A 56,651-nucleotide genomic window follows, 5' to 3' on the forward strand; every position below is an offset into this window, starting at 1 on the left:
ATCCTCTTGATGTCCAGCCTGGCTGCTCATCAACCGGAACTCGGACCAGGCTGACCCGCCGCCACACCTCGACACGCGCGCTCCTGCGCCAGCCGTGAAATCAAGCCCCAACCCGACAGGCTGCTAGGCCGCCGCCGGCGGATCGATTGTATCAAAAACAGTTTTCCCCCAAACAACGGCGAGGCATGGAAGCGGACGAAGTGCCGTCCCGGGGCGCGACCCGGCAGGAGCCCGATCCGTCAATGACGCAGCAGCGCGAGCAGGACGAGGACCGGGACGCCGCAGCGGCCTCGGCGGCGCTGCTGGCCGATCCCGAGGCGATCCGCTGGCTGGTCGAGACCATCCCGCAACTGCTGTGGCGCTCCCACGCGCTCGGCGAGTGGATCTGGGCGAGCCGGCAATGGACGGCCTTCACCGGCCAGAGCGACGCCGCCGCCCGCGGCCAGGGCTGGCTCGCCGTCGTCCATCCCGACGACCGCGCCCGCACCCGCGAGGCGTGGCGCGCCGCCGAGAGCCGCGGCGGCCTCGAGGTCGAGCACCGCCTGCGGCAGGGCGGCGACGGCGGCTACCGCTGGTTCGAGACCCGGGCGGCGCCGCGCCGCGACGCCGCCGGGCGGATCCTCGAATGGTTCGGCACCGCCACCGACGTCCACGACCTCAAGCTGTCTCAGCAGCGGCAGGCCGAACTCCTCGCCGAGCTGCAGCACCGGGTCCGCAACACCCTGTCGGCGGTGCGGGCCATCGCCCGGCGCTCGGCGGAGACGAGCACGGGCAAGGACGACTACGCCATGCACCTCGACGGGCGCCTCGCGGCGATCTCCCGGGTGCAGAGCGCGGTGATCCGCAACCCGGCCGGCGGCCTCGACCTCGCGATGCTGGTGGCCGACGAGCTGCTCGTCTGCGGCGTGCGCGAGGGCGAGGCGGCCCGCATCGCCGGTCCGCCGGTCCTGCTCCACGCCCGGGCGGCCGAGATCCTCGGCCTCGCCCTGCACGAGCTGGCGACCAACGCGGTCAAGTTCGGTGCCCTGTCGGCGCTGGCGGGCCGCGTCGCGGCGACGTGGGTGATCGAGCCGGCGGAGCCCGCGGTCCTGACCTTCGACTGGGTCGAGCGCGGGGGGCCGCCGGTGCCCGGTCCCCCGGCGCGGCGCGGCTTCGGCCTGGAGGTGCTGGAGGAGCGGCTGGCGCACGATCTCGACGCCCGCACGATCCTGGACTTCGCGCGCAAGGGGCTGTCCTGCCGGATCGTGCTGCCGCTCACCGCGCGGGTGGTGCGGCCGGGGTGATACGGATTCCGGACGATTCGTTCCGGAATCCGTATCCCGAGCCCGCGCGGCGTTCGAGCGAAGCCGATTTCCGCATCGCGACAGCGACTGCAACGCAGTCGCCGAGCGATCAAGCGGAAATCCTATGACGACCCGCCGCCGGGAGGGGCGCAACGCAGTCATGTCCCGCCCCGCCTTGCCGCGGCCGGGGCGCTCGGTCACTGCTCCCGGCATGCCCTCAGACCGGTCCGGGATTCCCATGGCGATGAGCGTCGCATCCAGGCCGGGCTCGGCCACCACCGCGTGGACGGGCCCCGGCTTCGCCGAGTTCGTCGCCCTCACGGCCCTGGTGATGGGCCTCACCGCCGTCACCATCGACAGCTTCCTGCCGGCCTTCCCGGCGATCCAGGCCGATTTTGCGATCGGCGGCCCGAACCGGCTGCAATACCTCGTCTACGTCTACATGCTCGGATTCGGGGTGGCGCAGCTCGCCTACGGGCCGGTCTCCGACGGCCTCGGCCGGCGCGCCACGATGATGGCGGGCTTCGCGATCTACCTCGCCGGCAGCGTGCTGGCGATGCTGGCGCAGAGCTTCGAGGTGCTGCTCCTCGCCCGGGCGATCCAGGGCGTCGGCGGGGCGGCCGGGCGGGTGCTCGCCGTCGCCATCGTGCGCGACCGCTACGAGGGCCGCGACATGGCCCGGGTGATGTCGTTCTGCATGATGGTCTTCCTCATCGTGCCGATCGTCGCGCCGACCATGGGCGGGCTGCTGCTCCTCGTCGGAAGCTGGCGGCTGATCTTCGGCGCCATGCTGGCCCTGTGCGTCGTGCTGCTGGCGTGGTTCGGCTGGCGCATGCCCGAGACCCTGCACCCGGCCTTCCGGCGCCCGCTCCGGGCCGGCACCGTCGCCTCGGGCATCGCCGCCACGGTGACGACCCGCGCCTCGTTCGGCTACGCCACCGCGCTGGGGCTGCTCACCGGCTGCATCATGGCGTATGTCGGCTCGGCCCAGGCGGTGTTCGACACCGGGCTCTACCATCTCGGCCCGTACTTCCCGGTTGCCTTCGGGCTCATCGCCGGGGCGATGGGCGTCGCCACGCTGGTCAATGCCCGCCTCGTGCGCCGCCTCGGCATGCGGCGGCTGTCGCATGGCGGCACGATCGGCCTGTGCGCGATGGCGGCGCTCCAGCTCGCGGTGATCCTCGCCTTCGGCGGCCGGCCGCCGCTGCCGGTGCTGATCCTGACCCTCGGCCTGTGCCAGTTCCTGCTCAGCTTCGCCCTGCCGAACTTCAACGCGCTCGCCATGGAGCCGCTCGCGGCGATCGCCGGCACCGCCTCGTCGTTCATCGGCTTCTACACCACGCTGCTCGCCGCCTTCTGCGGCCTGCTCGTCGGCCAGTCCTTCGACGGCACGGTGATCCCCCTCGGGATCGGCTATCTCGTGCTGGGCCTCGCCACCCTGGCGGTGGTGCTGGTGACCGAGCGCGGCCGGCTGTTCGGCGCCGGCGGCCCGGTGCCGGCGCGCCCCGACCGCCCCGCGGCTTAACCCGGCCTTCAGCCTTGCGGCGGATTCTCGGCCGGCGACGGGAACCGGTCGCGGGATACGGGGAGTTCGGGCCGTGGGTGGACGCTACGACGATGCGGTGCTGCTGACCGGACGGCTGCTGCTCGCGGCGGCCCTGCTGCCGGCGGGCCTCCAGCACGCGCTCAACCCGTCCGGCTTCGCCCTGGCGCTCGCCGGCACCGGGATGCCGTACCCGAACGGCGTCGCCACCGGCTCGGTCGTGGTCACGACCTTCGGGCCGCTGGCGCTGGCGCTCGGCCTCCTGCCGCGGCTCACCGGCCTCGCGCTCGCCGCCCACAGCGTCGCGATGGGGCTGCTGCTGCACCGGTTCTGGCAGTATGGCGGCGCCACGGCGCGGATCGAGCAGGAGCTCTTTCTCGCCCAGGCCGGACTCGCCGGGGGGCTCGTCCTCTACGCGATGACCGGTCCGGGCGCCTGGGGCTGGCAGGGCTGGTGGCACGGCCGGCGCGGCGAGCCGACCCCGGCGCCCGCCGCCCCGCGCAAGCGCCCCCCGGCCGCCCGCTCCGCCAAGGTGCCGCCGCGGCCGGCCCGGGTGGCGGCGTGATGCGCCTCAGCCGAGGTCCTTGCGGGCCCGCACCGTCTCTTCCAGCCGGGCGTGGCTGTAGCCGAACGGCGGCAGCTCGGCCATGAACCGCTCGGCGATCTCGGTGATCACGACGTCGGGCCGCACCGCCGCGACGTAGTCCCAGTCGATGCCGGTCGACCACAGGAAATGCACCTCGGCGAAGGTCTCGGCGAGGAGGCCGGTCAGCATCCCGGTGCGGACGTCCCACCGGAAATGCGCGCAGGAATCGCCGAACACCACGAGGCGGCGCGGATCGGCCCCGGGGGTCGGATTGCGGAACACCGCCCGGGCGCCGAGATGCAGGTCGAGACCGCGCCCCGCCGCCTCGAAGTCGCGCACCAGCGCGTTGGTCTCGGAGAGGACCGCGTCGCGCCGGATCGCGCGCACCCGCAGCGCCTCCCACCGCCACGGCCGCAGCTTGAGGCCGAGATCGCCGCAGACCTCGATCTCGCTCGCCGCGCAGCCGTCGCGAAGATCCTCCCGCGGGGCCGTGCCGAGGTGCCGGCACAGGGCCGCGTAGGCGACGAAGCAGCCGTCGTGGCTCCAGTGGGTGTCGGTGCGCAGATAGAGGTCGCCGGTCTCCCGCGCGGCGCGCAGCGGGCCGACGAGGTCGACGAGGCATCCGGCCGCCGGCGTCAGGCGCAGGGCCCGCCGCAGCCGCACGGCCGGTGCCGCAGCGGCGTCGAGCGCGAGCCCGTCGAGCCGGTCGTCGAGCACGGTGAGCTTCTCGGGCACCACGAGGTGGCGGTAGGCGATGCCGAGCTGCCGGAACCGGCGGGCGCGCCGCGCGAGCAGCCGGCGCCAGCCCCAGGTCTGGCGCCAAGCGGCCCAGGAATGCCGGTACTGGCCGAGCACGTCGTTGCTGCCGCCGACGAGAAAGAGCCAGCCGTCGCGGCCGGCATGGACCATCGCGGCCTCGCCGCCGGCTTCCTGCGGCCCGGCGACGTCGAAGGCCGGCCGGACCACCTCCGCCGCCGTCATCGGGCTGGACGTTTCGGGGTCCGGGAACGCGCCGCCGGCCGCCTCATCCGGCGAGCAGGCGGGCACCGGCCACCGCCGCCGCGGCGCGGTTCTGCACCCCGAGGCTGCGCAGGAGCGCCGCCATGTGGACCTTCACCGTGCCCTCGCCGAGGTTGAGGTCGCGGGCGATCTCCTTGTTGGACTTGCCCTCGACCAGGAGCGCGAGCACGTCGCGCTGGCGCGGCGTGAGGTCGGGCCCGCGACCGTCCAGTCCGCGGGAGGGTGCGGCGCGGCTCTCCGCCGGACGCCCGGGCCCGGCTTCCGGCGTGGCGAGGACCGCCGGGACGAAGACCTGACCGTCGAGGATCGTGCCGATCGCCCGGCTCAGCTCGTGGGCGCCGAGTCCCTTCGGCACGTAGCCGTGCACCCCGACCTCGAGCGCCTCAAGGATCCGCGCCCGGGTGCTGGAGGCCGACACCACCGCCACCTTCACCGCCGGAAAGCACTCCCGCACCGCGCTGAGGCTCGCCGGGCCGTCCATGCCCGGCATCGCGAGGTCGAACAGCGCCAGAGTGACGGCGGGGCCGCGCTGCGCCAGCTGGTCGAGGGCGGCGTCGAACGAGCCGGTCTCGATCACCTCGGAGAAGCCGATCCGGGTGAGGATCGCCGTGAGGGCGAGGCGGAAGAACTCGTCGTCATCCGCGACCAGGGCGACCGGCGCTGAGGGGTGGGACATCACACGGGAATCTCGTCGGGGCCGGCCCGAGAAGGGCGCGGACGGTCCTTATAGGATCTGGCTGCCGAAACCGTAAACGCTCGGTTGTATGATCGGGGGTCTCAACGCCCCGGCCGCCGATCCGGATCCGGCCCGGCGGGGTCGGGCTCCGGCTCGCGGAACGCCGCCGCGAAGGGCGGTGCGGCGATCTCGTCGAGGAGCGTGCGCAGCAGCAATGCCTTCTCGGCCCCGAAGGTCGTCTCGAACCGCGCCTGCGCCTCGCGCCAGAGCCGGAACGCCGCGCGGAAGCGCGCCTCGCCCGCCTCGGTCAGGGCGACCCGGCGGCTGCGGCGGTCGCGCGGGTCGACCACCAGCGCGACCAGCCCGTCGCGGGCCAGCGGCCGCAGGGTGTGGCCGAGCGCCGACAGGTCCATCACCATCGCGGCCGCGAGTTCGCCCATGCTCGGCCGGTCCAGCAGGCGGATCTGGCCCATCAGCCCGAACTGCGTCGCCTTCAGGCCCGTGGGCGCCAGCGCGTCGTCGTAGAGCTGGCCGAGCCGGCGCGTCGCCCGCCGCAGGGCCGCGTTGCTGCACGGGTGGGGTACGGTCTCCGCCATCGCTCCCGCCGATCGTCCTCTTGACGAATTACTGGCATATGCCACTAATCCCGTCGCGTCGAGCACGACGATGCCGGAGGACGACCGCCGGGTCGAGCGGCGCGGCTCGGAGGCCTGCCCGATGGACGACCGTACCCGCCGCCTGCTGCGCGCGCCCATCGTCCCGACGCTGCTGCGGCTCGCAGGCCCCAACGTGCTGGTGATGCTGGCCCAGGCTCTGGTCGGGCTGATCGAGACCGGCTTCGTCGCCGGGCTCGGCACCGATGCGCTCGCCGGCATGGCGCTGGTGTTTCCGCTGCTGATGCTGGTGCAGATGGTCTCGGCCGGCGGGATGGGCGGCGGCATCCTGTCGGCGGTGGCGCGCTCCCTCGGGGCCGGCCGCCAGGACACCGCCGACGCCCTGGTCTGGCACGCGGTCGTGATCGCGCTCGGCCTCGGCCTGCTCACGTCGCTCGCCGCCCTCACCCTCGGCCCGGCGCTCTACGCGGCGATGGGCGGGGTCGGCGGCTCGCTCGCCTCGGCCTCGGCCTATGGCGGCGTGATCTTCGCGGGCGCCGCGCTGATCTGGCTGTTCAACGCGCTGGCGGCGGTGCTGCGCGGCACCGGCAACATGGCGCTGCCCGCCACCGTGACGTGCCTCGGCACCCTGGTGCTGCTGCCGGTCTCGCCGGCGCTGATCTACGGGATCGGACCGGTGCCGGGGCTCGGCATCGTCGGCGGCGGCGTCGCGGTCGTGGCCTATTACGCCGCCGGCAGCGCGGTGTTCGTCCACCACCTGTGGTCCGGGCGCGGGCTGGTGCGCCCCGCCCCCCGGCCGCCGCGCCTCGCGCTGGCGCCGATGGCCGCGATCCTGAAGGTCGGCGCGGTCTCGTCGGTCATCAGCCTGACCACCAACGTCACCATCGCGGCGGCGACGAGCTTCGCGGGGGCGGCCGGCCCCGGGGCGGTCGCCGGCTACGGCACCGGCGCGCGGCTCGAATACCTGCTGGTGCCGCTGGTCTTCGGCCTCGGCGCCCCGGTCGGCGCGATGGTCGGCACCTGCATCGGCGCCGGCGACCGGGCGCGGGCCGTGCGCGTCGCCTGGATCGGGGCCCTGATCGCCGGCCTCCTCACCGAGGCGATCGGGCTCGCCGCCGCGCTCCGTCCCGAGGCGTTCCTGCGGCTGTTCGGCGACGACCCGGCGATGCTCGCCACCGGAGCGCGCTACCTGCACCTCGTCGGCCCGTTCTACGGCTGCGCCGGCATCGGCCTCGCCCTGTACTTCGCCGCGCAGGGCGCCGGGCGGGTCGGCTGGCCCCTCGTCGCCGGGCTGGCGCGCCTCGCCGTCTCGGTCGGCGGCGGCTGGCTCGCCCTGCGGGCCGGGGCGGGGCTCGACGGGGTGTTCCTGGCCCTCGGCCTCGGCCTGCTGGTCCTCGCCCTCGTCAACGCCGCCGCCACCGCCGCCGGCGCGTGGTCCCGCCGCGGTCCCGCCCCGGCCGCGATACCGGCCGCCCGCTGATCGGAGACGACCCGATGACCGACGCGCCCCGCCTCTACCTCGACGACCTCGTGCCCGGCATGGTCCTCCGCTCGGGCGAGCTGACGGTGACCGCCGAGGCGATCAAGGCCTTCGCCCGCGACTTCGATCCGCAGCCGTTCCACCTCGACGAGGCGGCGGCCGAGGGCACCTTCTTCGGCGGCCTCGCGGCGAGCGGCTGGCACACCGCCGCCCTCACCATGCGGCTGCTCGTGGAGGGCGGCCTGCCGCTCGCCGGCGGCATCGTCGGCGCCGGCATGGACGAGCTGCGCTGGCCGCGCCCGGTGCGCCCGGGCGACCGCCTGCGCCTGGAGAGCGAGGTGCTGGAGGTCCGCCCCTCGCGCTCGCGGCCGAACCAGGGCCTCGTCAAGGCGCGCACGACGACGCTCAACCAGGACGGCGAGCCGGTGCAGGTGTTGGTCGCCAACCTCGTGGTGCCGCGGCGGGAGCCGATGCCGGCGTGAGGCTGCGATCCCGGCGCCTTTACGGCCTGCCGGCCTCCTTGGCCTTCTGGACCTCCATGTAGCGGCGCAGGACCGCGTTCATGCGGGTCTGGTAGCCGCGCCCGCCGTGCTTGAAGAACTCGACCACATCGCGGTCGAAGCTGGCATGGATCGAGGTTTTGCCCGGCGGCAGGCCGATGGCCGCGTCGGCCCAGTGATCGTCGTCGGACGGCGGGTTGTCCTCGTCCTCGGCCGCGATCCGGTCGATCTCGTCATCGCTCATCGCCTTGAGGGCCGCCCAATCGGTCCGGCCGGTCCCCGTCCTGGCTGGCTTGCCTGGCATGAAAGATCCTTCTCTCCCGGCGGCTGGCCGGGCGTGCCGAGATGATCCGGGATTTAGGGGGCTGAGGCGTGAACGTGATGTTGAGCGTCATACGAAATCCGAGTGATCGCTTCGCGATGCGGATTTCGGCTTCGCTCAGGCGCCGCGCGGGCTCGTGATACGATTTTTGAACGAATCGTCCAAAAATCGTATCACGCCCCTGACCGCGACCAGCATGTTGAAACGCCGCTCACCATAATCCCGTCGCCGGTCCTCGGCGACGACGACGAAACGGCCATCGAAGGCCTCATCGAGATCCGCAAAGTCGATGTGCCGGCCGAGGATGTTCGCCTCGTTCTTCGGGTCGTCCCAGACGGTCCGCTCGCCTTCGCCCATGCCTGGATGTACATAACTCTGGCGGTCGGGCCACGCGCGGTCCGATCCCGGCGCCCCACCGTTGAATTCGGCGGCCCCGCCCCGCATATCGGCCCCCGTCACGAGCTAGAGACGGAGTCCTTCGACGTGAGCGAGACGGTGGAGCGGCATGCCTTCGGGGCGGAGGTGGGGCGCCTCCTGGATCTGGTCGTCCACGCGCTGTATTCCGAGCGCGAGATCTTTCTGCGCGAACTCGTCGCCAACGCCGCCGACGCGGTCGACCGGCGCCGCTTCGCCGCCCAGACCGAGGCCGGCCTCGCGCTGCCGCCGGACGTCAAGGTGCGGATCCGGGCCGACAAGGACGCCCGCACCCTGACCGTGTCCGATCCCGGCATCGGCATGACCAAGGACGAACTGGCGCAGAACCTCGGCACCATCGCGCGCTCGGGCACCCGGGCCTTCAGCCAGTCGCTCGCCGACGCCAAGCCCGACGAGCGCCCGAGCCTGATCGGCCAGTTCGGCGTCGGGTTCTACTCCGCCTTCATGGTCGCCGACCGGGTCGAGGTCACCTCGCGCCGCGCCGGCTCCGACGAGGCCTGGACCTGGGCCTCGGAGGGGCAGGGCGAGTACACCCTCGCGCCCGCGACGAGGGACGAGCCCGGCACCGACATCGTGCTCCACGTCAAGGCCGACGCCGACGAGTTCCTCGAGCCGATGCGGATCGAGCATATCGTGCGCAAGTGGGCCGACCACATCACGGTCCCGGTCACGCTCGCGCGCGAGGGCGAGGAGGAGACGATCACCCGCGGCACCGCCCTGTGGCGCAAGTCGAAGGCGGAGGTGACCGAGGAGGCCTATACCGAGTTCTACCGCCACGTCAGCCACGCCTTCGACGCGCCGTGGGCGACGCTGCACTGGCGGGCGGAAGGATCGCTCGAATTCTCCGCACTGCTGTTCGTCCCCGGCATGAAGCCGTTCCTCGCCGTCGAGGAGGAGCGCGAGAGCCGGGTGCGCCTGCACGTGCGCCGGATGTTCATCACCGACGAGGCCGGCCTGCTGCCGTCCTGGCTGCGCTTCGTGAAGGGCGTGGTCGACACCGAGGACCTGCCGCTCAACGTCTCGCGCGAGATGCTGCAGGCGACGCCGGTGCTCGCCCGCATCCGCCGCGCGGTCACCGCCAAGGTGATCGGCGAGCTGAAGTCCCGCGCCAAGGACGCCGAGACCTACGCGACGTTCTGGGAGGCGTTCGGGCCGGTGCTGAAGGAGGGCCTGTACGAGGACGTCGAGCACCGCGACGACATCGCCGCGCTGCTGCGCTTCCGCTCCTCGGCGGTCGAGGGCTGGACCTCGTTTGCCGATTACGTCTCGCGGATGAAGCCGGGGCAGGAGGCGATCTACGTCCTGGTCGGCGACGACACGAAGGCGCTCGCCGCCTCGGCGCAGATCGAGGGCTTCAAGGCCCGCGGGATCGAGGTGCTGCTGCTCGCCGACCACGTCGACGCGTTCTGGCCCGAGCGGTTCGACACATTCGACGGCAAGCCGATCCGCAGCGTCACCCAGAGCGCCGACGACCTCTCGGCCTTCGAGCCGGAGGTGGCGCCGGGCGACGAGCCCGCCGACCTGTCGGGCCTCGTGCCGAAGCTCAAGGAGGCGCTCGGCGACGCGGTGTCGGAGGTGCGCGAGAGCCGCCGCCTCGTCGACAGCGCGGTGCTGCTCGCCGCCCCGGCCCACGGGCCCGACCTGCAGATGCAGCGCCTCCTGCGCCGGGCCGGCCGCGGCCTCGGCGCTGGGCAGCCGGTGCTGGAACTCAACCCGCGCCACCCGCTGGTGCGCCGCCTCGCCGAGCGCGCCGGCGCCGGCGAGGAGGTGGGGGAGGCGGCCCAGACGCTCCTCGACCTCGCCCACGTCCAGGGCGGCGACCCGCCCCGCGACCCGGTCGCCTTCGCCCGGCGCGTGGCGGCGGCGCTGGCGCGGAAGGGGTAGGACGGGTTCGGCGCAACCTCGCGGCGTGCCGGCCCGGTGATCTCGCGAGTCGTCGCTTCGCAGCGTCGGCTCGCGATCGCCGTTGACAGGTTCCGGCGTCGTCACGATCGTTCGTCGCCAGGAGAGCGCCATGGCCGAGGCGGATCAGGACGCTGCCGCACCGCAGCGAATCGACATCCACGAGTTCAGCGGGCACGTCTCCGAGTTCCTGGAGCGAGTCCGGAGCAGAGCATCGTTCGTCATCGCGTCCCAGGCCGAGGCCGTCGCCCTGCTCCAGCCGCCGCGGGGCCTGGTGCGGCCGCCGCGTCGGCCCGGGGCGTTGAAGGGGCAGATCCGCATGTCGCCCGACTTCGACACCCTTCCCCCCGAGGTGCTGGCTGCCATCGAAGGTCGCGAGGCGGCCCGCGGCTGACCTGCTCGGTCCTGCCATGGCCTGCGTACGAGATCGTCTCCGAACTCGCACGCCCTTTCCCGGACGACTGGAACGCAGTGGAAGGAGATCCGGGATCCAGCCGTAAGACCTGCCGCGAAGCGGCTCAGTGCGTCGGCACCGCCGCTGCACAGAGGCGCTTCGCGACTCCTTGTGCTGGATCCCGGATCTCCTTCCGCTGACGCTGCAGTCGTCCGGGAAAAGGGAGCGGTTTCGGGGCTCTGCTGAAGCTCTCGTCAGGGGATGTCACCATGGGGCGGATCACCGACGAGGGTGACAGAGCGAACCCGCCGCATCCCGGCAACGCTCGGTTTACCATTCCGCACGATGGTTGAGGGCATCAGAGCGGCCTCCGGGATCCCCGTCCCGGGAGCCCTCGCGTCGCGCCTGCGAGGATCCCGCCATCATGATGTCCCGCGCCGAACGCTCGCATCTCGGCGACTGGTGGTGGACCGTCGACCGGTTCCTGCTCGCCGGCCTCGGCACCCTGATGACCATCGGGCTGGTGTTCCTGATGGCCGGCGGCCCACCGGTCGCCGACCGCCTCGGCCTGCCGCCGTTCCACTTCCTCAACCGGCAGGTGATGTACCTCGCCCCCACCGTGGGGCTGATCCTCGCGGTGTCGTTCCTGTCCCTGCGCCACGTCCGGCGCCTTGCCCTGCTCACCTACACGGTGGGCATCGTCCTGTGCGTGCTCGCCATCAAGTACGGGCCCGAGATCAAGGGCGCCCATCGCTGGATCCAGTTCGGGGCGATCGGCGTCCAGCCGTCGGAATTCGTCAAGCCGGCCTTCGTCGTGCTGGCCGCCTGGGCGTTCTCGGAGGGCTCGCGCCGGCGCGACATGCCGGGCGGGTTCCTCGCCCTGCTGCTGCTGCCGATGACCATCGTGCCGCTGATCCTCCAGCCGGATTTCGGCCAGACCATGCTCATCACCATGGTGTGGTGCTGCATGGTGTTCGTCGCCGGCCTGCACCTCGTCTGGGTCGCGGGCCTCGGCGGCCTCGGGCTCCTCGGCGTCACCGCCGCCTACGAGCTGCTGCCGCACGTGCGCGCCCGCATCGACCGCTTCCTCAACGAGGATTCGGGCGACAACTTCCAGGTGTTCTGGTCGAAGGAATCGTTCAACGTCGGCGGCTGGCTCGGCACCGGCCCGGGCGAGGGCGTCGCCAAGCGTCACCTGCCCGACGCCCATACCGACTTCATCTTCTCGGTCGCCGGCGAGGAATTCGGCGTCCTCGTCTGCATCGCCCTGGTGCTGCTGTTCGCCTTCGTCGTCATGCGCGGGCTGGTGCTGGCGCGGCGCAACGAGGACGTGTTCTGCCGCCTCGCCATCGTCGGGCTCGCCACCCTGTTCGGGCTCCAGGCCTGCATCAACATGGCGGTGAACGTCCGGCTGATGCCGGCCAAGGGCATGACGCTGCCCTTCGTGTCCTACGGCGGCTCGTCGCTGATCTCGCTCGCGCTCGGCATGGGCTTCCTGATGGCGCTCACCCGCCGCCGGCCCCGGGCCGCGATGATGCGCGGGCCGGACGCGACCGCCCGCCCGTGAGCGGGCGGTGCGGGCCCCCGGGGGGTGACCGCGCCGTCCCGGCATGACACAAGCGGCGCCTTCGAGCGGGACCCGACCGCAAGCCCTGTCGGACCCTTTGCCTTCAACCCCGGCGGTTCCGGGCCCGTCCCGCCGCCGACGACGAAACGCGCCCCATGACCGTTGCCCAACCCCTCGTGCTCGTCGCCGCCGGCGGCACCGGCGGCCACCTGTTTCCGGCCGAGGCGCTGGCCCTGCGCCTGCGCGACCGCGGCATCCGGGTGGCGCTGGCCACCGACAGCCGCGTCGCCGCGCTGTCGGGCGAGTTCCCGGCCTCCGAGATCGTCGCGATCCCCTCGGCGACGCCGTCCGGCCGCTCGCCGCTGGTGCGCGGGCGGGCCTTCCTGACCCTCGGGCGCGGCTTCGCCTCGGCGGTCCAGGCGGTGCGCCGGCTCAATCCGGCGGTGGTGGTCGGCTTCGGCGGCTACCCGACCGTGCCGCCGGTCCTGGCGGCCCAGATGCTCAAGGTGCCGACCCTGCTGCACGAGCAGAACGCCGTGATGGGCCGGGCCAACCGCTTCCTCGCCCGCGGCGCCGCGGTGATCGCCACCGGCTTCTCGGCGGTCGGCGGCGTGCCGGCCAAGGCGACGGCGCGCCGGGTCCATACCGGCAACCCGGTGCGCCCGGCGGTGCTCGCCGCCGCCGCCATGCCGTATCCGCCCCTCTCGGCGGAGTCGCCGCTCGAACTCCTCGCCTTCGGCGGCAGCCAGGGCGCCCGGGTGATGAGCGACGTGGTGCCGGACGCGGTCCTGCGCCTGCCCAAATCCTTGCGCGCCCGCCTCACGGTGATCCAGCAGGCCCGGGCCGAGGATCTCGCCCGGGTCCAGGACATCTATGGCCGGGCCGGGCTCGCGGCCTTCGCGGCGGCGCCGTTCTTCAAGGACCTGCCGGCCAAGATGGCGGCGGCGCACCTCGTCGTCGGGCGCTCGGGCGCCTCGACGGTGGCCGAACTCGGCGTGATCGGCCGCCCGGCGATCCTCGTGCCGCTGCCCGGCGCCCTCGACCAGGACCAGGCCGCCAACGCGGCGGTGCCGGCGGCGGCGGGCGCCGCCTTCCCGATCCCGCAATCCGCCTTCACCCCCGAGCGGCTCGCCAGCGAGCTGGAGACGCTGTTCGGCGACCCCGCCCGGCTCGCGGCGGCGGCAGCGGCCGCCCGCGCCGGCGGCCTGCCGGACGCCGCCGACCGCCTCGCCGCCCTGGTGGTCGAGACCGCGCTCGCCGCCGCCCGATGACCGACGCCGAAAAGGACCCGCACCCATGCAACTGCCGAAAAAGCTAGGCCCCATCCACTTCATCGGCATCGGCGGCATCGGCATGTCCGGCATCGCCGAGGTGATGCACAACCTCGGCTACACGGTGCAGGGCTCCGACGCCTCGGACAATTACAACGTCCGGCGGCTGGCCGAGAAGGGCATGAAGACCTTCGTCGGCCACCGGGCCGAGAATCTTGGCGACGCCGAGCTGGTGGTGGTCTCGACCGCGATCCGCCGCGACAACCCGGAACTCGCCACCGCCCGCGAGCGCCGGCTGCCGGTGGTGCGCCGGGCCGAGATGCTGGCCGAGCTGATGCGGTTCAAGTCGAGCGTCGCGGTCGCGGGCACCCACGGCAAGACGACGACGACCTCGCTCGTCGCGACGCTCCTCGACGCCGGCGGCCTCGATCCGACGGTCATCAACGGCGGCATCATCAACGCCTACGGCACCAACGCCCGGATGGGCGAGGGCGACTGGATGGTGGTGGAGGCCGACGAATCCGACGGCACCTTCCTGAAGCTGCCGGCCGACATCGCCATCGTCACCAACATCGACCCCGAGCACCTCGACCATTTCGGCAGCTTCGACAAGGTCAAGGACGCCTTCCGGGCCTTCATCGACAACATCCCGTTCTACGGCTTCGCGGTGATGTGCATCGACCACCCGACGGTGCAGGACCTCGTCGGGCGCATCGAGGACCGGCGCATCGTCACCTACGGCGAGAACCCGCAGGCCGACGTGCGCCTCCTCGACGTCGACCTCAAGGGCGGCCAGAGCCGGTTCCGGGTGATGATCCGCGACCGCCGCCCCGGCTTCCGGCTGGAGATGGAGGACCTCGTCCTGCCGATGCCGGGCAAGCACAACGCGCTCAACGCCACCGCGGCGCTCGCGGTGGCCCACGAGCTCGGCGTCGCGCCCGAGGCAATCCGCAAGGCGCTCGCCGGCTTCGGCGGCGTCAAGCGCCGCTTCACCAAGACCGGCACCTGGAGCGGCGTCGAGATCTTCGACGATTACGGCCACCACCCGGTCGAGATCCGGGCGGTGCTGAAGGCGGCCCGGGCCTCGACCGAGGGCAACGTGATCGCGGTGGTGCAGCCGCACCGCTACACCCGGCTCGCCTCGCTGTTCGACGATTTCTGCACCTGCTTCAACGACGCCGACACGGTGATCGTCGCTCCCGTCTACGCCGCCGGCGAGGCGCCGATCGAGGGCTTCGACCGCGATTCGCTGGTGGCGGGCCTGACCTCGCGCGGGCACCGCAACGCGGTGGCGCTGGAGCGCAGCGAGGACCTCGCCGGGCTGGTCCGCGCCGCCGCCGGATCGGGCGACTACGTCGTGTGCCTGGGCGCCGGCAACATCACCCAGTGGGCCTACGCCCTGCCGGGGGAGCTGGCGGCGTTGGGCGAGAAGGCGGCGTAGGGTGCAGTGCGCGGCGCGGACGACGACGGATCGAAGCGGGCGCGAGATCTGCGGCAGGCGCAGACGGAGGCCGAGGCGCGGCTCTGGGCGCGCCTTCGCGATCGGCGGCTCGGCGGCGCCAAGTTCGTCCGGCAGCATCCGGTCGGGGCCTACATCACCGACTTCGCCTGTCGCGATCGGAGGCTGATCGTCGAACTCGACGGCAGCCAGCATGCCGACAGTGCCCACGACCGGCGTCGGGATGCGTGGCTCACCTCGCAGGGATGGCGCGTCCTCCGGTTCTGGAACGCCGAGGTGTTCAAGAACCTCGACGGCGTTCTCCAGACGATCCACGCGGCCCTCTCCTCTCCCCGCGGGCGGGGAGAGGCCTTCGTCCCCCTCGTCGGGGGCGAAGGAAGCCCGAAGGGCGGGGGTGAGGGGGTGATTCCGGATGAGACTCCTCCGGTCTCGCCCCCTCACCCTCGGCTGCCGCCTCGCGGTGTCCCCGACAAGGGGGACACCGCCCTCTCCCCGCGAGCGGGGCGAGGAGAACGCGCACCACCTTCGGCGAGACACGTCTCACGCGAAGCCGGCCGCATCCGCGACCACGACCACCCTGAACGGCGGGCCATGACCACCTCCACCGACCTCCTCGCCCTCCTGGCCCCGGCCCGCCTGCGCGGCCGTCTCCTGCCCGACCATCCCCTCGCCGACCTGACGTGGTTCCGCGTCGGCGGGCCGGCGCAGGTGCTGTTCACTCCCGCCGACGAGGAGGATCTGGCCGCGGCGCTCGCGACGCTCCCCGCCGAGATCCCCGTGACGGTGATCGGGCTCGGCTCGAACCTGATCGTGCGCGACGGCGGCGTGCCCGGCCTCGTGATCCGGCTGGGCGGCAAGGCGTTCGGCAGCGTCGCGGTCGAGGGCGAGACGATCCGGGCCGGGACCGCGGTGCCGGACGTGAAGGTCGCCCGCACCGCCGCCGAGGCCGGGCTCGACGGGCTCGCCTTCTACCGCGGCATCCCCGGCTCGATCGGCGGCGCGCTGCGGATGAACGCCGGCGCCCATGGCGGCGAGACCACCGACGTGCTGGTCGAGGCCCGCGGCATCTCCCGCGACGGCACGCTCCGCACCTACGCCCACGCCGAGATGGGCTTCCGCTACCGCCACAGCGGCGTGGCCGAGGACGTGATCTTCACGGGCGCGCTGTTTCGCGGCCGGCCCGGCGAGCGCGAGGCGATCCAGGCCGAGATGGACCGGGTGACGGCGGCCCGCGAGGCGGCGCAGCCGATCCGCGAGCGCACCGGCGGCTCGACCTTCAAGAACCCGGACGGCGCCAAGGCGTGGCAGCTCATCGACGCCGCCGGCTGCCGCGGCCTGACGCGCGGCGGCGCCCAGGTGTCGGAGATGCACTGCAACTTCCTCATCAACCGCGACGGCGCCACCGCGGCCGACATCGAGGGGCTGGGCGAGGAGGTGCGCCGGCGAGTCCGCGAGACCGCCGGCGTCGACCTGCACTGGGAGATCCGGCGCATCGGCCGGCCGGCGGCCTGAGACCCGGAGGAGGAGCGGACCATGACCCGACACGTCGCCGTCCTGATGGGAGGCTGGTCGGCCGAGCGCGAGGTGTCGCTGCGCTCGGGCGCCGCCTGCGCGAAGGCCCTCGAGGAGCAGGGCTACCGCGTCACCGACATCGACATGCAGCGCGACGTCGCGGCGGTCCTGGCGGCGCTGCGGCCCGACGTGGTGTTCAACGCCCTGCACGGGCCGTTCGGCGAGGACGGCACCGTCCAGGGTGTCCTGGAGATCCTCGGCATCCCCTACACCCATTCCGGCGTGCTCGCCTCGTCGCTGGCGATGCGCAAGGACCGCGCCAAGGTGGTGATGCGGGCCGCCGGCGTGCCGGTGCCCGAGGGCCGGATCGTTAACCGGTTCGACGCGGCGAAAGCCCACGTCCTGCCCCCGCCCTACGTCATCAAGCCGATCGCCGAGGGCTCGTCGGTGGGGGTGACGATCGTGCGCGACGGGCGCTCCCACCCGCCCCAGGAACTCGCTCGGGCGGACTGGCCGTTCGGCGACGAACTCCTTGCGGAGACTTACATTCCGGGCCGCGAGCTGACCTGCGCGGTGATGGGCGACAAGGCGCTCGGCGTCATCGACATCCGGCCCGCCACCGGGGAGTGGTACGACTTCGACGCGAAATACGCCGCCGGGGGCTCGGTCCACGTCCTGCCGGCAGAAATTAAACCGAAAATTTACCAGACCGTTCGAGAGTTGGCGTTAACGGCGCATCAAGCACTTGGCTGCCGGGGCGTGAGCCGTGCCGACCTTCGCTACGACGACACACCGGGTGGCACCGGCGCGGTCGTGGTGCTGGAGGTCAACACGCAGCCCGGCATGACCGAGACCAGCCTGGTGCCAGAACTCGCAGCCCATGCCGGGCACAGTTTCGGTGACCTCGTCCGATGGATGGTGGAGGACGCTTCCCTGAACCGCTGACCGCCCCCGGCCCTGCCGGCGGCGCGGCCGCCGGTTCCCATGCCCCCGCCCCGGCCTCCGGCCGGCCGGCGGGGCCGCGCCAGCCCTCGCGGCTGATGCGCCGGCTGCCGCGCTTCCTGCGCCCGCGCCGGTCGTCGGTGGCGGTGCCGATCGAGCAGCGCCTGCCGGCCCTGCTCGGCACCGGCCTGCTGCTCGGCTTCTTCGGCGTCGTCGGCATCGCCGGGTTCGGGGCGAGCGGCGCCTACACGGTCCTGCTCGCCCAGGCCGGGCGGCCGGTCGACATGCTGGCCCGCGCCGCCGGCTTCGGCCTCGACAAGGTGACGATCACCGGCATCGCCCAGTTGCACGCCCGCGAGATCCTGCACGCCGCCGGGCTCGACCAGCGCAACTCGCTGCCGTTCCTGAGCGTCGCCGAGGTGCGCGAGCGCCTGTCGCAGGTCCCGCTGATCGCCTCGGTCTCGGTGCGCAAGATCTACCCCAACGAACTGCTCGTCACCCTGACCGAGCGCCAGCCGAGCGCCCTGTGGCAGCGCAACGGCGAGATCGCGGTGATCTCCGCCGACGGCCGCGAGATCGACCGGATGCGCGACGGCCGCTTCGCCGCCCTGCCCCTCGTCGTCGGCGAGGAGGCGAACCTGCGCACCCGCGAGTACCTCGACCTCCTGGAGGCCGCCGGGCCGCTCAAGGAGCGGATCAAGGCCGGCACCCTGGTCTCGGGCCGGCGCTGGACGCTCAAGCTCGACGGGATCGACATCCGGTTGCCCGAGGAGGGCGCCCGCGAGGCGATGACCCGCCTCGTGCGCCTGGAGGCCGAGTCGCGCCTCCTGGCCAAGGACATCATCGCGGTCGACCTGCGCATGCCCGACCGGGTGGTGGTGCGCCTCACCGAGGAGGCCGCCGCGGCCCGCCAGGAGGCGCAGAAGAAGAAGCCGAAGAAGGGCACCGAGACATGAGCCGTCCGGTCCGCTCCGCAGAAGCAGGCTCGGTCATCGTGTCCAGTCGGGTGAGCGTCGCGTCATGAGTCTCCTCCAGCACGGCCTGACGCCCCGCCTGAAGCCGCTCTCGGCCCGGCGCAGCGCGACCCTGTCGGTGCTCGACATCGGCACCAGCAAGATCGTCTGCCTCGTCGCCGAGCTGCAGCCGATGGAATCGCTCTCGACCCTGCGCGGCCGCACCCATCTGGCCCGCATCATCGGCATCGGCCACCAGCGCTCGCTCGGCCTCAAGGGCGGCGCGGTGGTCGACCTCGAAGCCGCCGAGAGCGCGATCCGGCAGGCGGTCCACGCCGCCGAGCGGATGGCGAAGGTCGAGGTCCAGTCGGTCATCGTCAACCTGTCGGGCGGCCGGCTCGGGGCGCAGCATTTCGAGGCGCGGGTGCCGGTGCGCACCGGCTCGGTCACCGCCGGCGACGTCCAGCGGGTGCTGGAGACCGCGAGCACCCGCAGCGTCAGTCCCGGGCGCGCGGTGCTGCACGCCCTGCCGACCGGCTACTCCCTCGACGAGCAGAGCGCGGTGGTCGATCCCTCGGGCATGATCGGCGAGAGCCTCGGCGTCGACCTCCACGTCGTCACCGCCGAGGCGGCGGCGGCCCGCAACCTGATGCTGGCGGTCGAGAACTGCCATCTCGGCGTCGAGGCGGTGATCGCCACCCCCTACGCCTCGGGCCTCTCGGCGCTGGTCGACGACGAGGCCGAGATGGGGGTCGCGGTGGTCGACATGGGGGGCGGCACCACCAGCGTCGGGGTCTTTTCCGGCGGCCACCTCGTCCACGTCGACGCGGTCGCGGTCGGCGGCCACCACGTCACCATGGACATCGCCCGCGGCCTCTCGACCCGGGTGGCGGCGGCCGAGCGGCTGAAGACGCTCTACGGCGCCGCGATGGCGACCGCCTCCGACGAGCGCGACATGATCGCGGTCCACGGGGTCGACGAGGACGAGCGCGACCTGCCGCATCACATCCCCAAGTCCCAGCTCGTGCGGATCATCCGCCCGCGGGTCGAGGAGGTGCTCGAACTGGTGCGCGACCGGCTGCGCAACGCCGGCTTCGCCGCCCAGGCCGGGCGCCGGGTGGTGCTCACCGGCGGCGCGAGCCAGCTCGTCGGCCTGCCCGACCTCGCCCGCCGCATCCTCCAGGGTCAGGTCCGGATCGGCCGGCCGCTCGGCATCAAGGGGCTGCCGGAGGCCGCCAAGGGCCCGGCCTTCTCCGCCGCGGTCGGGCTCCTGGTCTACCCCCAGGTCTCGCACATCGAGCATTTCGAGCCGCGAGGGCAGGGCGGGTCGGTCGGCCTCGCCCAGGACGGCTACCTCTCCAGGGTCGGACGCTGGATCCGGGAGAGCTTCTGAGATCGACCGCCCGGCGGGCCTCGCGGCTCGACGGGCGGACGGACGGCAAACCGGCGCCGGGTCGGCGCCCCACACGAACACCTGACGAGACGTGACGAGAGGCTCGCGCACCATGGCCATCAGTCTGCAAGCCCCCGACATCCGGGAACTCAAGCCCCGCATCACCGTGTTCGGCGTCGGCGGCGGCGGCGGCAACGCCGTCAACAACATGATCGAGTCGGGCCTGCTCGGCTGCGAGTTCGTGGTCGCCAACACGGACGCCCAGGCGCTGACCTCCTCGAAGGCCGAGCGCGTGATCCAGATGGGCATCGGCGTGACGCAGGGGCTCGGCGCCGGCTCGCAGCCCGAGGTCGGCCGCGCCGCCGCCGAGGAGGTGATCGACGAGATCCGCGACCAGCTCTCGGGCGCCCACATGTGCTTCATCACCGCCGGCATGGGCGGCGGCACCGGCACCGGCGCGGCGCCGGTCATCGCCCGGGCCGCCCGCGACATGGGCATCCTGACGGTCGGCGTGGTGACCAAGCCGTTCCAGTTCGAGGGCGTGCGCCGGATGCGCTCGGCCGAGGCCGGCATCTCCGAGCTTCAGCAGGCCGTCGACACCCTGATCGTGATCCCGAACCAGAACCTGTTCCGGGTCGCCAACGAGAAGACCACCTTCGCCGACGCCTTCGCGATGGCCGACCAGGTGCTCTATTCGGGCGTCGCCTGCATCACCGACCTGATGGTGAAGGAGGGTCTCATCAACCTCGACTTCGCCGACGTGCGGGCGATCATGCGCGGCATGGGCAAGGCGATGATGGGCACCGGCGAGGCGTCGGGCGAGAAGCGCGCCAACCGGGCGGCGGAAGCCGCGATCGCCAACCCGCTCCTCGACGACGTCTCGATGAAGGGCGCCCGCGGCCTGCTGATCGCGATCACCGGCGGCAACGACCTGACCCTCTACGAGCTCGACGAGGCCGCGACCCGCATCCGCGAGGAGGTCGATTCCGACGCCAACATCATCCTGGGCGCTACCTTCGACGAGAGCCTCGACGGCATCATCCGGGTCTCGGTCGTCGCCACCGGGATCGAGCCGGCGCTGATCGCCGCCAACGCGATCGGTTCGCCGGAGATCGCCCAGACCGAGCAGCGCATTGCCGAGGTCGCCGAGCGCCTGCGCGCCGAGGCCCGCGCCCGCGCCGCCGCCCCGGCCCAGGCGACCGCCGCCTCCTTTCGTCCCGCCGAACCGGCGGTAGCGGCCCGCCCGGCCGCTCCCGCGCCCGAGCCGGTCGCGGCCCCCGCCGCGCCCGTGATGCCGGACCACGCCCGCCACGACCTGCACCATCAGGCGGCGGCGCTGATCCGCGACGAGGTGCAGATCACCCCGGCCCAGCCGCGGATGCCGGCCTACGAGCCGCAGGCCCACGCCGCCGCGGCCGCCGAGGCGCCGATGCCATCGGCCTCCGCGCCGTTCATCCCGCCGTCCCCAGCGGTGGTGCGCGCGCCGCGGATGCCGCGGGTGCAGGACCTGCCGCTGCCGGCCCAGAACCAGATCCGGGCCAGCCGCGGCGAGGAGCCGGTCGCCCAGGCCCCCGGCCAGGACGCCAAGCGCACCTCGCTGCTGCGCCGCCTCGCCACGGTCGGCTTCGGCGGCCGGCGCGAGGACGACGCCGCCCCGGCCCAGCCGGCGCCGCAGCCCGCCGCGCACCAGCCGGCCCCGCGTCCGGCGCCCCAGGCTCCCGCCGCTCCGGCGATGCCGCGCGCGCCCCAGGGCTACGCCCCGCAGGCCCAGGCCCCGGCCTACCGGCCGGCCCAGGGCAACCTCGATCCGCAGGGCCGTACCGTGCCGGCCCCGCGGATGATGGACGACGACCAGCTCGAGATCCCGGCCTTCCTGCGCCGGCAGGCGAACTGAGCCTCTGCCACGGAGCCGCCACGATGGCGGCTCCGGACCGGGCTCTGCGACCTTTCCGCCACACCCCGAAGCCCCGCGGCTTCGGGGTTAAGCCATTGTTCAAGTCCTTGTTCTAAAAGGGTTTCGCGTCTCTCCCCGGAAACCCCGGACTTGTTACAGAGCGTAAGAATCCGTGATTTGGCCGCGCTTGAGGGCCCGACTATAGCTCTTCTCAGAGATAAGGACGGGCGGCCCGCTTCAGGCCGGCACGCCGGTCCGAGGGGCTTCAAGCAGCGGACGGGTCTCAGTCGAGCGCGCCTCCCAGAGGGTCGCGGCGTCGGATCGCGGCCGAGGGCTGAGTAGATGAGAACGAGTCAGCAAACGACCCTACGCTCGGCCGTGAGCCTCACAGGCATCGGCGTCCACTCCGGCAACCCTGCCAGCATCACCCTCCACCCCGCCCAGGCCCATCACGGCATCGCCTTCCTCCGCACCGGCTTCGCCGAGGGGCGGGACCGACTGATCCAGGCGCACCACGCCCAGGTCTCCGCCACCGAGCTCTGCACCGTCATCGGCGACCGCCACACCGGTGCCGTCGCCACCATCGAGCACCTGATGTCCGCCCTCTACGGGCTCGGCATCGACAACGCGCTGATCGAGATCGACGGCCCCGAGATGCCGATCCTCGACGGCAGCAGCGCCCCCTTCGTGGCCGCCATCGACGAGGCCGGCACGGCCTCCTGCGGCGCCCCCCGGCGCGTCATCAAGGTGCTGAAGCCGGTCCGCGCCGAGAAGGGCCGCGCCTTTGCCGAGCTTCGCCCGCACGAGCGCGGTTTCCGCCTCGACGTCGAGATCGATTTCGAGAGCCCGGTGATCGGCCGCAGCCGCAAGGCCGTCGACCTTACCCCGGCGCTCTACCGCCGGGAGATCTCCCGGGCCCGCACCTTCGGCATGATGCGCGACGTCGAGCGCTACTGGAAGGCCGGCTTCGCCCTCGGCGCCTCGCTCGAGAACACCGTCGCGGTCGGGGAGGGCGGCGTCGTCAACCCCGAGGGCCTGCGCTACCCGGACGAGTTCGTCCGCCACAAGATCCTCGACGCCGTCGGCGACCTCGCCCTCGCGGGCCTGCCGATCCAGGGCGCCTACCACTCCTATTGCGGCGGCCACGGCCTCAACGTGGCGGTCCTCGACGCGCTCTTCGCCGACCGGGCGAACTACGCCATCGTCGAGGGCACCGGCGCCCGCCGCGAGCCGGCGCTGGCCGAAATCGGCGTCTCCCTCGGCGCCGCGGTCTACGCTCCCGACCTCTGAACTTCGGACGATCCGGCACGGGCCCGACGCATGATCCGCAGCGCCCGGCGGACGCTCCCGCTCGCCCTGCGCGATGACCGGGTCCGGCGGGTGGCCCCGGCGCCACACCTCCTTGCTTTCCGGTGAAGGGGCGGCGCGATCGGTGGAACCATCCACCGGAACCGGTGCGGCGCCGCTTTCGCGCCCCAATCACCTCTCATCAGGTCACGCGACACGGAAACCGGCCGGGGGCGTCGCCGCCGGGCGGTTCCACCGAACGCGCGGCTCCCATCGCGGCCCGCCGGCCATCTGTTCTGGGGGAAGAACCCGAATGCCTCTCGCCCTCCTGCCTCGCGGTGCCAAGGTTGCCGTCCTCCGGGCCGCGCTGCTCGCCGGCTGCGGCCTCGCGCTGGCCGGGTGCGACACGCTCGATTCGCTCAACCCCTTCGCCGACCCGAAGTACAAGCCCGAGGTCGTGCCGGACGTCCCCGCCGACAAGCTCTACAGCCAGGGCCTCGCCAAGCTCGAGGACCGCGACTTCGACGCCGCCAACAAGAAGTTCGACGACCTCGACAAGCAGTACGCCTATTCCGACTGGTCGCGGAAGGCGGTGCTGATGACCGCCTACAGCAACTACGAGGGCGGCAAGTACGAGGACGCGATCACCGCCTCGCGGCGCTACCTGCAGCGCCATCCGGCGAGCAAGGACGCGGCCTACGCCCAGTACCTGCTGGCGATGTCGCACTACAAGCAGATCCCGGACGTGACCCGCGACCAGGACCGCTCCGAGCGCGCGCTCGCCGCCCTGAACGAGCTGGTCCAGCGCTACCCGACCTCGGAATACGCCACCGACGCGAAGGCCAAGATCCAGATCACCCGCGACCAGCTCGCCGGCAAGGAGATGGAGATCGGCCGCTACTACCTCGAGCGGCGCAACTTCCCGGCGGCGATCAACCGCTTCCGCGACGTCGTGAGCAAGTACCAGACGACCCGCCACGCCGAGGAGGCGCTGGAGCGCCTCGCCGAGGCCTACATGGCGCTCGGCATCGTCGCCGAGGCCCAGACCGCCGCGGCGGTGCTCGGCCACAACTTCCCCGACAGCCCCTGGTACAAGGACGCCTACGCGCTGCTCCAGAACGGCGGCGTCGAGCCGCGCGAGGAGAAGTCCTCGTGGATCAGCAAGACGTTCAAGGACGTGATGGGCATCCCGCGCACCGCGCAGGCCCAGTAGCCCGCGCTCCCGCGGCGAACGGACTCCGATCTGCGGCGGCGGCGCGCACTCGCGCGCCGCCGCATCGCGCTGTAAAGACCCCCGATCCTCTCCTCACAGACCCGGCAAGGGCGGCATGCTGGTTCAGCTCGCGATCCGCGACATCGTCCTGATCGACAGACTCGAGCTGAATTTCCGCGAAGGCCTCAGCGTCCTCACGGGCGAGACCGGCGCCGGCAAGTCGATCCTGCTCGACGCCTTCGCGCTCGCGCTCGGCGGGCGCGGCGACGGCCGGCTGGTGCGCCAGGGCGAGGCCCAGGGGCAGGTCACCGCGGTCTTCGACGTTCCCCTCGATCACCCGGCCCGGGCGCTGGCGGCGGCCTCCGACCTCGACACCGAGGGCGACCTGATCCTGCGCCGGATCCAGGTCGCCGACGGGCGCACCCGCGCCTTCGTCAACGACCAGCCGGTCGGCGTGCAGGTCTTGCGGGCGATCGGCGCGGCTTTGGTCGAGATCCACGGCCAGCACGACGACCGGGCGCTCGCCGACCCGACCACCCACCGGGCGATCCTCGACGCCTTCGGCAACCTCCAGGGCTCGGCGGCCAAGGTCGCGGACGCGGCGCGGGAGGTGCGCCGGGCCCGCACCGCGCTCACCGAGCACCGCGCCCGGGTCGAGGCGGCGCGCAAGGAGTCGGATTTCCTCCGCCACGCCGTCGAGGAACTGTCGGCGCTCGCCCCCAAACCGGGGGAGGAGGCGGAGCTGGCCGCCCGCCGCACCGCGATGCAGCAGGGCGAGAAGGTCGCCCGCGAGATCAACGAGGCGCTCGACGCGGTCGGCGGCCAGGGCTCGCCGACCGCCCACCTGTCGGCGGCCCTGCGCAAGCTGGAGCGCCGGGCCGCGCAGGCGCCCGGGCTGGTCGAGCCCTGCGTCGCCGCCCTCGACGCCGCCCTCGTCGCCCTCGACGAGGCCCGCACGGTGCTCGACGATGCGCTCCAGGCGGCGGAGTTCGACCCGCGCGAGCTGGAGCGGGTCGAGGAGCGCCTGTTCGCCCTGCGCGCCGCCGCCCGCAAGTACGACGTCGCCGCCGACGACCTCGCGGCGCTGAGCGACCGCTACGCCGCCGACGTGGCGGCGATCGATGCGGGCGAGGAGGCCCTCGGCAAGCTCGAAGCCGCGCTCGCGGCGGCGGAGACGGCGTATCTCGACCGCGCCCGGGCGCTGAGCAAGGGACGGCGCAAGGCGGCCTCCGCCCTCGACAAGGCGGTGCAGGCCGAGCTGCCGCCCTTGAAGCTGGAGCGCGCCCGCTTCCTCACCGAGATCGCCACCGACGAGGCGGCCCGCGACGCCGCCGGCCTCGACCGGATCGAGTTCTGGGCCCAGACCAACCCGGGCACCCGGCCCGGCCCGATGATGAAGGTGGCGTCGGGCGGCGAGCTGTCGCGCTTCATGCTCGCCCTCAAGGTGGTGCTGGCCGACAAGGGCTCGGCCCCGACCCTGATCTTCGACGAGATCGACACCGGCGTCGGCGGCGCGGTGGCGGACGCGATCGGCGCCCGCCTCGCCCGGCTCTCGGCCCGGGTCCAGGTCGTCGCCGTCACCCACGCCCCCCAGGTCGCGGCGCGCGCCTCGACCCACTTCCTCATCGCCAAGGAGGCGGTGAAGGGCTCCGACCGGGTCGCGACCCGGGTCAACCCGCTCGCCGCCGCCCCGCGGCGGGAGGAGATCGCCCGCATGCTCGCCGGCGCGACGGTGACCGAGGAGGCGCGCGCCGCGGCGGCGCGGCTGCTCCAGGGGGCGGAGGCGTAGGATCGCGCCGCGGCCGGTCCCGGCCGTGGCGAGGGGTGCCGAGGGTGGAAAATCCACCGGGAGGACGCGGCCCGGACGCTGATACGAGTCGCGGACGATCGGTTCCGAAGATCGTATCGAAGCCTGCGCGGTGGAGCCTTCGGCTCCACACGCCTGAGCGAAGCCGATTTTCGCATCGCGAAGCGATTGCGCAGCAATCGCCGAGCGATCAACCGAAAATCGTATGACGTGCCACGAAACCGCTCAGCGCAGGCCGCGCAGCGTGATCCGCGTGAGTGCCGAAGGCCGTCCGAGGCGCAGGGCGAAACCGGGCCACAGGGCCGTGCCGTTGCTGACGTAGAGGGTCATCCCCTCGACCGCGTAGAGCCCCGACACGAAGCCGTCGTTGCCGTTGGCGACGAGCCGGTCCAGGCCCAGGATCATGCCGCCATGCGTGTGCCCGGACAGTTGCAGCGCGACGCCGTGCGCGGCGGCCCGTCGGGCTCCTCGCGGCTGGTGATCGAGCAGGATGACGGGGGCGTGGTCGGGCGCGCCGGCCAGGGCCGCCGCGAGATCCGGGCCGGCCTGTCCGTGCGCGGGCGCGGACAGGTCCGTGACGCCGGCGAGCACGATCCGGGCCCCGCCGCGTGCGAGGACGGCATGCGCGTTCTCGAGGAGGGAGATCCCCAGGCCGGCGAGGTGGCGCATCCAGGCCCGGTAGTCGAAGAAGTACTCGTGGTTGCCGGGAATGGCGAACACGCCGTCCGGCGCGCGCAGGCCGCGCAGGGGCTCGACGTCGGCCCGCCGCATCGCCACCGACCCGTCGATGAAGTCGCCGGTCACGACGACGAGGTCGACCCCCGACGCGTTGGCGCGGTCGACCACGGCCCTGACCCAGGGCGCCGGAAACAGCCGGCTGATGTGCAGGTCGGTCAGGTGCAGCAGCCGATACCCCTCGAAGGCGGGCGGCAGGCCGCGGATCGCGACGTCGAGGTCCTTCACCGGCGGCACGCGCAGCGCGTTCGCGACGCCGACGGCGGCGAGGAGGGCCGCCGCGCCGGCCGCCGCGTAGCGCAGCGCATCCGGAACGCCGCCGCCCCGCCCCGCCAGCCTTGCGGCCATGGCGCCGAGGTCGAGCAGGATCTGCAGGCCCGCCAACAGCACGATGGCCCCGAACGCCCAGTTGAACAGGACGACGACGGCAAAGGGAAATTCGGGCGCGAAGACCGAGCCGGACGAGAGCCGGCTCCAGAAGTGGTACTGCGACGCGACCAGCAGCAGCAGCGCGACCGCCACGGTGATCCAGAGCGGCAGGGACAGGGGCCAGAGCCAGCGGACGACGACGAGCAGGCTCGGTGCCGCGAAGATGAGGTGGAAGATGGTCGAACTCCGACGGGATGGGCCGGGGCCGCCGGGCCGATCCGCCCCGCGCGCCCGATCGCAGCCTGCGATGGACCGGTCGGGTGCGGGGCGGAACCCGGGGGCTCGCGAGAGGAACGGCGACGCCTGACGCCCCCGGAGGGCAGGCGTCGCCGCGGGCGGTGAGACCGACAGGAGCTGATCCAGGGTGATGGGCAGATCCCGGATGCGTCTCCCCATCGCGTTGAAGACCGCGTTGGCGGCCGCGACGCCGGTGATGCCGATCGCGCTGATGCCCCGCGCGCCGAGGGTAGGCCCCGCAGGTGCCCTGGTTGCAGCCGACCTTGGTGCCGGTCAGGTGCGGGCGCTCCCGCAGCAGATCGAGCAGCGGCACGCGGGCATCCCCGGGCGGGGCGACCCCGGCCCCGTTGACCCCGATGGCCATCGAACGTCCTCGGCATCTCCGGCCCCTATCACAGGGCGCGACACACAGATATGACGAAGTTCGGATTATTCAATCTTCGTGGCATGCGATTTTCGCCACCATGCGGATGAACGCGTCGCGCTCGTCCGGTGCCAGCCGCGCGAGCATCGTCCGGTTGAGGGCGTCGTACGCGTTGCTCTGCGCCGCGGCCCGCGCCGCGCCGTCCTCGGACAGGCGGAGCGCGACCGCCCGCCGGTCTCCTTCGATCCGGTGCCGTTCGAGAAGCCCCCGCTTGGCCAGGCGGTCGGTCGCGGACGAGATGGTCGTGACGGCCAGGCCGAGGTAGCGCGCGATGTCGGTCGGCCCGCAATCCGGGTTCTGCGCGACGTACAGCAGGGTCTGCACGTCGAGTTCGTTGAGCGGCCGTTCGGAGCGTCCGGCATCGGCGAGCTTGTAGCGCCGCACGAAGGCCTGGAACGCGGCACCGAGCGTGGCGATCTGATCGGCGGTGGGCGTCGTCATGCCGCCCGCATACCGCGCCCCTCGGGCACGGACAATTTGGCCGGTCGCGGATTGGCGAGTCGCATCGACCGTGCATCACCGCCCGCGCGCACGGGGCGGAACTTTTGCGCTGCAACAACGCTTGTTGCGTTGCACAGCGCGCGACTCCGCCGCTGTGCAACGCGCCCATCCGGGCGTTTCCTCCCTATACTCGAGGCCGTCTCCGGCACACGGAGCGGCCTTCTTTTTTCGCGACACGATCTCGCGGCACGTCTGGCGTCTGGATCCAGGATCTCCGTCCGCCGTCGCTCCAGTCGCGTAGGCCCGTTCGGGCCCGGATAAGGGGTGCTTCCCGAGTTCGATACGATGGACACACAGTCGATTATGCAGACTTGCGTGGGCAAGCCAACGCTTCGTCCGCTTAGGTTGCTGTGTTGTCGCAGATTTTTGTCGCAAAACCGGTGGGCACTTTTGCGAAATCTGCTTGGGCACTCACAAGCCCGCACGGTGCGTGAGCAGATCCGGTCTCCGCATCGCTCGGCGATCCCGCGGGGATCGCCGAGCGATCAACCGAAAACCTGCCTTCAGCCCGCCCCGCGGTCAGTGCGTATCGGCGTACCAGACGAGCGGCCCGGGCTGGCGCAGTGGACGCGGGGGGCGATACGGCGCAGGCCAGGCCGACAAGGGCGCCGGCGCGGGGGGCTCGGGCCGCCCCTCGACCTCCTGCCCGAGCAGCCGCATGGCCGCCGCGCGGGTGTGGCCGTCCGCGATGGCGGACGCGCCGGAGGCGTCCGGCACAGGCCGGCCGTGGCGCGTCTCGAAGCGGCGCAGGAGCGCGTGGGCCACGAGGCTGAAGGTGAGGCTGCTCAAGCCCACGATCGCCGGCCACCACGGCGGTCCGTCGTGGAAGGTCCACGCGACCGACAGAAGAAGCCCGCTCAGCCCCGCCGACGCTACGAAAACCATGTTCCTTCCCTTGTCTCCAGCAGACTAGCAGGGGCGGTCCCCACTGGCTCGCGAGACTTGAGGAAGTGGTGTGCGCCGCCTTAAGCGTCCTCGTCCACCCCGACGCGGCCGACCTCGATCACCCCTCCCGGTCGACGAGCGTGACGCCCTGCCACTGCTCGGTGAGCACCAGTTCCCGCGCGATCTCCCGCACCTCGCGGGCGACCACGGCGGCGGCCGGCGACAGCAGGTCGGCATTGATCGAGTAGAGGTAGTTGGTCCGGCTGAGCCGGGCATCGGTGATCGCGAGCGCGCGCCAGTCCTTGCGGCGCTTGCCGCCCAGCCGCAGCGACGACAGCGGCTTGATGGTGACGCCGATCCCCTCGTAGACGCAGCTCATCACCAGCGACAGCGAATCGATCTCCGCCACGACGTAGGCCGAGAGGTTGCGGGCCTCGAACTCGGCGGCGATGCGCCGGCGCAGGCCGTGGGTCGCCGTCGGCAGGATCAGCGGCAGCGCCGCCGCCTCGGCGAGGGTCAGGCTGGTGCGCTCGTGGGCGACCAGCGGGCTGCTGCTCGGCAGGATGACGAACAGCTCCTCCTCCAGGAGGACCGTGGACGGGAAGTCGGAGGAGACGTCGCTGTTGAACAGGATCGCGAGGTCGAGCTGGCACAGCCGGATCATGTGGGTCAGGTGGCCGCTCATGCCCTCTACGACGTTCAGCATGATGCCGGGGAAGCGGGTGCGGATGCGCCGGACCAGCGGCGTGCCGATCGCCTGGACGGTGGTGGCCGGCAGGCCGATCGAGACCATGCCCTGCACGTCGCCGGAATCCTGCCGCGCGATCGAGAGGGCGTGATCGAGCTGGCGCAGCATGAAGCGCGCGTGGTGGTAGAGCGCGAGGCCGTTCTCGGTCGGCGTCACCCCGCGGGTCGAGCGGTTCAGCAGCGGCCGCCCGACCTCGTCCTCGAGCTTGGCGAGTTGCTGGCTCAAGGCCGGCTGCGCCACGTACAGGCTGCGCGACGCCTTCGACAGGCTCCCGCTCTCGACGATCTGCGCGAAGTAGCGAAGCTGCCGGAAATCCATGGTCCTCCCCCGGGGCGCCGGTCGCGAGGCTATATGCGCCGCTTATGGCCCACAACGGAAAACGGTATTTCGAGGGGGAAGCGCGCTGGGCCTAGTGTGCCGGCAACGAAACGCGACCACGGGGGAGGGCAATCGGCGATGCAGGATCGCGTGCGGCACGACGGCCGGCTCCTGGTGGCCGGCGAGTGGACGGGCGGCGAGACCGTCGCGCCCGTCCTCGACAAGTACCGCCTGGCGCCCTTCGCGCAGGTCGACCTGCCCGGGCGCGAGCAGGTCCGGTCATGCGTCGCCGCCGCCGAGGCCGCCTACCGCGCCGCCGCGCTCGACGCTCACGGCCGCGGCGCGGTGCTCGACCGGACCGCGGCGATCATCGAGGCGCGCGGCGAGGAGTTGGTCGAGATCCTGCGCCGGGAGGCCGGGTTCCCGCGCGCCGATGCCGCCAACGAGGTCCGGCGCTGCGCCGCGACCTTCCGGCTCTCGGCCGAGGAGGCGCGGCGATTCGGCGGCGAGATGGTGCCGATCGAGGGCGCCGGCGGCCAGACCGGCCGCCTCGGTTTCACCCTGCGCGTCCCCCTCGGCGTCGTCTGCGCCATCACACCGTTCAACGCGCCGCTCAACACGGTGGCGCACAAGGTCGGGCCGGCGCTCGCGGCCGGCAACGCCGTGGTGCTGAAGCCTTCACTGCACACGCCGCTCTCGGCCTGCGTCATGGCCGAGGCGCTGCTCGAGGCGGGCCTGCCGCCGGGCCTGATCTCGGTCCTGCACGGCGGCGCCGAGGTGGCGCAGTGGCTGCTCGACGAGCCGGCCATCCGCTTCTACGCCTTCACCGGCAGCACCGAGGCCGGCCGGGCGATCCAGCAGCGGGCGGGCCTGCGCCGCACCCAGATGGAGCTCGGCTCGATCGCGCATTGCATCCTGTGCGCCGATGCCGACCTCGACGCGGCGCTGCCGAAGATCGTCAATGCCAGCTTCCGCAAGGCGGGGCAGGTCTGCACCTCGATCCAGATGCTTCTCGTCGCGCGCTCGCGCCTCGCCGAGGTCGAGGAGCGCCTGACCGAACGGGTGGCGGCCCTGCCGTTCGGCGATCCCGGCGAGGCCGGCACCGTGGTCGGCCCGGTGGTCAGCGAGGATGCCGCCCGCCGGATCGAATCCTGGATCGCCGAGGCGGTCGCGGGCGGGGCGCGGCGCCTCGCCGGCGGCGGGCGCGTCGGCGCGGTCGTGCCGCCGACCCTGCTCGCCGACGTGCCCGCCGCCACGCCCCTCGGCTGCCGGGAGGTGTTCGGGCCGGTCCTGTGCGTGGCGCCCTTCGACACACTCGACGAGGCGATCGCCCGGGTGAACGCGACGCCCTACGGCCTCGCCGCCGGGCTGTTCACGAGCCATCTCGGGTCGGCGCTCGCGGCGGTGCGGCGGCTCGAGGTCGGCGGCGTCCACGTCAACGAGACGCCGAGCTCGCGGGTCGACGCCATGCCCTACGGCGGCACCAAGGACAGCGGCTTCGGCCGCGAGGGACCGCACTACGCCGTTCGCGAGATGAGCGAAGAGCGTATGATTACGCTTCTGCCTTGAACGATGAACCGGCACGGGAAGTTGTGACATGCGTTCCATGAAGGGCGGCGAGGTCATCGCCGAATATCTCGTCCAGCAGAAGGTGCCGTTCGTCTTCGGCATCTGCGGGCACGGCAATGTCGGCATCCTCGATGCGCTGCACGCGGTGCGGGACCGGGTGACCCTGGTGTCGCCGCGCCACGAGCAGTGCGCCGGCCACATGGCCGACGCCTATTTCCGCGTCCGGCACCGGCCGGTGGCGACCCTGACCTCGACCGGGCCGGGCTCGGCCAACATGGTGATGTCGCTCGCCACCGCCCTGTCGGATTCCTCGGCCTTCCTGGCGATCACCGCCAACGTGCCGACCTCGCAGGCCAACCGGGCGCCGTTCCAGGAACTCTACGCCCACAACCAGGCCGACTTCGCCCAGGTGCTGCGGCCGGTGGTCAAGCGCAGCTTCCAGCCGAGCCGGGTCGACATGCTGCCGCTGGCCCTGCGGCAGGGCTTCGACACGATGACGACCGGCCGCCCCGGCCCTGTCAACCTCGACATCCCCTACAACGTCTTCCAGGAGGAGGCCGAGGTCGCGCTGCCGCCGGCCTCGCCCGGTCACGGCCACCACCGGCCGGCGGCGGGGGAGGCAGACCTCGCCCGCGCGGTCGACCTGCTGGCGGCGGCGCGCCGGCCGGTGCTGTTCATCGGCCAGGGGACCTCGCTCTCCGGGGCGGGTCCGGAGATCGCCGCGCTCCAGCAGCGCCTCGGGATCCCGGTCATCACCTCGCCCAACGGCATGGGCTGCGTGCCGGCCGACGATCCGCTGACCCTCGGCTTCATCGGCCGCAACGGCGCCTATCCGGCCAACCAGGCCGGCCGCCATGCCGACCTCGTCCTGTGCATCGGCACCCGCTTCGACGACCGCTCGTCGTCGTCCTGGCACCCGGGCTATTCCTGGAACTTCCCGGAGACGCAGCTGATCCAGGTCGACATCGACCCGGCGGAACTCGGCCGCAACTACCCGCCGACGCTCGGCATCATCGCCGACGCCAAGACCTTCGCCGGCCAGCTCGGAGCCGCGGTCGCGGGCCGCCGCGACCTGTCGCGCGAGACCTTCGCGGCGTGGCGGGACGAGGTCGCCGGCTGGCGGGCGGAGTGGGAGGCGTTCGTGCGCCCGAACTTCGGCGCGATCACCACGCCGATCCGGCCCGAATACGTCGTCGGCACGCTCCAGGCGGTATTGCCGGAGGACGTGATCCTGTCGCTCGATTCCGGCGTCCATCACAACTGGTTCATGCAGTTCTGGCAGGCGCGGCGCCCGAGCAGCATGCTCAACAGCTGGGGCTACTCGTCGATGGGCTTCGGCGTCTGCGGGGTGCTCGGGGCCCAGCTCGCCGCGCCGGACCGTCCCTGCGTCGCGGTGGTCGGCGACGGCGGCTTCATGATGGCGCCCTACGTCGTGGCGACGGCGGTCGAGTACGGCCTGCCCTGCGTCTGGATCGTGTGGAACAACTTCGCCTGGGGGGCGATCCGCGACCTGCAATACGGCCTGTTCGACGGCCGCGAGCACGGCACCGCCTTCTACAAGGGCAACCAGGGCCCGGGCGGCGAGCGCTACAACCCGGATTTCGCCGCCTGGGCCCGGGCCTGCGGCGCCGACGGCGTGACCGTGACCCGCAGCGAGGATCTCGCCGGCGCGGTCGAGGCGGCGGTGGCCGCCCGCCGGCCCTGCGTCATCGACGTCCACGTCGATGCGGAGGTGCGGCCGCCCTCGACCGGCACCTGGCAGCTCCCGCCGATTCCGTACAAGGAGCCGGTCTTCGGCGGGCCCTACCGCCCCGCCTGAGGCGGGCTCACCCGGCCACGGGTGCCGCCGGCGGCCGGGTTCCGAAGGCGTGGTGCAGACCGGGACGGCAAGATCCCGGCGCCCGCAAAACAGACAAGATCCGACCTGGGAAGGAAACCCCGATGAGAACGCTCCGCGAGATGCGGCGGCTCGTGCACGCCGCCGTCACGACCGCCCTGGCGCTGGCCGGCGGCTCCGCCCTGGCCCAGGAGACCGGCCCGGTCCGGATCGGCATGATCTACGCCAAGCAGGGGCCCGGCGCCTCGATCGGCGAGTATCTCCAGCGCGGCAGCACCCTCGCGGTCGAGCAGGCCGGCCGCAAGGTCCTGGGCCGCCCGATCGAGCTGGTCTGGCTCGACGAGCCCAACCCGCAGGTGTCGCAGCAGAACATGCAGCGGCTGATCGACGAGAACAAGGTCGTGGCGGTGGTCGGCGGCAACTACAGCTCGTCGGCGCTCGCCATGATGAGCGTCGCCAACCGCGAGAAGATCCCGCTGATCCTCACCGGTGCTGCGGCGAGCGAGATCACCGGCAAGAACTGCAACCGCTACACCTTCCGCACCCAGGCGACGGTGCCGGTGCAGATGCGCGGCCTGATGCCGTTCGTGTCGCAGATCGGCAAGAAGATCTACTTCCTCACCGCCTCCTACGCCTTCGGGCAGGACATCCTGCGCTCGGGGCGGGGCCTGCTCAAGGAGGTCGGCGCGACCGAGGCCGGTGTCGACGAGGTGCCGGTCAACACCGCCGATTACAGCTCCTACATCCTCAAGATCCGGCAGGCGCGGCCCGACATCGTGGTGGGCGGCCTCGTGGGCGGCGACTTCTCGAACTACCTCAAGCAGGCCAACGAGATGGGGATGAAGGACCGCATCCCCTACGCGGCGATCGCCGTCACCGACACCGACTTCTGGGACGTCGGCCCCCAGGCCTCGGCCGGCATCTACGTCAAGCCCTGGTACTACAACGACCCGTCGAACACCGCCGCCGAGAAGCGGATGACCGCCGACTTCGAGAAGAAGTACGGCCAGCCGCCCTCCGACAAGACGTGGTCGGGCTGGATCGGCATGCGCGCCCTGCTCGAGGCGATCGAGGCCGCGAAGTCGACCGACCCGAAGGCGATCGTCACCGCGCTGGAGCAGTGGAAGAACACCGACGGCGAGATCCCGTTCTTCTTCCGCGACTGGGACCACCAGCTCGTCCGCCCGGCGGTGATCGTGCGCGTCAAGAAGGCGATCACCGACAAGTGGGACTTCTTCGACGTGGTCAGGAAGACCTCGGACAGCGAGGCCGACACGCTGAAGGCCTTCGGCGGCAGGGACGAGATCGGCTGCCAGATGGCGCCGCTCTGAGCGCCGCCCGCAGGACCGTCCTCGGACGGTCCTGAGCCTTTCCCCGCCCCGGCATTCCGCCGCCTCCCGCACCGGAGCCGTCATGCTCGACATCCTCGTCTCGCAGGTCGCCAACGGCCTCGTGCTCGGCGTCATCTACGTGCTGATCGCCGTCGGCCTCTCGATCACCTTCGGGCTGCTCGGGGTCATCAACTTCGCGCACGGGGCGTTCTTCGCCCTCGGGGCCTACACCGCCTGGCAGCTCCACCAGCTCTTCGGCTGGCCGGCGGTGGTGCTGGCGCCGCCGCTGGTCGCCCTCGTCGGCATGGCGGTCGAGGTGACGATCATCCGCCGGCTCTACGGCAAGGAGCCGCTGCTCAGCCTCATCGTCACCTTCGCGCTCGCCCTGCTGATCGAGGCGCTGATCCGCTTCGCCTGGGGGGCGGACGGCAAGCCGTTCAACCCTCCGGCGGCCTTCGCCGGCATCGTCGAGGCCGGGCCGCTGCTCATCACCACCTACCGGGTCGCGGTGCTCGTCGCCACCACCGCGACGTTGGTCGGCCTGTGGGCGTTCCTCGCCTTCACGCCCTACGGCCGCATCCTGCGCGCCGGCAGCCGCGACCCCGAGATGGTCGAGCTGCTCGGCATCAACCTGCCGCGGGTGCTGACCGCGGTGTTCGGCCTCGGCTGCGGGCTCGCGGCCATCGCCGGGGTGCTGGCGGCGCCGCTCTGGACCGTCTCGCCCTCGATGGCCGCCAACGCGGTGATGCCGGCCTTCGTGGTCGTGGCGATCGGCGGGCTCGGCTCGTTCCGCGGCGCGGTCGTGGCCGGGCTCGCGGTCGGCATCGTCATGTCGCTGACCATCCAGTTCAAGGCCGAGGCCGCCGCCGCCTCGATGTACGTCCTCATGTTCGCGGTGATGCTGCTGCGTCCCCGCGGCCTGTTCGGCGAGCGCTGGGAGCGTTTCGAATGAGACCCGGATCCACCGCCTTCCGCCCCTGGGAGCACCCGATCGTCGTCCTGGCGGCCGTCCTCGTCGCCGTCTCCGGCCTCGCGCTCGCCTGGGGCATGCCGATCCAGCGCGTCACCCAGATCGCGATCTACACGCTCTACGGCGCCGGGGTGAACTTCCTCATCGGCTATCTCGGCCTCGTGCCGTTCGGCGCCTCGTTCTTCTTCGGCTGCGCCGGCTACGCCCTGGCGATCGGCACCGGCGCCCTCGGCGGCAACGAGATCACCGGCCTCGTCCTCGCCGGCGGCTTCGCGCTGGTCCTCGCGGTGCTCGTCGGGGCGGTGATCCTGCGGCGGCGCGGGCTGTACTTCTCGCTGCTGACGCTGGCCTGCTCGCAGATCGCCTTCGAGATCGCGTTCAAGTGGACCTCGGTCACCGGCGGCGAGAACGGGCTCCAGGACGTCGCCCGGCCGCTGTTCCCGAGCGCGCTCGCCTTCCACGCCTTCACGGTCGCGGTGGTGCTGGGCCTGCTCTACGGGCTGTGGCGCCTCGCCCACGCGCCGTTCGGCCGGCTGATGCAGGCCCTGCGCGACAACGAGCAGCGGGTCGTCAGCCTCGGCTACGACAGCTACCGCACCAAGCTGATCGCGCTCACGATCGCGGGCGGCGTCATCGGGGTCGGCGGCGGGCTGATGGCACTGATGCTCCAGGGCATCTACGCCAACAACCTGAGCTGGCAGCACGCCGGCGACCCGGTGCTGATGGCGGCGCTCGGCGGCGTCCACCACTTCCTCGGGCCGCTCTGGGGCGCGATCGTCTTCATCGTGCTCGAGGACCGGCTGAGCGCGGTCACCGAGAACTGGTGGCTGATCTTCGCGCCGGTCATCATCGCGTTCGCGCTGCTGTCGCCGGAGGGCATCCAGGGCATCCTCCAGCGCCTCGCCGGCCGCGACCGCTGGACGCTCACCCGCGCCGGCATCCCGCCGCGGCCGGCCCGGATCGCGCCCTACGCGCCGGCCGGGGGCGCCCGGGACGACGGCACGCCGATCCTCGCGGTCGAGGGCCTGTCGAAGCGGTTCGGCTCGATCGTGACCCAGAACGACGTCTCGCTGAGCGTCGGCCGGGTCGGCCTGCACAGCCTGATCGGGCCCAACGGCGCCGGCAAGACGACCTTCTTCAACCTCGTCACCGGCATCCTGCGGGCCGATTCCGGGGCGATCCGCTTCGACGGCCGGCCGATCGGCGGGCTCGCGCCGCACCGCCGCGCCCGGCTCGGCCTCGCCCGCTCGTTCCAGATCCTCAGCGTGTTTCCCAACCTCACGGCGTTCGAGAACGTGCGCATCGCCGTCCAGGCGGCGGCGGGGGGATGGAACGGGTTCTGGCGCGACGCCCATGCCGACGAGGCCGCCAATGCCCGGGTGTGGTCGCTCCTCGACGCGGTCGGCCTCGCCGACCGGGCGGGCGAGGTCTGCGCCGCGCTCTCGCACGGCGAGAAGCGGCTCCTCGAGATCGCGGTGTCGCTCGCCACCAACGCGAAGCTCCTCCTCCTCGACGAGCCCCTCGCCGGGCTGGCGGAGAGCGACCGCAAGGTCGTCGGTGCGCTGATCCGGCGGCTCGCGCACGCCCAGGCGATCCTGCTGATCGAGCACGACATCGACCGCGTGCTCGCCCTGTCCGACCGGATCACGGTGCTGCACCAGGGCCGCCTGATCGCCGACGGCCGTCCGGCCGAGGTCGCCCGCAACCCGGCCGTGGTCGCGGCCTATCTCGGCCAGGGGCACGGCGCCGCGCCGGCTCGCCCTCCGGCCCGGGCGGCGGCGGCCGCGCCGCGCCCGGCCCTCGCGCCGCTGCTGCGCCTCGACGGCGTCTCGGCCGGCTACGGCGGCGGCACGGTGCTCGACGGGGTGAGCCTTTCGGTGTTCCCCGGCGAGGTGACGGCGCTGCTCGGCCGCAACGGCGTCGGCAAGACCACGCTGCTGCGCACCGTCACCGGGACGCTCCCGGCCCATGCCGGCCGGATCGTCCTCGACGGCCGCGACATCACGGCGCTGCGGCCCGACCAGATCAACCGGCTCGGCATCTCGCTGGTGCCGGAGGGGCGCCGCCTGTTCCCGAACCTCACCGTGCAGGAGAACCTGCGGCTCGCCGCCCGCCGGGATGGCGCCTCGCAGGAGGAGGTCGCCGACCTGTTTCCGAAGCTGCGGGTGCTGATGCGCTCCCGGGCCGAGACGCTGTCGGGCGGCGAGCGGCAGATGGTGGCGATCGCCCGCGCCCTGATGGTGCCGAGCCGGATCATCCTCCTCGACGAGCCGTTCGAGGGGCTCGCCCCGGCGATCGTCCAGGAGGTGCGCGGCGCGGTGGCCCGGCTCACCACCCGGGCGAGCCTCGTCATCGTCGAGCACCACGCCGAGAGCGTGCTCGCCATGGCCGACCGGGCCGCCGTGCTGGTCAACGGGCGGGTGGCGTTCAGCGGCACCGCGCACGACCTCGCCGCCGACCCGGCCCTCCAGGAGCGCCTGCTCGGCATCGCCGGGGGCGACGAGGCGGGCTCCATGGTCATCGAGGGAGCCGCGTGATGAAGCCCGTCCTCGTCACCGGCGCGGCCGGCCTGCTCGGGCGCTTCGTCGTCGGCGAACTGCTCGCCCACGGCTACCCGGTCCGCGGCCTCGACCGCCGGGAGGGCGCCGCCGCGATCGACTGGCGCGTCGCCGACGTCACCGACCCCGGCGCGGTCGCCGCCGCGGTCGCCGGCACCGGGGCGGTGCTCCACATCGCGGCGGTGCCGAACATCTGGTCGGGCGACGGCCAGACCATCATGCGGGTCAACACCCTCGGCACCTACACGCTGCTGGAGGCGGCCGAGGCCGCCGGCCACCGCAAGTTCGTGTTCTGCTCGAGCGATTCCGTCGCCGGCTACACCGTGCGCGAGGGCCGCATGCTGCCCCCGCTCTACGCCCCCCTCGACCTCGACCACCCTTTGCGGGCGACCGACCCCTACGCGGTGAGCAAGGTGCTGGGCGAGGACCTCGCCCGCGCCTACGCCCATCGCGGCATGGCGGTGGTCGCGCTCCGGACCGTGTTCGTCGCCTATCCGGAGATGGCCGGCGAGATCGCCGCCCGGGCGCGCGACCCCGACGCCTATCGCGGCCCGGCGGTCGGCGGGCCCTCGGCGGCGGGCGGCGGGCCGCTCCACCACCACATCGACCCGCGCGACCTCGCCCGCGCCTTCCGACTCGCCCTGGAACTGCCGCAGGAGGCCGGCGCCTTCGCGCCGTTCTACCTCTCGGCCGGGGTGACCCTGTCGCCCGAGCCGACCCTCGACCGCCTGCGCCGCCTGCACGGCGCCGCCGTCGCGGTGCGCCGGCCCGAGATCTACGCCCGCCAGCCCTTCGCGCCGCTCTACGACCTCGCGCCGGCCGCCGACCGGCTCGGCTTCGTCGCCGAGCACGACCAGCGCCACCTCGTCGCCCCGCTTCCGCACCCGTGAGGACCACCATGGCCACGATCATCCCGGACCCGAACGCCTTCGCGCACGCCGCCGCCGAGACCAGGGCGGTCACCCGCAACCTCGCCGAGCTGCCCTGGACGCAGTATCCCGGCCACTTCCATCAGGCGCTATCGAAGGCGATCGTCACGCCCGCCACCGTCGGCAGCCGGTTCTTCGACCACCGCATCTCCTCCTACGAGCCCGGCGCCTTCGTGGAGGCCCACAGCCACGTGGTGCAGGAGCAGATCTACCACGTGCTCTCCGGCGAGGGCGTGCTGACCGTCGACGGCGAGCGCCGGCTCGTGCGCGCCAACGACGTCACCTACATCCCGCCCGGGGTGGTGCACGAGTTCCACTGCACCGGCCTCGACCCGCTGGTGTTCCTCGTCATCACCAGCCCGCCGACCGACGAGGAGCCGCGGCCGCGGTGACCGGGAGGCGTCCGATGCCGAAGACCATCCTGGTCACGGGCGGCTGCGGCTGGCTCGGCGGCGAGATCGTGCGGGCGCTCCTCGCCCGCGGCGATTCCGTGGTGGCGACCGACCTCGCCGTCGCCCCGTCCCTTTCGGCGCTCGCGGCCCGCGAGCCGCGCCTCGCCGCCGCCGCGGCCGATCTCGGCGAGTGGCCGCAGGTGATGCGGCTGTTCGAGCACCACCGGATCGACGCGGTGGTCCACGCCGCCGCGATCGTCGCGGTGGTGCCCTGCGCCGACGTCCCGCTCAAGGCGCTGCGGGTCAACGTCGAGGGGTCGATCAACCTGTTCGAGGCGATGCGCCTGCACGGGGTCCGCCGCGTCGTCCACATCAGCACCGAGGAGACCTACGGCGACTTCCAGGCCCCGGTGATCGACGAAGACCACCCGCAGAAGCCGGTGAGCGTCTACGGGCTGACCAAGCTCGCGGTCGAGCATTACGGGCGGGTCTACTCGCGCGATTCCGGCCTCGACTGCATCAACGTGCGCACCTGCTGGGTCTACGGCCCGCACCTGCCGCGCCTGCGCCTGCCGCGCACCTTCATCGAGGCGGCCCTGCGCGGCGAGGCGTTCCACCAGCCCGACGGCGGCGCCTTCGCGGTCGATCAGGTCCACATCTCCGACACGGTGGCGGGCGCCCTGCTCGCCCTCGACAAGCCGGAGCACCGCTTCGACGCCTACAACATCGCCACCGGCGCGGCCCCGACGCTCGCCGACACCGCCGAGGCGGTGAACCGCGCGGTGCCGGGCGCCCGCATCACGGTCGGCGATTGCGGGCCGTACTACCACGGCGGCTCGGTGCTCAGCGCCCGCAAGGGCGCCCTCGACATCCGCCGCGCCGAGGCGGAGCTCGGCTACCGGCCCCGCTACGACATCTGGCAGGGCATCGCCGCGACCGTCGCGGCGACCCGCGGCGACCCGCTTCCCAGGGCAATCGGGTGAACCCGATTGCCCTGTGTTTCCGGTTTGGCCTTAGGCGCCGGCAGTCACGCGCGACACGTCGTGTCGCCGTGACTTTGGCTTTCGCTCCGCTCCCCGCCCTCTCTCCCTCCTCCAGCGAGACCGTGTCATGACAGCCTCCTCCCCCGTCGCCCTCGTGTTCGGCGGCTCGCGCGGCATCGGCGCGGCCTGCGTCGAGGCCCTCGCCGCCGCCGGCTGGCAGGTCGCCTTCACGTATGTGAGCCGCGCCCCCGGGAACTCGCCGCACCGGGCCTACCCGGTCGACATCCGCGACGCCGCCGCGGTCGCCGGGGCGTTCGCGCAGGTCGAGGCCGATCTCGGCGCGGCGCCGACCGCCGTGGTGGCCAATGCCGGCATCAACGTCCCGGGCGCGCCCCTGGCGCAGTTCGACCCCGACGCCTTCCGCCGGCTCGTCGAGGTCAACCTCGTCGGCGCCTTCAACATCCTGGCCGAGGCGGCGCGGCGGGTGCGCGACGGCGGCGCCATCGTGGCGGTGACGACCTCGCTGGTGCGCCACCCGGTGCCGGGCACCGGCCCTTACACCGCCAGCAAGGCGGCGGTGGAGAGCCTCGTGCGTGCGATGGCCAAGGAACTCGCCGGCCGCCGGATCCGGGTCAACGGCGTCGCCCCCGGTCCGGTCGACACCGACCTGTTCAACGCCGGCAAGACCGAGGAGGTGAAGCAGCGCATGGCCGCCTTCAGCCCGTTCAACCGCATCGGCCGGCCGGCCGAGGTGGCGCAGGTCGTGCGGTTCCTCGTCTCCGAGGAGAGTTCCTGGATCCACGGCCAGATCGTGCAGCCGAACGGCGGCATGGCGTGAGCGCGGCCATGACCGATCCCGGGATCTTCGCGGTCAACACCTACGCGTACACGCTCGACCGCACCGCCCTCGACTGCGTGAACCGGCTCGCCGACCAGGGCTACGGCGGCGTCGAGCTGATGATGCATCCCGGCCACCTGTGGCCGGCGGAGCTGGATGCGGGCGCCCGGCGGGCGATCCGGCGGGCCTGCGAGGCGCGGGGCCTGCCGGTCGTCGCGACCAACATGCCGAACGTCGACATCAACGTCGCGGCGGCGAGCGCCGAGATGCGGGACTATTCCCTCGGCCTGCTGACGGAGTTCCTGCGGCTCTCCGGCGACATCGGCGCGCCGGCGATCGTGGTCGGCCCCGGCAAGGCGAACCCGCTCTTTCCCGCCCCGCGCGCGGTGCTGACGGACCGGTTCCACGCCGCGCTCGACCGGCTCGGGCCGGTCGCCGAGGCGGCGGGCGTCAGGCTCCTGCTGGAGAACATGCCGTTCGCCTTCCTGCCGGACGCCCCCGGGATGATGGCCGCCCTCGACGCCTACGGCGACCCGCGGATCGGCGTGATCTACGACGTCGCCAACGCCCACTTCATCGGCGAGGACCCGGCCGAGGGGCTGCGCACCGTCAGCCCCCGCCTCGGCCTCGTCCACGTCTCCGACACCGGCCGCGCGGTCTACCGGCACGATCCCGTCGGCAGGGGCGACGTGCCGTTCGCCGCGGTGCCGCCGGTGCTCGCCGAGATCGGCCATCGCGGGCGGACGGTCATCGAGGTGATCTCGCCTGATCCCGACGCCGACATCCGCGACAGCGCCGCGCGCCTCGCGGCTCTCGGCTACCGGTGGGAGCCCGACCATGGCTGAGCGCACGCAGGCCGACGGGGGAACCTGGGACGTCGTCGTGGTCGGGGCCGGCGCCGGCGGGCTGACGGCGGCGTGCATCGCCGCGGCCGAGGGCTGCGCGGTGCTCCTCGTCGAGCAGGCCGACGTGGTCGGCGGCACCACCGCGATCTCCGGCGGCATGGTGTGGGTGCCCGGCACCGGCAAGGCGCCGGAGCGCGCCGACAGCCTGGAGGCCGCCCGCACCTATCTCGACCACTCGCTCCCGCCCGGTGACCGGACGCGGCGCGACGCCTATCTCGCCCGCGGCCCGGAGGCGATCCGGGACCTGGAGGCCCGTACCGCCCTGCGCCTCCAGCCGGTGCCGACCTATCCCGACTACCATCCCGACCGGCCGGGGGCGACCGCCGGCGGGCGGGTGCTGGAGCCGGTGCCCTACGACGCCCGCGCCCTCGGCGACGCCTTCGCGCTGCTGCGCGACCCGCTGCCCGAATTCACCCTGTTCGGCGGCATGATGATCAGCCGCCAGGACATCCCGCACCTGCGCCGCGCCGCCCGCTCGCCGCGCTCGGCCTGGCACGTCGCCAAGCTGCTGCTGCGCTACGCCGCCCAGCGCCTGCGGGCGCGCCGGGGCACCACGCTCTACCTCGGCAACGCGCTCGCGGCGCGGCTGCTGCAATCGGCCCGCGACCTCGGGCCGCCGCTCCGCCGCCCGGGCGCGCCGCGCCGTCGTCCTCGCCACCGGCGGCGTCTCGCACGACGCGGCCCTGCGCGCCCGCTACGTGCCGGACGCCGCCGGCACGCTCAGCGCCACCGTCGCGCCCGGCACGGCGGCCCGCGGTGCCCGGCTCGCCGCGGCGGTCGGGGCCCGGCTGTCGGCGCCGACCGAGGACGGCGCGTTCTGGGTGCCGGCCTCGACCTTCACCCGCCGCGACGGCAGCCGCGGGGTGTTCCCCCACACCGTGACCGACCGGGCCAAGCCCGGGCTGATCGCGGTCGGGGGCGACGGCCGCCGCTTCGTCAACGAGGCGGTGTCCTACCACGCCTTCGTCCGCGCCCAGCTCGCCAGCGGCGGCCGGGCGGTGCCGGCCTGGCTGATCGGCGACCGCGGCTTCCTGTGGCGATACGGCCTCGGCAAGGTGAAGCCGTTCACCCGCCGCCTCGGGCCCGATCTGGCGAGCGGCTACCTCCGGCAGGGGGCCACCCTCGCGGCTCTCGCGACGGCGATCGGCGTCCCGGCGACGGTCCTCGCCGACACCGTCGAGACCTTCAACCGCGACGCGCGCCGCGGCGAGGACCCGGCCTTCGGGAGGGGCGGGGACATCTACCAGCGCCATCTCGGCGATGCCGACCACCGGCCCAATCCCTGCGTCGCGCCGATCGTCCAGGCGCCGTTCTACGCCGTGGCGGTGTGGCCGGCCGATCTCGGGATGTCGGCCGGCATCGAGACCGACGCCGAGGCCCGCGTCCTCGGGGCGGACGGCGCCCCGATCCCCGGCCTGTTCGCCTGCGGCAACGACATGGCCTCGGTGATGGAGGGGGCCTATCCGGGCCCCGGCATCACCCTCGGCCCGGCCCTGACCTTCGGCTGGATCGCCGGCCGCAACGCCGCCGCCTCGCCCGGAGGTCAGACCGAGCCGGCGGCGGCCGTCACCCTTTCTGGTCCATCCGGATCCGGGTCTTGAACGCCGCCCGGATATGGGCGCGGGCCGCCGCCTCGGCGCCGTCGCGGTCGTGGGCGCGGATCCGGGCGACGATCGCGGCGTGCTCGTCGATCGCGGCGCCCGGCCGGTCGGGCTCGGCGAGCGTCGTGCCGGCGAGGAGCACCAGGGACAGGCGCATGTTCTCCAGCATGCCCTGAAGGAAGCGGTTGCGGGCGCAGGCGTGGATCTGGCGGTGGAACAGCCGGTTGGTCCGCGCCAGCGCCCGGGGATCGGCGAGGAGCGTGCGGTCGCGGGCGACCATCTCCTCCAGCACCTCGATCTCGGTGTCGCCGGCATGGATCGCGGCAAGGCGGGCGGCCATGCCCTCCAGCACCTCGCGCAGGTCGTAGAGTTCCGTCACCTGGGCGTAGCCGAGGCGCGCGACCGAGGCGCCGCGATGCGGCTCGTGCGTCACGAGCCCCTGCGATTCGAGCCGTCCCAGCGCCTCGCGGATCGGCGTCCGACTGATGGCGAAGCGCTCGGCCAGTTCGGCCTCGCGCAGCCGGGCGCCGGGCGCCAGCTCGCCGTCCTCGATCGCCTGCAGCACGCGCTCGTAGGCGCTCGCCCCGTTCGGCTGACCCGCCGCCTTCCCCGTCATGTCGCCCGCTCCCCGATCCCGCACCGACCGGATAGCCGATCCGCGCCCGATGCACGAAGACATGGTTGCATGCTCTCGCATGCAGATGCATACAATCGGAAAAGACCGACGCGAAGCCCCGGCGACGCCGGCCGATCCAGGGAGAAGGACGCGTGGCAGCCATCCGCAGCGAGGGGAGCCGGCCGGAGCCTCGGTCCCGCGTCGACGTCCTCGTCATCGGCGGCGGCAACGCCGCCCTATGCGCGGCGATCAGCGCCCGGCGCGAGGGCGCCTCGGTCCTGGTGCTGGAATCCGCCGACGCCTTCTGGCGCGGCGGCAACACCCGCCACACCCGCAACATGCGCTGCGCCCACGACAGCGCCACCGAGATCCTCACCGGCCCCTACACCGAGGAGGAGTTCTTCGAGGACCTGCTGCGGGTCACCGGCGGGCGTACCGACGAGGACCTCGCCCGCCACATGATCCGCGAATCGAAGGCGATGCTGACCTGGATCGCCGAGCAGGGCGTGCGCTGGCAGCCCTCCCTCGGCGGCACCCTGTCGCTCGGGCGCACCAACTCGTTCTTCCTCGGCGGCGGCCGGGCGATGCTCAACGCCCTCTACGCCACCGCCGGGCGCCTCGGGGTCGAGGTCCGCTACGAGGCCGAGGTGACCGACCTCGCGATCGAGGACGGGCACTTCCTGGCCGCCACCCTGCGCTCGGGCGAGCGCATCGAGGCCGGCACCCTGGTCGCGGCGGCGGGCGGGTTCGAGTCCAACATCGACTGGCTGAAGCGCTACTGGGGCGAGGCGGCGGACAACTTCCTGATCCGCGGCACCCGCAACAACACCGGGGCGATCCTGCGGCTCCTCCTCGACAAGGGCGTTCAGAAGGTCGGCGACCCGACCCAGTGCCACGCCGTCGCGATCGACGCCCGCGCGCCGAAATACGACGGCGGCATCATCACCCGGCTCGACTGCGTCGTGTTCGGCATCGTCGTCAACAAGCACGCCGAGCGCTTCTACGACGAGGGCGAGGACATCTGGCCCAAGCGCTACGCGATCTGGGGCCGGCTCGTCGCCGCCCAGCCGGACCAGATCGCCTACGTCGTCTTCGACGCCCGCTCGCTCGAGCTGTTCATGCCCTCGCTCTACCCGCCGATCCGGGCCGAGACGATCCCGGCGCTCGCCGAGGCCCTCGGGCTCGACCCGGAGGCGCTCGACCGCACGGTGGCGGCGTTCAACGCCGCGGTCCGGCCCGGAACCTTCGACGACACGATCCTCGACGATTGCCGCACCGAGGGCCTGACGCCGCCCAAATCGCACTGGGCCCGGCGGATCGAGACCGGGCCGTTCTACGCCTACCCGGTCCGGCCGGGCATCACCTTCACGTATCTCGGCACCCGGGTGAACCGCGACGCCCGCATGATCATGGCCGACGGCCGGCCGTCCGCCAACATGTTCGCCGCCGGCGAGATCATGGCCGGCAACGTGCTCGGCCAGGGCTACGCCGCCGGCATCGGGATGACCATCGGGGCCGTGTTCGGCCGGATCGCCGGACGGGAGGCGGCGCGCCATGCTCGCAACTGAGACGAAGACCTCGGGCACCACCGCCCACCACGCCAGCCCGGCCCTGGCCGAGGCCGACCGGCTGATGACCGTGTGCAATTCCTGCCGCTACTGCGAGGGATTGTGCGCGGTGTTCCCGGCGATGGAGACGCGCCGCTCGTTCGCGGACGGCGACCTGAACTACCTCGCCAACCTGTGCCACGGCTGCGGCGCCTGCTTCTACGACTGCCAGTTCTCGCCGCCGCACGCCTTCGACGTGAACGTGCCGCGGGTGCTGGCGCAGGTCCGCAACGAATCCTACGCCCATTACGCCTGGCCCCGCGCCCTGGCGCCGCTCTTCGCCCGCAACGGGACGGCGGTGGCCCTCGTCGCCGCCGGCTCGGTCGCGGCCTTCCTGTTCGGGTTCATGGCGTTCAACGACCCGGCGGTGATGTTCGGCCGGCAGATCGGGGAGGGGGCGTTCTACCGCCTGATGCCGCACACCACGATGGCGCTGCTGTTCGGGGCGGCGTTCCTCTACGCGCTCATCGCCCTCGGCCTCGGCCTGCTGGCGTTCTGGCGCGACATCGGCGAGACCCGACGGACCCTGCACGATGCCGGCTACAACTGGCAGGCGACCCAGGACGCCCTGCGGCTGCGCTACCTCGACGGCGGCGGCGCCGGCTGCATGAACCGGGACGGCGACCCGGCCAAGGACCGCCGCCGGCTCTATCATCACCTCACCTTCTACGGCTTCATGCTGTGCTTCGCCTCGACCTCGGTGGCGACGCTCTACCACTACCTCTTCGGCCGCGAGGCGCCGTATCCGTGGTGGGACCTGCCGGTGGTGCTCGGCACGCTCGGCGGCATCGGGATCGTGGTCGGGCCGCTCGGGCTCCTGCGGGCCAAGGCCGAGCGCGACCCGGCGATGCGGGCGCCGGAGGGGCGGGGCATGGAGACCGCCTTCACGCTGATGCTGCTGGCGCTCGGCGTCACCGGACTGGCGCTGCTGGTGCTGCGGGCGACCCCGCTGATGGGCACCCTGCTCGCCGTGCATCTCGGTGCGGTGTTCGGGTTCTTCGTGACCATGCCCTACGGCAAGTTCGTCCACGGACTCTACCGCTACCTCGCCCTGGTCCGCTTCGCCAGGGAGCGCAAGGCCCTGCACGGGCCCTCGCCCTCGGCCAAGCGCGCGCTGGCCAAGCCGGCCTGAGGCCCGCCGGCAGGGGAGCGGTCGGCGCATCGGCCGGCCCTGCCCGGCGGAGATCGGCTTCGCTCACGCGCGTGGAGCCTCCGGCTCCACCATGCGGTCTGGTGAGACGATGTCCGGAACGGATCGTCCGGAAATCGCATCAATCGGCCAGCAGCCGGGCCGAGAGGACGATGGCCACGACCGCGGCGCTGCCGACGACGAACATCACCATGGCACTGCTTTCCGACCGCCGGAGCGGGATTCGAGGATCGTCGGGAAGGGGGAGGCCGTAGGGCCGCGGCGGCGTGTAGTCGGCCTCTGCAACAGTTGTATGATCCCGCCGGCGCGTCCTCACGCCTCCGGCCGCGCTGCCGGGGCGAAGACGAGGCGCTGGTAGACGAGACCGATCCCGATCAGGCAGGCGCCGAGCCCGAGGAACGACAGGGCGCGCAAGGGGCCTTCGAGCCCGGCGAGATCGAGCAGGAACACCTTGAGGGTCGCCAGCCCGACCAGCCCGGCCGAGGCGAGGCGGGCGATCACCGATCCGCGCAGGATGCCCCAGCCGAGGGCCGCGAGGCCGAGCGCCAGCCACGCCGCCGAGTAGGCGTACCACTCCGCCTGCCCGGTGGCCCGGTCGAGCCCGATCCGCTCGCCCTGGAAGCCGTGCCGGACCGCGAGGCAGATCCCGAGGAAGCCCAGCGCCAGCCCGAGGCCCGCCGCCGCGCGGACGAACCAGACCGGCCGCACGCCCCGGGCCGCGCCGGCGAGCCCGAGGGCCGCGGCGGCCGGCAGGAGGTAGGCGAGGACGACGTCGTTGACGACCGCGCCGCCGGCGACCGGCTCGTCGGTCAGCAGCGGGTTGGCGACGAAGCCGAGGCCCAACGCCCCCTGCGCCAGGGCGAGAACCGCGAAGGCGAGGCCGCCGAACCGGATCACCGGCGAGGACGCGGGGCCGGAGAACCGCGTCAGCACCAGTGAGAAGCCGAGGGAGGCCAGGGTCGCCAGCCCCTGTTCCGGGAGGCTCGTCTCCGGCGCCGCGAGGTCGCCGCCGTGGAGCGCGTGGCGGATCTCCAGGAAGACGAACAGGCCGCCGAGCAGCAGGCCGAGCGCCTGCGCCACCTGCTCGGGCGCGTCGGCCGGTCGCCCGGGCCGGCGGATCACCCGGGCGGCGAGGCCGAAGCAGAGCGCCGGCAGTCCGTAGGCGGTGACGAGGCCGTTGAGGAGCGGCGTCGGCGACAGGCCGGGCCCGACCAGCGCCGGGTCCCAGGCGAGGCGGCCGGCCACGATCGCGCCCAGGCCGGCGACGCACCAGCGCAGGGCCGGGATGTCGAGGCGCCGGGCGATCCAGCCGGTGCCGAGCGCCGCTCCGGCGAGGGCGGGCGTGAGCGAGGCGCCCGACAGCGCGAAGACGAGGCCGAGGCACAGGCTCGCGACCACGGCCGACGCGAAGGCGCCGAGCCCGAGGGTGAGGGCGGCGGAGGGGGTGGCGTCGCCCTGGCGCCGGCACAGGGCCGCGAGGCCGCAGAACGCCGCCGCGAACGCTCCCGCCGCCACGGCGAAGCCCGGCGACACCTCGCCGGCGGCGAGCCGCAGGTCGGCGAGGGCGAGGGCGGCGAGCGGGGTCGAGGCCGCCCCCGCCGCACAGGCCAGCGCCGTACTGTAGGGCAGGCGGCTGCCCCCGAGCAGCCGCAGCGCGCCCGGCACGGCGACGCTCGCCGCGGCGGCGCCGGCGGCGGCGAGCAGCAGGACCGGGTCCCGCGCGCCGTGCCACAGCAGCACGAGGGGTTCGTCCGCCGTCCCCACTTCCGGCCACAGCACGAGGATTCCCGCGAGCGTCAGGGCCGCAACCGGAAGCCCCGCCGCCGCCGGCGCGGCGACGAACCCGGCGGCCGCCGGCACCGCCACCACGGCGACGGACGCGGCGGCCCAGCCGGCGACGGTCCCGGCCGGGGTGGTCAGGGCAAGGACCGCGAGCGCCACCCCGCCCCAGGCGGCAAGCGCCAGGGCGGCGCCCCGGTCGAGGCGGGCCGCCTCGTCGGGCACGCCGCGCCCCGGCAGCACGGCGAAGATCAGCGCGGCGAGCGCCTGCTGGACGACGAGATGGACCTGCACCGCCGTGCCGTTGCGGGCGAGTAGCGCCAGGAGGAGGCACCACGCCGCCGCGCCGGCGGCGCCCGCCACCGCGAGGGCGCGCCAGCCCTTGAGCCACGCGAAGGCGTAGGCGCAGGCCGTGACCACCGGCAGGTAGAGGACGGGCGGCCACGGGCTGCCGCCGCCGCCGACGAGGAGCGGCGTGGCGAGCGCGCCGAGGAGGCCGAGGCCGGCGAGCGCCGGGCCGTGCAGCAGGGCGGCGACCATCGCGGCGAGGCCCGTCGCGGCGAGCCCGGCGAAGGCCGGCAGCGGGCCGACGAAGCCGTAGAGCGCGTGGGCGGCGTAGACGGTTCCGAACACCGCCGCGATGGCGGCGGCGGTGACGATGGCCGGCACGTCGGGCCAGACCGCAGGGGCGGGCGCGGCCCCGCGCAGGCGCCGCCGCAGCCCCTCGCCGAGGGCGCCGAGGGCGAGCGCCAGGGCGAAGCCGGCGGCGATCCGCAGGCCCGGCCCGAACACCCCCTGCTCGACCGAGTAGCGCACCAGCAGCACCGCGCCGAGGGCGAGCGCGAGGCCGCCGGCCCACACCGTCCAGCGGGTGCCGAACCGCTCCTCGAAGGAGGGGCCGGCCGGTTCCGGCGGGCCCGCGGGCGCGACGGCGGGCACCGCGCCGGCCTTCGGGGCGGGCGGCGGGACGGCAGGGGCGGCCGGTCGGGGCTCCGGGACCGGCAGTGGCGGCTCGGCCACCGGGGCCGGGCCGGCTTCCAGCCCGGCAAGGCGCCGCTCCAGGGCCCGGATGCGCGAGCGCTGCCGCAGCGCCACCACCAGGGCGACCGGGCCGGACAGGGCCGAGGCCAGGATGGCCAGGACCGCGAACAGGAGGAAGCCGTCGTCCATCGGTCCGTCGAAACGTGTCGCGAGCGCGACACAGAGCATCATTCGCCCGGGCGGGCAACGCTCCGCCCGGGCTCCGTCAGGGCCATCGCTTCAGAGCGACCGCCCTGACCTTCTTGTTTGGCCTCAGGCGCCGGCAGTCACATCCGTGACTTTGGCTTTCGCTCCGCTTTCGCGTTCGAGGGGACATTCGTCCCCTCGAACCCGCTCCGCGGGGCGCTCTTCGGGCGCAGAGCGCACCGCGCCCGCCACCAGGCGTCGCCCTGCGGGCTCCGGCCTCACTCAGCGCCCGTCCGTCCTGCCGCCCTTCAGCGACAGCCCGGCGCAAAGCAGGGCCGCGACGATCGGGCCGGCCGCGAGGGTGAGCAGCGCGGGCGTGAAGCTCTGCGTCGCGTCCTTGATCCAGCCGACGAGGTAGGGGCCGATGAAGCCGCTGATCTGGGCGAAGCCGTTGATCATCGCGAGGCCGCCCGCCGCCGCGGCGCCGGTGAGGAACAGCGTCGGCAGGGCCCAGAACACGCCGAGCACGGCCCAGACCCCGAAGGCGGCGGCGCAGAGCAGCAGCAGGCCGGTCAGCGGGCTCGGCGCCAGCGCGCTCGCGGCCAGGAACACGCCGCCGATCAGCGCCGAGAGCGCGGTGTGCCACTGGCGCTCGCCGGTGCGGTCGGAGTTGCGCGCCACCACCACGAGGCCCACCGCCGCGCAGGCGAAGGGGACCGCCGTGACGAGGCCGGTCTGGAAGTCCGACAGCCCGCCGATGCTGCGCACGATCTGCGGCAGCCACAACACCACGCCGTAGATCGCGATGGCGTTGAACAGGTAGATCAGCGTCAGCAGCCACACCCGCGGATCGCGGAAGATCGTGCGGAACTCGTGCGAGCCGGTCCGGGCGATCTGGCGGTTCTCCCGATCCAGGGTGGCGATGAGCCACTCGCGCTCCTCGCGGTCGAGCCAGCGGCCGTCCTGCGGCCGGTCGACGAGGTAGAAGTAGGTGACCACCCCGAGGATCACTGCCGGCGCCGCCTCCAGGATGAACAGCCACTGCCACGCCGCGAGGCCGAACCAGGTCGGGTTGCTGGACAGGATCCAGCCCGAGAGCGGCGCCCCGATCACGCTGGACAGCACCGTCGCGGTCATGAAGCCGGCGGTCGCCTTGGCGCGGTCGCGGGCCGGGTACCAGTAGGTGAGGTAGAGCAGGATGCCGGGCACGAAGCCGGCCTCGGCCAGCCCGAGCAGGAAGCGCATGACGTAGAAGCTCGTCTCGCCCTGCACGAAGGCCATGCCGCCGGAGACGAGGCCCCAGCTCACCATGATGCGGGCGATCCAGCGCCGGGGGCCGACCCGGTGCATGATCATGTTGCTCGGGATCTCGAACGCGATGTAGCCGAGGAAGAAGATGCCGGCCCCGAGTCCGTAGACCGTGGCCGAGAAGCCGAGGTCCTTGTTCATGTGCAACGCCGCGAAGCCGACGTTCACCCGGTCGAGATAATTGATGATGAACAGGAGGAAGCAATAGAAGACGATGCGGGGCCTGAGCTTGGACAGGACGCGTCGGCGCAGGGCGTCGTCGTGCGACGCGTCGGCCGCGGGCGCGGCGGCGGCGAGGGAGGCCATGGTTTCCTTCCGGGGGGGAGGCGGGACGCCCGGTGGTGCCGGGTCTTGCCATTGGCCCCGCGCCACGGGCGCGAGGCTGACGCGGCCGCGACTCAGTAGGTCGCGCGTCCGCCCGACACGTCGAACACCGCGCCGGTCGAGAACGACGCCTCCTCGCTCGCCAGGAAGCAGATCAGCGAGGTCACCTCGTCGATCGTCCCGAAGCGGCCGATCGGGATCTTCGACAGCATGAAGTCGATGTGCTGTTGCGTCATCTGGTCGAAGATCGCGGTGCGCACCGCCGCCGGGGTCACGCAATTGACCCTGATCTCGGACTTCGCCAGTTCCTTGCCGAGGGACTTGGTGAAGCCGATCACCCCGGCCTTCGAGGCCGAGTAGGCGGAGGCGTTGGGGTTGCCCTCCTTGCCGGCGATCGACGCGACGTTGACGATGCGGCCGTAGCCGCCGCTCTCCATCGCGGGGATCGCGGCCTGGTTGCAGTAGAACAGGCCGTTGAGGTTGACGTCGACCACCCGGCGCCACGCCTCGGCCGGGTAGTCCTTCACGGTGGTGTTGGGCCCGGTGATGCCGGCGCTGCACACCAGCACGTCGAGGCCGCCGAGCGCGGCGAGGCTGCCCTCCATCGCCCGCGCGACCGCAGCCGCGTCGGCGATGTCGACGGCCTGCCCGTCGCTCGCGCCGGTCGCGGCCTTCGCCGTGTCGAGCGCCTCGGCGCTGAGGTCCCAGATGCTGACCCGGGCGCCCTCGGCGACGAGCCGGGCGACGACCGCGAGGCCGATGCCGGAGGCGCCGCCGGTGACGACGGCCCGGCGGCCCTGGAAGCGGTTCGGAAACGCCATGGCTCAGCCCTCCCCGCGCCGCCAGGACACCACGTCCTGGCGCTGCGACCCGAGCTTCTCGATGCCGAGCGTCATCACGTCGCCGGCCTTGAGGAACACCGGCTCGGGCTTGATGCCCATGCCGACGCCCGGGGGCGTGCCGGTGGTGACGACGTCGCCCGGCATCAGGGTCATGAAGCGGCTGAGATAGCTGACGATGTGGGCGCAGCCGAAGATCATCGTCCGGGTGTTCCCGGTCTGCATCCGCCTGCCGTTGAGGTCGAGCCACATGTCGAGGTTCTGCGGGTCGCCGACCTCGTCGGCGGTGACGAGCCAGGGGCCGATCGGGCCGAAGGTGTCGCAGCCCTTGCCCTTGTCCCAGGTGCCGCCGCGCTCGATCTGGTACTCGCGCTCGGACACGTCGTTGACGAGGCAGTAGCCGGCCACATGGTCGAGCGCCTGCGCCTCCTCGACGTAAGCCGCGCGCTTGCCGATCACGATCCCGAGCTCGACCTCCCAGTCGCCCTTCACCGAATCCTTCGGCAGCATCACCGGGTCGTTCGGGCCGCTGAGCGAGGAGATCGCCTTGGTGAAGACCACCGGCTCCTTGGGGATCGGCAGGTTCGATTCGGCGGCGTGGTCGGCGTAGTTCAGCCCGATGGCGATGAACTTGCCGATGCCGGTGAGCGGTGTGCCGAGGCGAGGTTCGCCCTCGATAATCGGCAGGCTCTCGGGCGAGAGCGTCGCCAGCGCGGCGAGGCCGTCGGCTGACAGGCAGCGCGCGTCGATGTCGGGCACGTGCCCCGACAGGTCGCGGATGCGGCCCTCGCCGTCGAGCAGGCCGGGCTTCTCGCGGCCCGCCGGGCCGTAGCGCAGGAGCTTCATGGTCGGTGATCCCTCTGGTCGGCGTAGAGGCCGGTGGTCGCGGACGGGTCGGGCGGGGTCCCATGCCGGCCGCCGGGCTCCCGCCCGCGCTGCCGGCCTCGCGATCCTCCCGGCGGCCGTGCCGCTCTTGTCAAATCCCATATTTTGGGATTTAGTTTTCATATCTGGGACGGTAGGCGGGCGGAGGGGACAGTGTCAACGGCGAAAGCGGAGCCGGATGCTCTCAAGGCGGCGGCACGGCCGGCGCCCGGCGCGGCCGCGGGCAGCCAGACGCTGCTGCGCGGCCTCGACATCCTCGACGCGGTGGCCGCGGGCGCGACCGACCTCGCGGCGCTGTCGGCGGCGCTCGGCACGACGCGCAGCACCACGCACCGGCTCGCCGCCGCCCTGGTCGAGCGGCGCTACCTCACCTTCGTGCCGCGGGAGGGCTACGGGCTCGGCCCCAAGCTGCTCGAACTCGGCTTCCGGGCCCAGGCCGCGATGGCGGTGCCGCAGGTGGCGCGGCCGCATCTGGAGCGCCTGTCGGCGACCTGCGAGGACACGATCCATCTCGGCATCCTCGACGGCGAGTGGGCGCTCTACCTCGACAAGATTCCGGGCCGGCGGCGGGTCGAGATCAGCTCGCGGGTCGGGGAGCGCCAGCCGGTCTGGTCGACCGGCCTCGGCAAGGCGCTGATCCTCGACCTCGACGAGGCGCGCTGGCGCGACTTCTACCAGGTCGGGCAGGCCCGCGGCGCGCGCCATGCCCGCGACCTCGACACCTGGCTCGCGCGCATGCGCGACTACGCGAGCCGCGGCGTCGCCTTCGACCACGAGGAGAACGAGCCCGAGGTGCGCTGCGTGGCGGCGCCGATCCGCAAGGCCGGCGGCGCGATCGTGGCGGGCCTCAGCGTGTCGAGCACCGCGCAGTACATGGACGAGGCCCGGATGGAACGCCTCGTCGGCGAGGTCGTGGCGACCGCCCGGGCGATCAGCCGGGCGCTCGGCTGGTCCGGCGGCGGCTGAGCGGGATCGTGGTCCCGGCGCGAGGGCGCCGTCGGGGTGCTTCCGCTTCGTGAGCGGATCGTAATGATCCGGACAGGCAACCTGCAGATCGCGGGTGTATTATCACCTTGTAGCCGATGCATTGATCCGGCTGAACACCAAGACAATGATTTCAAGAGGAGGCATGGTCATGTCCTACCGGAAATCCCTCGCTGCCGCGCTCGTCGCCACCACGGTGGTCGGCGGCGCCGCCTACGCCGCCGAGCAGACGGCCAAGCCGGTGGCGATGCAGGAGACGACGGCCCGGACGGCGATCGACCGCGACGTCGGCAAGCTCTCGAAGGACGGAGCCCAGGCGTTCCGCGACATGCAGCTCACCCGGGTCGCCATCTTCAACGCCGATCCCGCCCAGGCCAAGAGCCTGATCGGCCAGGCGCAGGCCGCCCTGGCGAAGGCCAGGACCGACGACGCCGTGTTCACCCGGGACGAGGCCGGCCTCAGGACGCCGGCGGACCTCGCGGCGACCAAGGCGGCGGGCGCCTCGGCCGACAAGGCATCGGCGGACAAGGCCCGGCCGGCCGGCAAGGAGGCCGCCTCGAAGGGGCCGGTCGCCTGGATGCCGGTCGATGCGCAGCTCACGCTCGGCGAGGACTTCCTGGCCACGCCCGCGAAGGCCTCGGCCGTCACCGAGGCGAACAAGAGCCTCGCCAAGGGCGACCAGACCGGTGCCATCGAGACGCTGAAGCTCGCCCATATCGACGTGAACTTCGTCATGGCGGTCCTGCCCCTCGACAAGACCGCGGCCGACGTGAATCAGGCCGCATCCCTCATCGATCAAGGCAAGTACTACGAGGCCAACGCGACGCTGAAATCCGCCGAGGACGGGATGCGCTTCGACGTCGTCGATGCGGTGGGCCTGCCCCGGAAGGCCGCTGCACCCGCCGCCGCCAAGCCCACCGCCGCCAAGCCCGCCGCCCAGCCGGCTACCCCGGACGCCCAGCCGGCGAAGTGATACGATGTCCGGACGACTCGTTCCGGACATCGGATCGCCAGCCCGCGCGGCGCTTGAGCGAAGCCGAAATCCGCATCGCGAAGCGATCCCGGAGGAATCGCCGAGCGATCGATCGGAATTCGCATGAGAAACCGGAAGCGGCGATGACCGTGCCGGGACGCCCAGGATCCCGGGTGTGGGACCAGGGCCTCGCCGCGCAAGCTCCGCCACGGCTTTCGACCGTTGGCGGAAATTCGAGAGCAGAACCAAAGGTCGTTTCCAACGACCGTTGGTCTCACGCCGCCGGCGCGAGATGCAGCAGCCGGCGCGCCTCCTCGGGCGTCGCGACGCGGCGGCCGGCCCTGGCGACCGCCTCGGCGGCGAGCGAGACCAACTCGGCGTTGCTCGCCGCCAGCCGGTCCCTGGTCACCCGGATGTTGTCCTCGAGCCCGGTGCGGACCGCATCCGCCCCGCGGGCGAGCGCCCAGTCCATCACCCGGGCCTGCTCGCGGCCGATGCCCGCCGCGGTCCAGGTCGCCTCGGGCAGGACCCGGCGCAATTCGCCGAGCAGGATGTCGAGCAAGCGCTCGTCGGCCGGCATCGCGTTCTTGACGCCCATCACGAACTGCACGTGCGGACGCGCATCCATCAGGCCGCCCTCGACCAGGGCCCTGGCGCCGTGCAGGTGCGAGAGGTCGAAGATCTCGATCTCGGGCCGGATGCCGTTGGCCTTCATCGTGCCGGCGAGGTCGGTCACCAGCGTGGTGTGGTTCTCGTACACGATGGTCGGGAAGTTG

Annotated in this window: 47 protein-coding genes and 3 pseudogenes (1 of these 50 running past the window's edge); 34 read left to right on the forward strand and 16 right to left on the reverse strand. The window is 72.8% G+C overall.

Translation table 11 applies throughout. The features are described 5' to 3' along the window. Positions 1–242 precede the first annotated feature (242 nt). The 3 genes from EOE48_RS20195 to EOE48_RS20205 all read left to right on the forward strand — a co-directional run bounded on the left by EOE48_RS20195 (position 243) and on the right by EOE48_RS20205 (position 3,391). The gene (locus tag EOE48_RS20195) at positions 243–1,283 is read left to right on the forward strand and encodes an HWE histidine kinase domain-containing protein (RefSeq protein WP_187371490.1); all 1,041 of its coding nucleotides are present in this window, start codon (positions 243–245) and stop codon (positions 1,281–1,283) included. A gap of 244 nt (positions 1,284–1,527) precedes the next feature. Beyond that, on the forward strand, positions 1,528–2,808 hold the full coding sequence (locus EOE48_RS20200) for a multidrug effflux MFS transporter (RefSeq protein WP_246154622.1): 1,281 nt from the start codon (positions 1,528–1,530) through the stop codon (positions 2,806–2,808). A 73-nt stretch (positions 2,809–2,881) separates the two neighbouring features. Further along, on the forward strand, positions 2,882–3,391 hold the full coding sequence (locus tag EOE48_RS20205; RefSeq protein ID WP_127732517.1) for a DoxX family membrane protein: 510 nt from the start codon (positions 2,882–2,884) through the stop codon (positions 3,389–3,391). Between the two features lie 6 nt (positions 3,392–3,397). Here EOE48_RS20205 and EOE48_RS20210 read toward each other — a convergent pair whose 3' ends face one another. The 3 genes from EOE48_RS20210 to EOE48_RS20220 all read right to left on the reverse strand — a co-directional run bounded on the left by EOE48_RS20210 (position 3,398) and on the right by EOE48_RS20220 (position 5,704). Beyond that, a complete protein-coding gene (locus EOE48_RS20210) occupies positions 3,398–4,393 on the reverse strand; it encodes an alginate O-acetyltransferase AlgX-related protein (protein ID WP_246154624.1) in 996 nt (331 codons plus the stop codon). 43 nt (positions 4,394–4,436) lie between these two features. Then, positions 4,437–5,108, reverse strand: a complete 672-nt coding sequence (locus EOE48_RS20215; protein ID WP_127732519.1) for a LuxR C-terminal-related transcriptional regulator — start codon at positions 5,106–5,108, stop codon at positions 4,437–4,439. A gap of 101 nt (positions 5,109–5,209) precedes the next feature. Beyond that, a complete protein-coding gene (locus tag EOE48_RS20220; RefSeq protein ID WP_127732521.1) occupies positions 5,210–5,704 on the reverse strand; it encodes a MarR family winged helix-turn-helix transcriptional regulator in 495 nt (164 codons plus the stop codon). A gap of 121 nt (positions 5,705–5,825) precedes the next feature. On the opposite strand from EOE48_RS20220, the gene EOE48_RS20225 reads away from it, so the two are divergent. Next, positions 5,826–7,202, forward strand: coding sequence for an MATE family efflux transporter (locus EOE48_RS20225; protein ID WP_127732684.1), 1,377 nt, complete (start codon positions 5,826–5,828; stop codon positions 7,200–7,202). 14 nt (positions 7,203–7,216) lie between these two features. Further along, a complete protein-coding gene (locus tag EOE48_RS20230) occupies positions 7,217–7,684 on the forward strand; it encodes a MaoC family dehydratase (protein WP_127732523.1) in 468 nt (155 codons plus the stop codon). A 19-nt stretch (positions 7,685–7,703) separates the two neighbouring features. Here the strand turns inward: EOE48_RS20230 and EOE48_RS20235 are convergent, their stop codons facing one another. Together EOE48_RS20235 and EOE48_RS20240 are read right to left on the reverse strand one after the other, a co-directional pair. Beyond that, positions 7,704–8,006 carry a BrnA antitoxin family protein gene (locus tag EOE48_RS20235; RefSeq protein WP_127732525.1) on the reverse strand — a complete coding sequence of 101 codons (303 nt, stop codon included), beginning with the start codon at positions 8,004–8,006 and terminating at the stop codon, positions 7,704–7,706. Between the two features lie 135 nt (positions 8,007–8,141). Continuing rightward, a complete protein-coding gene (locus EOE48_RS20240; RefSeq protein ID WP_246154626.1) occupies positions 8,142–8,483 on the reverse strand; it encodes a BrnT family toxin in 342 nt (113 codons plus the stop codon). Positions 8,484–8,507: 24 nt separating this feature from the next. Between EOE48_RS20240 and htpG the strand changes: the two genes are divergently transcribed. The 14 genes and pseudogenes from htpG (at position 8,508) to recN (ending at position 26,035) form a co-directional block, all read left to right on the forward strand. Next, positions 8,508–10,343, forward strand: a complete 1,836-nt coding sequence (htpG, locus tag EOE48_RS20245; RefSeq protein ID WP_127732527.1) for a molecular chaperone HtpG — start codon at positions 8,508–8,510, stop codon at positions 10,341–10,343. 130 nt (positions 10,344–10,473) lie between these two features. Continuing rightward, positions 10,474–10,755, forward strand: coding sequence for a type II toxin-antitoxin system Phd/YefM family antitoxin (locus tag EOE48_RS20250; RefSeq protein ID WP_127732529.1), 282 nt, complete (start codon positions 10,474–10,476; stop codon positions 10,753–10,755). Positions 10,756–11,179: 424 nt separating this feature from the next. Further along, positions 11,180–12,322 carry an FtsW/RodA/SpoVE family cell cycle protein gene (locus EOE48_RS20255; protein ID WP_127732531.1) on the forward strand — a complete coding sequence of 381 codons (1,143 nt, stop codon included), beginning with the start codon at positions 11,180–11,182 and terminating at the stop codon, positions 12,320–12,322. A gap of 155 nt (positions 12,323–12,477) precedes the next feature. Continuing rightward, a complete protein-coding gene (locus EOE48_RS20260; protein ID WP_127732532.1) occupies positions 12,478–13,593 on the forward strand; it encodes a UDP-N-acetylglucosamine--N-acetylmuramyl-(pentapeptide) pyrophosphoryl-undecaprenol N-acetylglucosamine transferase in 1,116 nt (371 codons plus the stop codon). Between the two features lie 25 nt (positions 13,594–13,618). Continuing rightward, complete coding sequence (gene murC, locus EOE48_RS20265; RefSeq protein WP_127732534.1) at positions 13,619–15,034, forward strand: UDP-N-acetylmuramate--L-alanine ligase; 1,416 nt, start codon at positions 13,619–13,621, stop codon at positions 15,032–15,034. 6 nt (positions 15,035–15,040) lie between these two features. After that, positions 15,041–15,364: pseudogene (locus EOE48_RS30520) on the forward strand (endonuclease domain-containing protein); the annotation flags it as partial. 279 nt (positions 15,365–15,643) lie between these two features. Next, positions 15,644–16,564: a UDP-N-acetylmuramate dehydrogenase gene (gene murB / locus EOE48_RS29970; RefSeq protein ID WP_246154627.1), complete on the forward strand. Its 921-nt coding sequence runs from the start codon at positions 15,644–15,646 to the stop codon at positions 16,562–16,564. A 21-nt stretch (positions 16,565–16,585) separates the two neighbouring features. Continuing rightward, positions 16,586–17,509, forward strand: coding sequence for a D-alanine--D-alanine ligase (locus EOE48_RS20275; RefSeq protein WP_127732539.1), 924 nt, complete (start codon positions 16,586–16,588; stop codon positions 17,507–17,509). Continuing rightward, positions 17,476–18,462, forward strand: a complete 987-nt coding sequence (locus EOE48_RS20280) for a cell division protein FtsQ/DivIB (protein ID WP_127732541.1) — start codon at positions 17,476–17,478, stop codon at positions 18,460–18,462. Before EOE48_RS20275 ends, EOE48_RS20280 begins: the two co-directional genes overlap by 34 nt. Positions 18,463–18,526: 64 nt before the next feature. Next, a complete protein-coding gene (ftsA, locus tag EOE48_RS20285) occupies positions 18,527–19,852 on the forward strand; it encodes a cell division protein FtsA (protein ID WP_127732543.1) in 1,326 nt (441 codons plus the stop codon). A gap of 112 nt (positions 19,853–19,964) precedes the next feature. After that, on the forward strand, positions 19,965–21,746 hold the full coding sequence (gene ftsZ / locus EOE48_RS20290) for a cell division protein FtsZ (protein WP_127732545.1): 1,782 nt from the start codon (positions 19,965–19,967) through the stop codon (positions 21,744–21,746). A gap of 342 nt (positions 21,747–22,088) precedes the next feature. After that, complete coding sequence (lpxC, locus tag EOE48_RS20295; protein WP_127732548.1) at positions 22,089–23,036, forward strand: UDP-3-O-acyl-N-acetylglucosamine deacetylase; 948 nt, start codon at positions 22,089–22,091, stop codon at positions 23,034–23,036. Positions 23,037–23,346: 310 nt separating this feature from the next. Then, complete coding sequence (locus EOE48_RS20300; RefSeq protein WP_127732550.1) at positions 23,347–24,246, forward strand: outer membrane protein assembly factor BamD; 900 nt, start codon at positions 23,347–23,349, stop codon at positions 24,244–24,246. A gap of 115 nt (positions 24,247–24,361) precedes the next feature. Next, positions 24,362–26,035 (forward strand): DNA repair protein RecN, encoded by a 1,674-nt coding sequence (gene recN / locus EOE48_RS20305; RefSeq protein ID WP_127732552.1) that lies wholly within the window; start codon positions 24,362–24,364, stop codon positions 26,033–26,035. A 243-nt stretch (positions 26,036–26,278) separates the two neighbouring features. On the opposite strand, the gene EOE48_RS20310 is transcribed toward recN, so the two are convergent. From EOE48_RS20310 to EOE48_RS20330, 5 genes and pseudogenes are all read right to left on the reverse strand, one after another. Then, positions 26,279–27,394 (reverse strand): metallophosphoesterase, encoded by a 1,116-nt coding sequence (locus EOE48_RS20310; protein WP_127732688.1) that lies wholly within the window; start codon positions 27,392–27,394, stop codon positions 26,279–26,281. A 292-nt stretch (positions 27,395–27,686) separates the two neighbouring features. Then, positions 27,687–27,818, reverse strand: a pseudogene (locus tag EOE48_RS29975) ((2Fe-2S)-binding protein); the annotation flags it as partial. A 69-nt stretch (positions 27,819–27,887) separates the two neighbouring features. Continuing rightward, positions 27,888–28,319 (reverse strand): MarR family winged helix-turn-helix transcriptional regulator, encoded by a 432-nt coding sequence (locus tag EOE48_RS20320; RefSeq protein ID WP_127732554.1) that lies wholly within the window; start codon positions 28,317–28,319, stop codon positions 27,888–27,890. A gap of 579 nt (positions 28,320–28,898) precedes the next feature. Next, positions 28,899–29,264, reverse strand: coding sequence for a hypothetical protein (locus EOE48_RS20325; RefSeq protein ID WP_127732556.1), 366 nt, complete (start codon positions 29,262–29,264; stop codon positions 28,899–28,901). A gap of 118 nt (positions 29,265–29,382) precedes the next feature. Next, positions 29,383–30,330 carry a LysR substrate-binding domain-containing protein gene (locus EOE48_RS20330; RefSeq protein WP_127732559.1) on the reverse strand — a complete coding sequence of 316 codons (948 nt, stop codon included), beginning with the start codon at positions 30,328–30,330 and terminating at the stop codon, positions 29,383–29,385. A 138-nt stretch (positions 30,331–30,468) separates the two neighbouring features. Here EOE48_RS20330 and EOE48_RS20335 point away from each other — a divergent pair, with 138 nt between their 5' ends. The 11 genes and pseudogenes from EOE48_RS20335 to EOE48_RS20385 all read left to right on the forward strand — a co-directional run bounded on the left by EOE48_RS20335 (position 30,469) and on the right by EOE48_RS20385 (position 44,243). Beyond that, positions 30,469–31,899 carry an aldehyde dehydrogenase family protein gene (locus EOE48_RS20335; protein ID WP_127732561.1) on the forward strand — a complete coding sequence of 477 codons (1,431 nt, stop codon included), beginning with the start codon at positions 30,469–30,471 and terminating at the stop codon, positions 31,897–31,899. 28 nt (positions 31,900–31,927) lie between these two features. Next, positions 31,928–33,718 carry a thiamine pyrophosphate-binding protein gene (locus EOE48_RS20340; RefSeq protein ID WP_127732563.1) on the forward strand — a complete coding sequence of 597 codons (1,791 nt, stop codon included), beginning with the start codon at positions 31,928–31,930 and terminating at the stop codon, positions 33,716–33,718. Positions 33,719–33,840: 122 nt separating this feature from the next. Then, positions 33,841–35,067, forward strand: coding sequence for an ABC transporter substrate-binding protein (locus tag EOE48_RS20345; RefSeq protein WP_127732565.1), 1,227 nt, complete (start codon positions 33,841–33,843; stop codon positions 35,065–35,067). Between the two features lie 82 nt (positions 35,068–35,149). Next, complete coding sequence (locus tag EOE48_RS20350; RefSeq protein WP_127732567.1) at positions 35,150–36,019, forward strand: branched-chain amino acid ABC transporter permease; 870 nt, start codon at positions 35,150–35,152, stop codon at positions 36,017–36,019. Further along, on the forward strand, positions 36,016–38,574 hold the full coding sequence (locus EOE48_RS20355; RefSeq protein WP_127732569.1) for a branched-chain amino acid ABC transporter ATP-binding protein/permease: 2,559 nt from the start codon (positions 36,016–36,018) through the stop codon (positions 38,572–38,574). Before EOE48_RS20350 ends, EOE48_RS20355 begins: the two co-directional genes overlap by 4 nt. Further along, the gene (locus tag EOE48_RS20360) at positions 38,574–39,485 is read left to right on the forward strand and encodes an NAD-dependent epimerase/dehydratase family protein (RefSeq protein ID WP_246154630.1); all 912 of its coding nucleotides are present in this window, start codon (positions 38,574–38,576) and stop codon (positions 39,483–39,485) included. The genes EOE48_RS20355 and EOE48_RS20360 overlap by 1 nt, the downstream gene beginning before the upstream one ends. Before the next feature lie 8 nt (positions 39,486–39,493). Further along, positions 39,494–39,916, forward strand: a complete 423-nt coding sequence (locus tag EOE48_RS20365; RefSeq protein WP_127732573.1) for a cupin domain-containing protein — start codon at positions 39,494–39,496, stop codon at positions 39,914–39,916. A gap of 14 nt (positions 39,917–39,930) precedes the next feature. Then, positions 39,931–40,899, forward strand: a complete 969-nt coding sequence (locus EOE48_RS20370) for an NAD-dependent epimerase/dehydratase family protein (protein ID WP_127732575.1) — start codon at positions 39,931–39,933, stop codon at positions 40,897–40,899. 127 nt (positions 40,900–41,026) lie between these two features. Further along, positions 41,027–41,737, forward strand: a complete 711-nt coding sequence (locus tag EOE48_RS20375) for an SDR family oxidoreductase (RefSeq protein WP_127732577.1) — start codon at positions 41,027–41,029, stop codon at positions 41,735–41,737. An 8-nt stretch (positions 41,738–41,745) separates the two neighbouring features. Continuing rightward, entirely contained in the window at positions 41,746–42,582 is an 837-nt protein-coding gene (locus tag EOE48_RS20380) for a sugar phosphate isomerase/epimerase family protein (protein WP_127732579.1), read from the forward strand. After that, positions 42,575–44,243, forward strand: a pseudogene (locus tag EOE48_RS20385) (FAD-dependent oxidoreductase). The gene EOE48_RS20380 and the pseudogene EOE48_RS20385 overlap by 8 nt, the downstream one beginning before the upstream one ends. Here EOE48_RS20385 and EOE48_RS20390 read toward each other — a convergent pair. Then, a complete protein-coding gene (locus EOE48_RS20390) occupies positions 44,209–44,859 on the reverse strand; it encodes a GntR family transcriptional regulator (RefSeq protein WP_127732581.1) in 651 nt (216 codons plus the stop codon). The pseudogene EOE48_RS20385 and the gene EOE48_RS20390 sit on opposite strands and share 35 nt — an antisense overlap. A gap of 161 nt (positions 44,860–45,020) precedes the next feature. On the opposite strand from EOE48_RS20390, the gene tcuA reads away from it, so the two are divergent. Together tcuA and tcuB are read left to right on the forward strand one after the other, a co-directional pair. Next, entirely contained in the window at positions 45,021–46,427 is a 1,407-nt protein-coding gene (gene tcuA, locus EOE48_RS20395; protein WP_127732690.1) for an FAD-dependent tricarballylate dehydrogenase TcuA, read from the forward strand. Then, entirely contained in the window at positions 46,414–47,598 is a 1,185-nt protein-coding gene (tcuB, locus tag EOE48_RS20400; protein WP_127732583.1) for a tricarballylate utilization 4Fe-4S protein TcuB, read from the forward strand. Before tcuA ends, tcuB begins: the two co-directional genes overlap by 14 nt. A 330-nt stretch (positions 47,599–47,928) precedes the next feature. On the opposite strand, the gene EOE48_RS20405 is transcribed toward tcuB, so the two are convergent. The 4 genes from EOE48_RS20405 to EOE48_RS20420 all read right to left on the reverse strand — a co-directional run bounded on the left by EOE48_RS20405 (position 47,929) and on the right by EOE48_RS20420 (position 53,879). After that, complete coding sequence (locus EOE48_RS20405) at positions 47,929–50,565, reverse strand: DUF2339 domain-containing protein (protein ID WP_127732585.1); 2,637 nt, start codon at positions 50,563–50,565, stop codon at positions 47,929–47,931. A gap of 279 nt (positions 50,566–50,844) precedes the next feature. Beyond that, positions 50,845–52,176 (reverse strand): MFS transporter, encoded by a 1,332-nt coding sequence (locus EOE48_RS20410; protein WP_127732587.1) that lies wholly within the window; start codon positions 52,174–52,176, stop codon positions 50,845–50,847. A 92-nt stretch (positions 52,177–52,268) separates the two neighbouring features. Continuing rightward, on the reverse strand, positions 52,269–53,015 hold the full coding sequence (locus EOE48_RS20415) for an SDR family NAD(P)-dependent oxidoreductase (protein WP_127732589.1): 747 nt from the start codon (positions 53,013–53,015) through the stop codon (positions 52,269–52,271). A gap of 3 nt (positions 53,016–53,018) precedes the next feature. Next, positions 53,019–53,879 carry a 2,4-didehydro-3-deoxy-L-rhamnonate hydrolase gene (locus EOE48_RS20420; protein WP_127732591.1) on the reverse strand — a complete coding sequence of 287 codons (861 nt, stop codon included), beginning with the start codon at positions 53,877–53,879 and terminating at the stop codon, positions 53,019–53,021. A 192-nt stretch (positions 53,880–54,071) separates the two neighbouring features. Between EOE48_RS20420 and EOE48_RS20425 the strand changes: the two genes are divergently transcribed. Beyond that, on the forward strand, positions 54,072–54,884 hold the full coding sequence (locus EOE48_RS20425; RefSeq protein ID WP_127732593.1) for an IclR family transcriptional regulator: 813 nt from the start codon (positions 54,072–54,074) through the stop codon (positions 54,882–54,884). A 169-nt stretch (positions 54,885–55,053) separates the two neighbouring features. After that, a complete protein-coding gene (locus tag EOE48_RS20430) occupies positions 55,054–55,875 on the forward strand; it encodes a YfdX family protein (RefSeq protein WP_127732595.1) in 822 nt (273 codons plus the stop codon). A gap of 274 nt (positions 55,876–56,149) precedes the next feature. Here EOE48_RS20430 and EOE48_RS20435 read toward each other — a convergent pair whose 3' ends face one another. Beyond that, on the reverse strand, positions 56,150–56,651 hold the 3' portion of the coding sequence (locus EOE48_RS20435) for a 3-oxoadipate:acetyl-CoA acetyltransferase (protein ID WP_127732597.1). 332 nt of this gene lie beyond the right edge of the window; 502 of the gene's 834 nt are visible here — the last part of the coding sequence; the start codon falls outside the window, past its right edge; the stop codon is at positions 56,150–56,152.

It is taken from the genome of Methylobacterium oryzihabitans (assembly GCF_004004555.2).
GTDB classification, from domain to species: domain Bacteria; phylum Pseudomonadota; class Alphaproteobacteria; order Rhizobiales; family Beijerinckiaceae; genus Methylobacterium; species Methylobacterium oryzihabitans.

What these genes read in the sequence shown, in the direction of transcription:
- EOE48_RS20255 (WP_127732531.1), top strand. Translation starts at nt 11,180, where the DNA reads ATGATGTCCCGCGCCGAACGCTCGCATCTCGGCGACTGGTGGTGGACC.
- EOE48_RS20345 (WP_127732565.1), top strand. Translation starts at nt 33,841, where the DNA reads ATGAGAACGCTCCGCGAGATGCGGCGGCTCGTGCACGCCGCCGTCACG.
- EOE48_RS20365 (WP_127732573.1), top strand. Translation starts at nt 39,494, where the DNA reads ATGGCCACGATCATCCCGGACCCGAACGCCTTCGCGCACGCCGCCGCC.
- EOE48_RS20215 (WP_127732519.1), bottom strand. Translation starts at nt 5,108, where the DNA reads ATGTCCCACCCCTCAGCGCCGGTCGCCCTGGTCGCGGATGACGACGAG.
- EOE48_RS20420 (WP_127732591.1), bottom strand. Translation starts at nt 53,879, where the DNA reads ATGAAGCTCCTGCGCTACGGCCCGGCGGGCCGCGAGAAGCCCGGCCTG.
- EOE48_RS20200 (WP_246154622.1), top strand. Translation starts at nt 1,528, where the DNA reads ATGAGCGTCGCATCCAGGCCGGGCTCGGCCACCACCGCGTGGACGGGC.
- EOE48_RS20325 (WP_127732556.1), bottom strand. Translation starts at nt 29,264, where the DNA reads ATGGTTTTCGTAGCGTCGGCGGGGCTGAGCGGGCTTCTTCTGTCGGTC.
- EOE48_RS20280 (WP_127732541.1), top strand. Translation starts at nt 17,476, where the DNA reads ATGGATGGTGGAGGACGCTTCCCTGAACCGCTGACCGCCCCCGGCCCT.
- EOE48_RS20410 (WP_127732587.1), bottom strand. Translation starts at nt 52,176, where the DNA reads ATGGCCTCCCTCGCCGCCGCCGCGCCCGCGGCCGACGCGTCGCACGAC.
- EOE48_RS20320 (WP_127732554.1), bottom strand. Translation starts at nt 28,319, where the DNA reads ATGACGACGCCCACCGCCGATCAGATCGCCACGCTCGGTGCCGCGTTC.
- EOE48_RS20230 (WP_127732523.1), top strand. Translation starts at nt 7,217, where the DNA reads ATGACCGACGCGCCCCGCCTCTACCTCGACGACCTCGTGCCCGGCATG.
- lpxC (WP_127732548.1), top strand. Translation starts at nt 22,089, where the DNA reads ATGAGAACGAGTCAGCAAACGACCCTACGCTCGGCCGTGAGCCTCACA.
- EOE48_RS20390 (WP_127732581.1), bottom strand. Translation starts at nt 44,859, where the DNA reads ATGACGGGGAAGGCGGCGGGTCAGCCGAACGGGGCGAGCGCCTACGAG.
- EOE48_RS20370 (WP_127732575.1), top strand. Translation starts at nt 39,931, where the DNA reads ATGCCGAAGACCATCCTGGTCACGGGCGGCTGCGGCTGGCTCGGCGGC.
- EOE48_RS20235 (WP_127732525.1), bottom strand. Translation starts at nt 8,006, where the DNA reads ATGCCAGGCAAGCCAGCCAGGACGGGGACCGGCCGGACCGATTGGGCG.
- EOE48_RS20250 (WP_127732529.1), top strand. Translation starts at nt 10,474, where the DNA reads ATGGCCGAGGCGGATCAGGACGCTGCCGCACCGCAGCGAATCGACATC.
- murB (WP_246154627.1), top strand. Translation starts at nt 15,644, where the DNA reads ATGACCACCTCCACCGACCTCCTCGCCCTCCTGGCCCCGGCCCGCCTG.
- EOE48_RS20375 (WP_127732577.1), top strand. Translation starts at nt 41,027, where the DNA reads ATGACAGCCTCCTCCCCCGTCGCCCTCGTGTTCGGCGGCTCGCGCGGC.
- EOE48_RS20415 (WP_127732589.1), bottom strand. Translation starts at nt 53,015, where the DNA reads ATGGCGTTTCCGAACCGCTTCCAGGGCCGCCGGGCCGTCGTCACCGGC.
- EOE48_RS20330 (WP_127732559.1), bottom strand. Translation starts at nt 30,330, where the DNA reads ATGGATTTCCGGCAGCTTCGCTACTTCGCGCAGATCGTCGAGAGCGGG.
- EOE48_RS20220 (WP_127732521.1), bottom strand. Translation starts at nt 5,704, where the DNA reads ATGGCGGAGACCGTACCCCACCCGTGCAGCAACGCGGCCCTGCGGCGG.
- EOE48_RS20300 (WP_127732550.1), top strand. Translation starts at nt 23,347, where the DNA reads ATGCCTCTCGCCCTCCTGCCTCGCGGTGCCAAGGTTGCCGTCCTCCGG.
- recN (WP_127732552.1), top strand. Translation starts at nt 24,362, where the DNA reads ATGCTGGTTCAGCTCGCGATCCGCGACATCGTCCTGATCGACAGACTC.
- EOE48_RS20275 (WP_127732539.1), top strand. Translation starts at nt 16,586, where the DNA reads ATGACCCGACACGTCGCCGTCCTGATGGGAGGCTGGTCGGCCGAGCGC.
- EOE48_RS20380 (WP_127732579.1), top strand. Translation starts at nt 41,746, where the DNA reads ATGACCGATCCCGGGATCTTCGCGGTCAACACCTACGCGTACACGCTC.
- EOE48_RS20335 (WP_127732561.1), top strand. Translation starts at nt 30,469, where the DNA reads ATGCAGGATCGCGTGCGGCACGACGGCCGGCTCCTGGTGGCCGGCGAG.
- ftsA (WP_127732543.1), top strand. Translation starts at nt 18,527, where the DNA reads ATGAGTCTCCTCCAGCACGGCCTGACGCCCCGCCTGAAGCCGCTCTCG.
- EOE48_RS20355 (WP_127732569.1), top strand. Translation starts at nt 36,016, where the DNA reads ATGAGACCCGGATCCACCGCCTTCCGCCCCTGGGAGCACCCGATCGTC.
- EOE48_RS20350 (WP_127732567.1), top strand. Translation starts at nt 35,150, where the DNA reads ATGCTCGACATCCTCGTCTCGCAGGTCGCCAACGGCCTCGTGCTCGGC.
- murC (WP_127732534.1), top strand. Translation starts at nt 13,619, where the DNA reads ATGCAACTGCCGAAAAAGCTAGGCCCCATCCACTTCATCGGCATCGGC.
- EOE48_RS20430 (WP_127732595.1), top strand. Translation starts at nt 55,054, where the DNA reads ATGTCCTACCGGAAATCCCTCGCTGCCGCGCTCGTCGCCACCACGGTG.
- tcuB (WP_127732583.1), top strand. Translation starts at nt 46,414, where the DNA reads ATGCTCGCAACTGAGACGAAGACCTCGGGCACCACCGCCCACCACGCC.
- EOE48_RS20210 (WP_246154624.1), bottom strand. Translation starts at nt 4,393, where the DNA reads ATGACGGCGGCGGAGGTGGTCCGGCCGGCCTTCGACGTCGCCGGGCCG.
- EOE48_RS20360 (WP_246154630.1), top strand. Translation starts at nt 38,574, where the DNA reads ATGAAGCCCGTCCTCGTCACCGGCGCGGCCGGCCTGCTCGGGCGCTTC.
- EOE48_RS20225 (WP_127732684.1), top strand. Translation starts at nt 5,826, where the DNA reads ATGGACGACCGTACCCGCCGCCTGCTGCGCGCGCCCATCGTCCCGACG.
- EOE48_RS20405 (WP_127732585.1), bottom strand. Translation starts at nt 50,565, where the DNA reads ATGGACGACGGCTTCCTCCTGTTCGCGGTCCTGGCCATCCTGGCCTCG.
- EOE48_RS20195 (WP_187371490.1), top strand. Translation starts at nt 243, where the DNA reads ATGACGCAGCAGCGCGAGCAGGACGAGGACCGGGACGCCGCAGCGGCC.
- EOE48_RS20340 (WP_127732563.1), top strand. Translation starts at nt 31,928, where the DNA reads ATGCGTTCCATGAAGGGCGGCGAGGTCATCGCCGAATATCTCGTCCAG.
- ftsZ (WP_127732545.1), top strand. Translation starts at nt 19,965, where the DNA reads ATGGCCATCAGTCTGCAAGCCCCCGACATCCGGGAACTCAAGCCCCGC.
- EOE48_RS20260 (WP_127732532.1), top strand. Translation starts at nt 12,478, where the DNA reads ATGACCGTTGCCCAACCCCTCGTGCTCGTCGCCGCCGGCGGCACCGGC.